This window comes from Actinomycetospora sp. CA-084318 (assembly GCF_050955885.1).
In the GTDB taxonomy this organism is placed as follows: domain Bacteria; phylum Actinomycetota; class Actinomycetes; order Mycobacteriales; family Pseudonocardiaceae; genus Actinomycetospora.
In genome coordinates this window covers 5522528-5579052 of the sequence record NZ_CP192098.1, presented here as the reverse complement: position 1 = coordinate 5579052, position 56525 = coordinate 5522528, and the positions used below count along the sequence as shown (strand labels likewise).

At 75.4% G+C, this 56525-nt stretch carries 54 protein-coding genes; 34 read left to right on the top strand and 20 right to left on the bottom strand.

The features are described from left to right. The first annotated feature begins 132 nt into the window (after positions 1-132). From infA to truA, 8 genes are all read left to right on the top strand, one after another. Positions 133-354, top strand: a complete 222-nt coding sequence (gene infA / locus ACQPYX_RS27150; RefSeq protein WP_018330933.1) for a translation initiation factor IF-1 — start codon at positions 133-135, stop codon at positions 352-354. Between the two features lie 21 nt (positions 355-375). After that, entirely contained in the window at positions 376-489 is a 114-nt protein-coding gene (gene rpmJ / locus ACQPYX_RS27145) for a 50S ribosomal protein L36 (protein ID WP_018330934.1), read from the top strand. Between the two features lie 163 nt (positions 490-652). Continuing rightward, positions 653-1033, top strand: coding sequence for a 30S ribosomal protein S13 (gene rpsM, locus ACQPYX_RS27140; RefSeq protein WP_018330935.1), 381 nt, complete (start codon positions 653-655; stop codon positions 1031-1033). Positions 1034-1066: 33 nt separating this feature from the next. Next, complete coding sequence (gene rpsK, locus ACQPYX_RS27135; protein WP_018330936.1) at positions 1067-1477, top strand: 30S ribosomal protein S11; 411 nt, start codon at positions 1067-1069, stop codon at positions 1475-1477. A 20-nt stretch (positions 1478-1497) separates the two neighbouring features. Then, positions 1498-2103 (top strand): 30S ribosomal protein S4, encoded by a 606-nt coding sequence (rpsD, locus tag ACQPYX_RS27130; protein ID WP_230755924.1) that lies wholly within the window; start codon positions 1498-1500, stop codon positions 2101-2103. A 112-nt stretch (positions 2104-2215) separates the two neighbouring features. Beyond that, a complete protein-coding gene (locus tag ACQPYX_RS27125; RefSeq protein ID WP_433800421.1) occupies positions 2216-3283 on the top strand; it encodes a DNA-directed RNA polymerase subunit alpha in 1068 nt (355 codons plus the stop codon). A gap of 84 nt (positions 3284-3367) precedes the next feature. Beyond that, a complete protein-coding gene (rplQ, locus tag ACQPYX_RS27120) occupies positions 3368-4069 on the top strand; it encodes a 50S ribosomal protein L17 (protein ID WP_433800420.1) in 702 nt (233 codons plus the stop codon). Positions 4070-4152: 83 nt separating this feature from the next. After that, positions 4153-4974, top strand: a complete 822-nt coding sequence (truA, locus tag ACQPYX_RS27115; protein ID WP_433803812.1) for a tRNA pseudouridine(38-40) synthase TruA — start codon at positions 4153-4155, stop codon at positions 4972-4974. Between the two features lie 28 nt (positions 4975-5002). Here truA and ACQPYX_RS27110 read toward each other — a convergent pair whose 3' ends face one another. The 4 genes from ACQPYX_RS27110 to eccD are packed head-to-tail and all read right to left on the bottom strand — an operon-like array spanning position 5003 to position 9829. Continuing rightward, positions 5003-5713 (bottom strand): hypothetical protein, encoded by a 711-nt coding sequence (locus ACQPYX_RS27110; RefSeq protein WP_433800419.1) that lies wholly within the window; start codon positions 5711-5713, stop codon positions 5003-5005. After that, entirely contained in the window at positions 5710-6861 is a 1152-nt protein-coding gene (gene eccE, locus ACQPYX_RS27105) for a type VII secretion protein EccE (RefSeq protein WP_433800418.1), read from the bottom strand. The genes ACQPYX_RS27110 and eccE overlap by 4 nt, the downstream gene beginning before the upstream one ends. Then, positions 6858-8198 (bottom strand): S8 family serine peptidase, encoded by a 1341-nt coding sequence (locus ACQPYX_RS27100; protein WP_433800417.1) that lies wholly within the window; start codon positions 8196-8198, stop codon positions 6858-6860. Before ACQPYX_RS27100 ends, eccE begins: the two co-directional genes overlap by 4 nt. Further along, positions 8195-9829 carry a type VII secretion integral membrane protein EccD gene (eccD, locus tag ACQPYX_RS27095; RefSeq protein ID WP_433800416.1) on the bottom strand — a complete coding sequence of 545 codons (1635 nt, stop codon included), beginning with the start codon at positions 9827-9829 and terminating at the stop codon, positions 8195-8197. The genes ACQPYX_RS27100 and eccD overlap by 4 nt, the downstream gene beginning before the upstream one ends. A 170-nt stretch (positions 9830-9999) precedes the next feature. Here eccD and eccCa point away from each other — a divergent pair, with 170 nt between their 5' ends. The 8 genes from eccCa (at position 10000) to ACQPYX_RS27055 (ending at position 20118) form a co-directional block, all read left to right on the top strand. Continuing rightward, positions 10000-14007: a type VII secretion protein EccCa gene (gene eccCa, locus ACQPYX_RS27090; protein ID WP_433800415.1), complete on the top strand. Its 4008-nt coding sequence runs from the start codon at positions 10000-10002 to the stop codon at positions 14005-14007. After that, complete coding sequence (locus ACQPYX_RS27085) at positions 14004-15860, top strand: type VII secretion-associated protein (RefSeq protein ID WP_433800414.1); 1857 nt, start codon at positions 14004-14006, stop codon at positions 15858-15860. Before eccCa ends, ACQPYX_RS27085 begins: the two co-directional genes overlap by 4 nt. A 90-nt stretch (positions 15861-15950) precedes the next feature. Then, positions 15951-16262 carry a WXG100 family type VII secretion target gene (locus ACQPYX_RS27080; RefSeq protein WP_433800413.1) on the top strand — a complete coding sequence of 104 codons (312 nt, stop codon included), beginning with the start codon at positions 15951-15953 and terminating at the stop codon, positions 16260-16262. A gap of 13 nt (positions 16263-16275) precedes the next feature. Beyond that, complete coding sequence (locus tag ACQPYX_RS27075) at positions 16276-16560, top strand: WXG100 family type VII secretion target (protein WP_230755906.1); 285 nt, start codon at positions 16276-16278, stop codon at positions 16558-16560. Between the two features lie 168 nt (positions 16561-16728). Beyond that, the gene (rplM, locus tag ACQPYX_RS27070) at positions 16729-17172 is read left to right on the top strand and encodes a 50S ribosomal protein L13 (RefSeq protein ID WP_433800412.1); all 444 of its coding nucleotides are present in this window, start codon (positions 16729-16731) and stop codon (positions 17170-17172) included. After that, positions 17169-17738, top strand: a complete 570-nt coding sequence (gene rpsI, locus ACQPYX_RS27065) for a 30S ribosomal protein S9 (protein WP_230755902.1) — start codon at positions 17169-17171, stop codon at positions 17736-17738. The genes rplM and rpsI overlap by 4 nt, the downstream gene beginning before the upstream one ends. Then, on the top strand, positions 17738-19132 hold the full coding sequence (gene glmM / locus ACQPYX_RS27060) for a phosphoglucosamine mutase (protein WP_433800411.1): 1395 nt from the start codon (positions 17738-17740) through the stop codon (positions 19130-19132). Before rpsI ends, glmM begins: the two co-directional genes overlap by 1 nt. A 71-nt stretch (positions 19133-19203) precedes the next feature. After that, the gene (locus ACQPYX_RS27055; protein WP_433800410.1) at positions 19204-20118 is read left to right on the top strand and encodes a WXG100 family type VII secretion target; all 915 of its coding nucleotides are present in this window, start codon (positions 19204-19206) and stop codon (positions 20116-20118) included. 163 nt (positions 20119-20281) lie between these two features. On the opposite strand, the gene ACQPYX_RS27050 is transcribed toward ACQPYX_RS27055, so the two are convergent. Next, complete coding sequence (locus ACQPYX_RS27050) at positions 20282-21172, bottom strand: alpha/beta hydrolase (protein WP_433800409.1); 891 nt, start codon at positions 21170-21172, stop codon at positions 20282-20284. Positions 21173-21299: 127 nt separating this feature from the next. Between ACQPYX_RS27050 and glmS the strand changes: the two genes are divergently transcribed. The 7 genes from glmS (at position 21300) to groL (ending at position 29983) form a co-directional block, all read left to right on the top strand. After that, a complete protein-coding gene (gene glmS / locus ACQPYX_RS27045; protein ID WP_433800408.1) occupies positions 21300-23168 on the top strand; it encodes a glutamine--fructose-6-phosphate transaminase (isomerizing) in 1869 nt (622 codons plus the stop codon). A gap of 160 nt (positions 23169-23328) precedes the next feature. Next, positions 23329-24795, top strand: coding sequence for an NAD(P)H-hydrate dehydratase (locus tag ACQPYX_RS27040; protein ID WP_433800407.1), 1467 nt, complete (start codon positions 23329-23331; stop codon positions 24793-24795). Between the two features lie 29 nt (positions 24796-24824). Beyond that, positions 24825-25964: an alanine racemase gene (alr, locus tag ACQPYX_RS27035; protein ID WP_433800406.1), complete on the top strand. Its 1140-nt coding sequence runs from the start codon at positions 24825-24827 to the stop codon at positions 25962-25964. A gap of 84 nt (positions 25965-26048) precedes the next feature. Next, positions 26049-27227 carry an alpha/beta fold hydrolase gene (locus tag ACQPYX_RS27030; RefSeq protein WP_433800405.1) on the top strand — a complete coding sequence of 393 codons (1179 nt, stop codon included), beginning with the start codon at positions 26049-26051 and terminating at the stop codon, positions 27225-27227. Positions 27228-27343: 116 nt separating this feature from the next. Beyond that, on the top strand, positions 27344-27829 hold the full coding sequence (rimI, locus tag ACQPYX_RS27025; RefSeq protein WP_433800404.1) for a ribosomal protein S18-alanine N-acetyltransferase: 486 nt from the start codon (positions 27344-27346) through the stop codon (positions 27827-27829). 141 nt (positions 27830-27970) lie between these two features. Then, the gene (gene groES / locus ACQPYX_RS27020) at positions 27971-28267 is read left to right on the top strand and encodes a co-chaperone GroES (protein ID WP_018330959.1); all 297 of its coding nucleotides are present in this window, start codon (positions 27971-27973) and stop codon (positions 28265-28267) included. A gap of 87 nt (positions 28268-28354) precedes the next feature. Beyond that, positions 28355-29983 carry a chaperonin GroEL gene (gene groL, locus ACQPYX_RS27015; RefSeq protein ID WP_433800403.1) on the top strand — a complete coding sequence of 543 codons (1629 nt, stop codon included), beginning with the start codon at positions 28355-28357 and terminating at the stop codon, positions 29981-29983. Positions 29984-30151: 168 nt separating this feature from the next. Here groL and ACQPYX_RS27010 read toward each other — a convergent pair whose 3' ends face one another. Continuing rightward, entirely contained in the window at positions 30152-30451 is a 300-nt protein-coding gene (locus ACQPYX_RS27010) for a WhiB family transcriptional regulator (protein WP_179795226.1), read from the bottom strand. Positions 30452-31070: 619 nt separating this feature from the next. On the opposite strand from ACQPYX_RS27010, the gene ACQPYX_RS27005 reads away from it, so the two are divergent. The 3 genes from ACQPYX_RS27005 to ACQPYX_RS26995 all read left to right on the top strand — a co-directional run bounded on the left by ACQPYX_RS27005 (position 31071) and on the right by ACQPYX_RS26995 (position 33517). Further along, positions 31071-31667 (top strand): response regulator transcription factor, encoded by a 597-nt coding sequence (locus ACQPYX_RS27005; RefSeq protein ID WP_018330962.1) that lies wholly within the window; start codon positions 31071-31073, stop codon positions 31665-31667. Between the two features lie 413 nt (positions 31668-32080). After that, entirely contained in the window at positions 32081-32659 is a 579-nt protein-coding gene (locus tag ACQPYX_RS27000) for a sigma-70 family RNA polymerase sigma factor (RefSeq protein ID WP_230755881.1), read from the top strand. Next, positions 32660-33517: an anti-sigma-D factor RsdA gene (locus tag ACQPYX_RS26995; protein ID WP_433800402.1), complete on the top strand. Its 858-nt coding sequence runs from the start codon at positions 32660-32662 to the stop codon at positions 33515-33517. 107 nt (positions 33518-33624) lie between these two features. Here the strand turns inward: ACQPYX_RS26995 and ACQPYX_RS26990 are convergent, their stop codons facing one another. After that, entirely contained in the window at positions 33625-34014 is a 390-nt protein-coding gene (locus ACQPYX_RS26990) for a DUF5319 domain-containing protein (protein WP_018330965.1), read from the bottom strand. Between the two features lie 115 nt (positions 34015-34129). Here ACQPYX_RS26990 and guaB point away from each other — a divergent pair, with 115 nt between their 5' ends. Both guaB and ACQPYX_RS26980 read left to right on the top strand, forming a co-directional pair. Beyond that, positions 34130-35635: an IMP dehydrogenase gene (guaB, locus tag ACQPYX_RS26985; protein WP_433800401.1), complete on the top strand. Its 1506-nt coding sequence runs from the start codon at positions 34130-34132 to the stop codon at positions 35633-35635. 18 nt (positions 35636-35653) lie between these two features. Next, entirely contained in the window at positions 35654-36790 is a 1137-nt protein-coding gene (locus tag ACQPYX_RS26980; RefSeq protein WP_433800400.1) for a GuaB3 family IMP dehydrogenase-related protein, read from the top strand. 102 nt (positions 36791-36892) lie between these two features. On the opposite strand, the gene ACQPYX_RS26975 is transcribed toward ACQPYX_RS26980, so the two are convergent. From ACQPYX_RS26975 to ACQPYX_RS26955, 5 genes are read right to left on the bottom strand one after another with little or no spacing between them, the layout of a single operon-like run. Further along, a complete protein-coding gene (locus tag ACQPYX_RS26975) occupies positions 36893-37186 on the bottom strand; it encodes an HPr family phosphocarrier protein (RefSeq protein ID WP_433800399.1) in 294 nt (97 codons plus the stop codon). Continuing rightward, entirely contained in the window at positions 37183-38685 is a 1503-nt protein-coding gene (locus tag ACQPYX_RS26970) for a PTS fructose transporter subunit IIC (protein WP_433800398.1), read from the bottom strand. The genes ACQPYX_RS26975 and ACQPYX_RS26970 overlap by 4 nt, the downstream gene beginning before the upstream one ends. Beyond that, positions 38682-39134, bottom strand: a complete 453-nt coding sequence (locus ACQPYX_RS26965; protein ID WP_433800397.1) for a PTS sugar transporter subunit IIA — start codon at positions 39132-39134, stop codon at positions 38682-38684. Before ACQPYX_RS26965 ends, ACQPYX_RS26970 begins: the two co-directional genes overlap by 4 nt. Continuing rightward, positions 39131-40078, bottom strand: a complete 948-nt coding sequence (gene pfkB / locus ACQPYX_RS26960; RefSeq protein WP_433800396.1) for a 1-phosphofructokinase — start codon at positions 40076-40078, stop codon at positions 39131-39133. The genes ACQPYX_RS26965 and pfkB overlap by 4 nt, the downstream gene beginning before the upstream one ends. Before the next feature lie 29 nt (positions 40079-40107). After that, positions 40108-40878: a DeoR/GlpR family DNA-binding transcription regulator gene (locus ACQPYX_RS26955; protein WP_433800395.1), complete on the bottom strand. Its 771-nt coding sequence runs from the start codon at positions 40876-40878 to the stop codon at positions 40108-40110. A 164-nt stretch (positions 40879-41042) separates the two neighbouring features. Here ACQPYX_RS26955 and ACQPYX_RS26950 point away from each other — a divergent pair, with 164 nt between their 5' ends. Next, complete coding sequence (locus ACQPYX_RS26950) at positions 41043-42719, top strand: phosphoenolpyruvate--protein phosphotransferase (protein WP_433800394.1); 1677 nt, start codon at positions 41043-41045, stop codon at positions 42717-42719. A 193-nt stretch (positions 42720-42912) separates the two neighbouring features. Here ACQPYX_RS26950 and ACQPYX_RS26945 read toward each other — a convergent pair whose 3' ends face one another. Genes ACQPYX_RS26945 through ACQPYX_RS26930 form a run of 4 tightly spaced genes read right to left on the bottom strand, consistent with a single transcriptional unit; the run spans position 42913 to position 45997 of the window. Further along, the gene (locus ACQPYX_RS26945) at positions 42913-43365 is read right to left on the bottom strand and encodes a hypothetical protein (protein WP_433800393.1); all 453 of its coding nucleotides are present in this window, start codon (positions 43363-43365) and stop codon (positions 42913-42915) included. Positions 43366-43390: 25 nt separating this feature from the next. Then, on the bottom strand, positions 43391-44029 hold the full coding sequence (locus tag ACQPYX_RS26940; protein ID WP_433800392.1) for a maleylpyruvate isomerase family mycothiol-dependent enzyme: 639 nt from the start codon (positions 44027-44029) through the stop codon (positions 43391-43393). Between the two features lie 37 nt (positions 44030-44066). Beyond that, entirely contained in the window at positions 44067-45419 is a 1353-nt protein-coding gene (locus tag ACQPYX_RS26935) for an FAD-dependent oxidoreductase (protein WP_433800391.1), read from the bottom strand. Beyond that, entirely contained in the window at positions 45416-45997 is a 582-nt protein-coding gene (locus ACQPYX_RS26930; protein WP_433800390.1) for a PadR family transcriptional regulator, read from the bottom strand. The genes ACQPYX_RS26935 and ACQPYX_RS26930 overlap by 4 nt, the downstream gene beginning before the upstream one ends. Before the next feature lie 69 nt (positions 45998-46066). Between ACQPYX_RS26930 and guaA the strand changes: the two genes are divergently transcribed. From guaA to ACQPYX_RS26915, 3 genes are all read left to right on the top strand, one after another. Continuing rightward, positions 46067-47635: a glutamine-hydrolyzing GMP synthase gene (gene guaA / locus ACQPYX_RS26925; RefSeq protein ID WP_433800389.1), complete on the top strand. Its 1569-nt coding sequence runs from the start codon at positions 46067-46069 to the stop codon at positions 47633-47635. 74 nt (positions 47636-47709) lie between these two features. Next, positions 47710-48831 (top strand): aminotransferase class I/II-fold pyridoxal phosphate-dependent enzyme, encoded by a 1122-nt coding sequence (locus tag ACQPYX_RS26920; protein ID WP_433800388.1) that lies wholly within the window; start codon positions 47710-47712, stop codon positions 48829-48831. Between the two features lie 74 nt (positions 48832-48905). After that, on the top strand, positions 48906-50093 hold the full coding sequence (locus ACQPYX_RS26915) for an FAD-dependent monooxygenase (protein ID WP_433800387.1): 1188 nt from the start codon (positions 48906-48908) through the stop codon (positions 50091-50093). Positions 50094-50102: 9 nt separating this feature from the next. Here ACQPYX_RS26915 and ACQPYX_RS26910 read toward each other — a convergent pair whose 3' ends face one another. Beyond that, positions 50103-51299, bottom strand: a complete 1197-nt coding sequence (locus ACQPYX_RS26910; protein ID WP_433800386.1) for an APC family permease — start codon at positions 51297-51299, stop codon at positions 50103-50105. Between the two features lie 106 nt (positions 51300-51405). Here ACQPYX_RS26910 and ACQPYX_RS26905 point away from each other — a divergent pair, with 106 nt between their 5' ends. Beyond that, positions 51406-51885, top strand: coding sequence for an Lrp/AsnC family transcriptional regulator (locus ACQPYX_RS26905; RefSeq protein WP_433800385.1), 480 nt, complete (start codon positions 51406-51408; stop codon positions 51883-51885). Positions 51886-51949: 64 nt separating this feature from the next. Here ACQPYX_RS26905 and ACQPYX_RS26900 read toward each other — a convergent pair whose 3' ends face one another. Genes ACQPYX_RS26900 through ACQPYX_RS26890 form a run of 3 tightly spaced genes read right to left on the bottom strand, consistent with a single transcriptional unit; the run spans position 51950 to position 55092 of the window. Then, positions 51950-53578, bottom strand: coding sequence for an amidohydrolase (locus tag ACQPYX_RS26900; RefSeq protein WP_433800384.1), 1629 nt, complete (start codon positions 53576-53578; stop codon positions 51950-51952). Positions 53579-53597: 19 nt separating this feature from the next. Next, positions 53598-53879, bottom strand: coding sequence for a hypothetical protein (locus ACQPYX_RS26895; RefSeq protein WP_433800383.1), 282 nt, complete (start codon positions 53877-53879; stop codon positions 53598-53600). After that, on the bottom strand, positions 53872-55092 hold the full coding sequence (locus ACQPYX_RS26890; RefSeq protein WP_433800382.1) for a PspC domain-containing protein: 1221 nt from the start codon (positions 55090-55092) through the stop codon (positions 53872-53874). The genes ACQPYX_RS26895 and ACQPYX_RS26890 overlap by 8 nt, the downstream gene beginning before the upstream one ends. Positions 55093-55265: 173 nt before the next feature. Here ACQPYX_RS26890 and ACQPYX_RS26885 point away from each other — a divergent pair, with 173 nt between their 5' ends. Beyond that, the gene (locus ACQPYX_RS26885) at positions 55266-56513 is read left to right on the top strand and encodes an ATP-binding protein (RefSeq protein WP_433800381.1); all 1248 of its coding nucleotides are present in this window, start codon (positions 55266-55268) and stop codon (positions 56511-56513) included. Positions 56514-56525: the final 12 nt, after the last annotated feature.

The following is a 56525-nucleotide window of genomic DNA, read 5'->3' as shown; positions in this document are numbered from 1 at the left end:
CGCCGCGTACCCGATCCGCCGCGCACCCGCGCGGTGGTGGCACGGCGGGACGACGAAGCCGCCGCGGTGAGTGCGTTCCCCGGACCAGACCGGGGCACGCGGGATCCACGGCGGCGCGAGAGTGCGGAGGACATGGCGAAGAAGGACGGCGCCATCGAGGTCGAGGGCCGGGTCGTCGAGCCCCTGCCCAACGCGATGTTCAGGGTCGAGCTCGAGAACGGGCACAAGGTCCTGGCCCACATCAGCGGCAAGATGCGGCAGCACTACATCCGAATCCTCCCCGAGGACAAGGTCGTGGTCGAGCTCTCGCCGTACGACCTGTCGCGCGGCCGCATCGTCTACCGCTACAAGTAACCAGGCAGCGAGGACGAGATCGTGAAGGTCCAGCCGAGCGTCAAGCGAATCTGCGCGAAGTGCCAGGTGGTCCGCCGTCACGGGCGGGTCATGGTCATCTGCGACAACCTGCGGCACAAGCAGCGTCAGGGCTGACGCCCCCACACCCGGGGCCTCCCGGGTGAGCACACCCCCGTACCTACGCCGGCACAGACCCGGCGGAACCACCCCCGGCGGGAGGCCGGGGCCCGGCGACAGCGGTCGTCGGGACGGACGGGGTCCGACACCTCCCTGACATGACACGAGGAGTACGCGCCACATGGCACGCATTTCCGGCGTCGACCTCCCCCGCGAGAAGCGGATGGAGATCGCGCTGACCTACATCTTCGGGATCGGCCGCAGCCGGTCCAAGGAGATCCTCCGCGAGACGGGCATCGACCCGGACCTGCGGAGCAAGGACCTGAGCGACTCGGACGCCGCGGCGATCCGCGCGTTCATCGAGCAGAACCTCCGGGTCGAGGGTGACCTGCGTCGTGAGGTCCAGGCGGACATCCGGCGCAAGGTCGAGATCGGCAGCTACCAGGGCCTGCGTCACCGGCGCAACCTCCCGGTCCACGGCCAGCGGACGAAGACCAACGCCCGCTCGCGCAAGGGCCCGAAGAAGACCGTCGCCGGCAAGAAGAAGGCCACCCGCAAGTAAGCGGGGCCCGATCACCTCACCAGGAGCTTTCGTATGCCACCCAGGACTCGTGCCGGCGCCGCGGGCGCCAAGAAGGTGCGCCGCCGGGAGAAGAAGAACATCTCCCAGGGCCAGGCCCACATCAAGAGCACGTTCAACAACACCATCGTCTCGATCACCGACCCGACCGGTGCGGTGATCGCGTGGGCCTCCGCCGGCCACGTCGGCTTCAAGGGCTCGCGCAAGTCGACGCCGTTCGCCGCCCAGATGGCCGCCGAGAACGCGGCCCGCAAGGCGGCCGAGCACGGCATGAAGAAGGTCGACGTCTTCGTCAAGGGCCCGGGGTCCGGTCGTGAGACCGCGATCCGTTCGCTGCAGGCCGCGGGCCTCGAGGTCGGGACCATCTCCGACGTCACCCCGCAGCCGCACAACGGCTGCCGCCCGCCCAAGCGGCGCCGGGTCTAGGGCGAGAGGAGAGAAGAGAGATGGCTCGCTACACCGGTCCCGTCACCCGCAAGTCCCGTCGCCTCAAGGTCGACCTGGTCGGCGGCGACAAGTCCTTCGAGCGCCGTCCGTACCCCCCGGGGCAGCACGGTCGGATCCGCATCAAGGAATCCGAGTACCTCATGCAGATCCAGGAGAAGCAGAAGGTCCGCTTCACCTACGGGGTCCTCGAGAAGCAGATGCGCAAGTACTACGAGGAGGCGAACCGTCGCGAGGGCAAGACCGGCGACGAGTTCCTGCGCCTGCTCGAGTCGCGCCTCGACTCGGTGGTCTACCGCGCCGGCCTGGCCCGCACCCGCCGTGCGGCCCGCCAGCTCGTCGGGCACGGCCACTTCCTGGTCAACGGCCAGAAGGTCGACGTCCCCAGCTTCCGGGTGACGCAGTACGACATCATCGACGTCCGCGACAAGTCGCGGAACATGCTGCCCTTCGTGGACGCGAAGGAGTCGTTCGGTGACCGCCCGGTCCCCGGCTGGCTGCAGGTCGTCCCGGAGACGCTGCGCATCTTCGTCCACCAGCTGCCCGAGCGGTCGCAGATCGACACGCCCGTCTCCGAGCAGCTGATCGTCGAGTTCTACTCGAAGTAGCTACCCACGGGGGGCTCCGCTCCCCGTGAACCCCCCGGCCCGGGCGTCACCCGGGTCGGTGCCGTTCGGCATCAAATAGCGGATGCCCGAGCATCGGAAGGAAAGACCTCAAGTGCTGATCTCCCAGCGCCCGGCCCTCTCGGAGGAGCCGGTCGACGAGACCCGGTCGCGGTTCGTCATCGAGCCGCTCGAGCCGGGCTTCGGCTACACCCTCGGCAACTCGCTGCGGCGGACCCTGCTGTCGTCCATCCCGGGCGCGGCCGTGACCTCCATCCGGGTCGACGGGGTCCTCCACGAGTTCACCACCGTCCCGGGGGTGAAGGAGGACGTCACCGACATCATCCTGAACCTCAAGGAGCTCGTCGTGAGCTCCGAGGAGGACGAGCCGGCGACGATGTACCTGCGCAAGCAGGGCCCGGGCACGGTCACCGCGGGGGACATCGTCCCGCCCGCCGGTGTCACCGTGCACAACCCGGACCTCCACATCGCGACCCTGAACGACCAGGGCCGCCTCGAGGTCGAGCTGGTGGTGGAGCGTGGCCGCGGCTACGTCCCCGCCGCCCAGAACAAGGCCTCCGGCGCCGAGATCGGCCGCATCCCGGTCGACTCGATCTACTCGCCGGTGCTCAAGGTCAGCTACAAGGTCGAGGCGACCCGCGTCGAGCAGCGCACCGACTTCGACAAGCTGATCCTCGACGTCGAGACCAAGCCCTCGATCACCCCGCGCGACGCCATCGCGTCCGCCGGCCGCACGCTCGTCGAGCTGTTCGGTCTGGCCCGCGAGCTCAACGTCGACGCGGAGGGCATCGAGATCGGGCCCTCGCCCGCCGAGGCCGACTCGATCGCGGCGTTCGCGATGCCGATCGAGGACCTCGACCTCACGGTCCGGTCCTACAACTGCCTCAAGCGGGAGGGCATCCACACGGTCGGCGAGCTCGTCGGCCGGTCGGAGGCCGACCTGCTGGACATCCGCAACTTCGGTGCGAAGTCCATCGACGAGGTCAAGATGAAGCTGGCCGGCCTCGGGCTGGCCCTGAAGGACAGCCCGCCCGGGTTCGACCCGAGCGCGGCCGCGTCCGACTACCCGTCGGAGGGGTACGACTCCTACGGCGAGGGCGGCGGGTACGGGTCGTTCGGCAACGACGACGGCCAGGACTACGCCGAGACCGAGCAGCTCTAGGTCCCCGAGAGCTCTGACGTACTGCCCCCTCCCCGGTCCGCTCGCGGGCCGGGGAGGAAAGGCGCCTGAGACAGGAGCACGACAATGCCCCAGCCCACCAAGGGCCCCCGCCTCGGCGGTTCCCCCGCGCACCAGAAGCTGCTGCTGGCCAACCTGGCCACGTCGCTCTTCACGCACGGCCGGATCCACACCACGCGCGCCAAGGCCGAGCGCCTGCGCCCGTACGCCGAGCGCCTGATCACGAAGGCGAAGAAGGGCGACCTGCACAACCGTCGCGAGATCTCCCAGCAGATCCGCGACAAGGACGTCGTGCACCGCCTGATGGCCGAGATCGGCCCGTTCTTCGCCGACCGGCCGGGGGGCTACACCCGCATCATCAAGACGCTGCCCCGCAAGGGCGACAACGCGCCGATGGCGATCATCGAGCTGGTCAACGAGAAGCTGGCCTCGACCGAGGCGTCGGCGGCCACCCGCTCGGCGGCCTCGCGGCAGACCGAGGTCGGTGGTGCGGCCACCGGTGCGGCGGCCACCGCGGCGACGATCGCCGCCGCGGAGTCCGACGACACCACGGCCGACGGTGCGGCGGCCGAGGAGGCCGTCGGGACCGACGCCGACACCCCCGTGCTGGAGTCGGAGGCGACCACGGCCGAGGCCGAGGCGTCCGACGACACCACCACGGAGGCCTCCGACACCGAGGCCACCGAGGGCGACGACGTGCCGGAGCCGATGGCGGACAACGCCGCCGAGGCCGCCGGTCTGTCGACCGACAAGAAGGACGAGTCCTGACCGGACCCGCTCCCGAGCACGACCACCCCGGGCCCGCCGTCGACCACGACGGCGGGCCCGGGGCGTCTCCGGCCCCGGTCCGGCTGCGGCTCGACCTCGCCTACGACGGCACCGGGTTCGCCGGCTGGGCCCGGCAGCCGGACCTGCGCACCGTGCAGGGCGTGCTCGAGGAGACCCTGACGACCCTCGCGCGGAAGCCGGTCGCGCTGACCGTCGCCGGCCGCACCGACGCCGGCGTGCACGCCGACGCCCAGGTCGTCCACACCGACGTGACCCCCGGCAACGCGCTGCTCGACGAGGACGGCACGGTCCCCGGCGGGCTCGTGCGCCGGCTCGCCCGCATGCTGCCGCCCGACGTGCGCGTGCACCGTGCGGCACCCGCCCCGGCCGGGTTCGACGCCCGCTTCTCCGCCGTCCGGCGCCACTACGCCTACCGCGTCTGCACCGCGCCCTCCGGCCCGGAACCGCTGCGCGCCCGCGACACCCTGCGCTGGTCCCGGCCGCTCGACGTCGACGCGATGGCGGAGGCGGGCCGGTCGCTGCTCGGCGAGCACGACTTCGCGGCCTTCTGCCGGCCGCGCGCGGGCGCCACTACGATCCGCGAACTGCAGCACCTGAGCTGGCACCCGTCGCCGGACGAGCGGGACGTCGTCGAGGTCCGGCTCTCGGCGGACGCGTTCTGCCACTCGATGGTGCGCTCGCTGGTCGGTGCGCTGCTCGCGGTCGGGGAGGGCCGGCGACCCGTCGACTGGCCGGGATCGCTGCTCACCGCGGGTCGGCGGTCCTCGGAGATCCACGTCGTCGCCGCGCACGGACTGCGGCTCGTCGGAGTCGACTATCCCGACGACGGGTCGCTCGCGGAGCGCGCCGCCGTCACCCGCGCGGTCCGCACCCTGGACCGCTGAGGCCGGTTCCGTCGAGCCGGCGTCGGACTCACGCCCGCCGGACGGGGCCGAGGACGGCGGTCTCCCGCGCGGCGGTCACGAGGTCGAGACGGCGCCAGAGGTTGCGCCCGAGAGCGACGACGCCCTGGTCGGGCAACGTCCGCAACGTCTCCGCCATCGGGTCGGAGAGCCGCCACAGCCGGGTCGCGAGGTCGGCCTCCTGCGGCGGCATCCGCCCGAGCAGCACCACGTCGGCGTCGTCGGCGGCATCGGCCACCGCGGGCGTGAGCGAGGGCAGCACGACGAGGGTGGTCCGCCACGCCCGGTCGGCTGCGGCCCCCGGGGCGACCGGGGCGGCGCCGCGGTCCCGCACCGTCAGCACGGCGTCGGTGTCCCCGGGTGTCCGCTCGTGCGCGTCGTCGGGTCCGTCGCCCCCGGTGTCCGCGGTGGTGACGTGGACGCGGCCGGGGTCGGCGGCGGCCCGGGCGACCGGTTCCCACACGTCGGCCCGGCCGGTGGTCACCTCCAGCCGGGCTCCCTGGGCGACGGTCCGCAGGGCGATCTGCCGGGCCAGGTGCAGGGCGCCGAGGACGACGATCCGCGTGCCCACCGGGCGCAGGACGGCCAGCGTGACGGGTGCCCCGGTGGCGTCGGCGCCGAGGACCACCCCGGCCGGGGTGCGGGGGGCCCGGATCCCGTCCAGGGCGTCGACGGGGCGCCGGATCGCGGGCGGTCGTCGTCCGGTCGCGCGGCGGGTCATCGGGGCCCGCCCAGGGGCAGGGTCGCGCGCAGGCCGCTCGCCTGCCGACCGTGCCGGGGCTCCAGGTGGACGCCCCGGGCGCGGGCGGCGGCGACGAGGTCCCGGCCCGCCGCGACCACGTCCCCCGGCCCGAGTCCGGTGACCCGGACGTGCAGGTCGAGCCCGACCTCGGCCGGGTCGTCCTCGGCCACCAGGACGAGGGCGACCGTGGAGACGGCGTCCGGGGCGACGAGGTCGTCGAGGTCCACCGTCGGGCCGAGGGTGGCGGCCGACCACGTCGCGTGCCCGACCTCGCCGAGCACCACGGCGTCCCACCGTTCCTGGACGCCGCCCGGCGTGCGGTCGAGGTCGGAGCCCGCGGCGACGGCCACGGCCTCCCGCACCCCGTCCGGGTCGAGCGGACGGACCGGCACCCCGTGGTCGGCGAGGACGCGGCCGATCCGGGCGAGGGACCCGATCAGGGCCCGGCGGGCGCCGAGGGTCCCGCCACCGCGGTCGGCCACCGCGTCCGGGCAGCGCTGCGGGTCGAACCGGACGACGAGCCACAGGCTGCGCTGTGCCGCGTCGGACAGCGGTCCCAGCACCTCGCGGTGGGCGGCCCGCGCCGGGCCGTCCGCCGCGCCGGGGCGCACGTGCCGCACCACCGTGAGCGCATCGACGACGACGCCGCGGTCGGAGAGCGTGCCCGCCAGCGGCCCGAGCGGGAGCCCGTCGGACCCGTCGTCGGGGGCGTCGAGCAGGAGCGGCAGGTCCTCGGTCGCGGGGGCCAGCACGGCGCTCCACGCGCCGTCCTCGCCGCCGAGCAGGGCCACCGGCCGGCCGTCGTGGTCCGTGCCCGCGACGACCTCGACCGGCCCGACCGCCGCGTCGACGGCGGGCAGCCGGAGCCCGTCGTCGGGATCGGCGACCGGCACCTCCCGCGGCCGGGTGCGGTGGCGCAGCGCGAGCACCGCCCAGGTCCCGAGCAGCTCCCCGCGGACCCGGACGAGCCCGGCCACGAGCGCCAGGGACAGGACGATCCCCGCGAGCGGGAGGCCCGCGCCGAGCGCGAGCAGCGCGAGGGCCGCGGCGAGCCCGACCTCGGCGAGCAGCACCCCGGTGAGCGGCAGCCGCCCGAGGGCGGGCTCGCCGGTCCGCGGCGCGCTCACGTCCGCCTCCGCCGACGGGCCACGACCGCGGCGAGCGCCACCGCGACGAGCACCCCGACGCCCGCGACCAGGGGCCACGGGGTGCCGCTGTCCGCCGGCGGTGCGGCTGCCGCGGGTGCGGGGGCAGGACGGGCTCCCGCGAGGGCGGCGGCGACGTCGAGCGCCCCCGCACCGACGAGGGTGGGGGCCGCTCCCGGCACCGGCGCCGCCGTCGCACGCAGGCGGCCCACGACCTCGGCGGCCGGCATCGTCGGGAACCGGGCCCGCAGCAGGGCCGCGGCGCCCGCGACTCGCGCCGCCGCGAAGCTCGTCCCGACGACGGGTGCGGGCGCCGACCCCGGCAGGATCAGGTCCGCGGTGAGCCCGGACGACCGCGCGTCGAGCGCCGCCGGGACCCGCCCGGGCGCCGCGATCCCGACCCACGGCCCCGCGAGTGACGCGCCGTCCGGGGCGCCCGCGTCGTCGAGCGCGCCGACGGTGAGGACCTCGGACGGGTCGACGCCGAACCAGGCGGGGACGGGGACCGTCGCGACCCGCTGCGCGGCCGAGGTCCGGTCGTTCGCCGGACAGGCGGGCCCGACGTTGCCGGCCGCGGCGACGACCACCACGTCGCGGGCCACGGCCTCGCGCACCGCGGCCCGCAGCGCCCCGAGCGGTGCCCCGGCACCGCCGATCAGCTCCGCGGCCGGGCGGCACGCGGCCAGCGCGAGGGTGAGCACCCGCACGCCGGGCGTCGCCACGGCCGCCCGGACGGCCCGCGCGAGCACGGCCTCGTCGCCGGCGGGGCCGGCCGCGGTCCGGGACCAGGCCGTGTCCGCCCGCACCGAGAGGACGCGGGCGCCGGGGGCGACGCCGACCACGCCGTCGTCGGGTCCCGGGGCGGCGGCGATCACCCCGGCCACCGCGGTGCCGTGCCCGTCGCAGTCCGTGCGCGCCGACCGGCCCGCCACGAAGTCGCCGCCGTCGGCGACGCCGCCGGACAGCCGCGGGTGCGGGGCGACCCCGGAGTCGACCACCGCGACCAGCACGCCGGCCCCACCGGCACCGGGCACCGTCGCGGGCTCCGGCAGGAGGGCGTCGAACCCGGCGGGCGCGATCCCGGCGGGACACGGCCCGAGCGGGGCGAGGCCGGGGAGGGCCGCCGGCGCCCGGGGGAGCGCCGCGAGCGCGGCCGGGTCGGGGTCGGGCGGCGCCGGCGGCGCGACCTCGATCCCGGTCGCCGTCCCGGTCCCGACGGCGGGCGCCGCCACCGCCGCCGGCACGGCGGGCGCGAGCAGGGCCGTCGTCAGGAGGGCCGTCGTCAGGAGGGCCGGAACGCGCCGGACCGTCGGGGTCACAGCAGCCGCACCACCGCGAACAGGTCGGCCACGGCGCAGGCCAGGGGCACCACCGCGGCGATGGCGACGCCCTCGGCGAGGTCCACCGCCCGTCGGACGCCCGGCCCGGGACGACGACGTGGGCCGACTGCACCGAGCAGCACCACGGCCGCGCCGACCACGGCCGCCGCCAGCCCGACCCCGAGCCGCGCGGCGCCGGACGGGGCGGCGGCCACCGCGCCGATCCCGAGCGCCGCGGCTCCGACGAGCGACCCGAGCAGCAGCACCGCCGCGGGGACGGCGTTGGCGTGGCTGCGCGACCGCAGGGCGGCGAGGACCACGAGCAGCACCCCGAGCACGGCCCCGAGGGTGCCCCGCCAGCCGGGCGCGGGCGCGAGGCCGAGCACCACGACCGCCACGACGAGGACCGCGACGGTGCCGCCCGCCAGCCCCGTCAGCAGCGCGTGCGCCCGGTCCGTGCGCCGGTCGAGCGCGGCCGGGTCACCCGGTCCGGCCGACGGGTCGGGGGAGTCCGGCGCGTCGGCGGTGCCCGCCGCGGAAAGCGGGACCTCGGGCAGCGGGAGGCGTGCCAGCAGGACCGCGAGCCGGGGCAGCACGGACAGGGCGACGAGCGCGAGGGCCCCGGCCCCGGCGGCGACGGCGGCGGGCTCGACGGGGCCCGCCCCGCGCGCCGCCGCCACGGCCCCCGCGACGGTGGCGACCGCCCCGGTGGCGGTGCCCAGCACCGCGGCGGTCGACAGCCCGGTGCCCACGGCGAGCGCGACCCGGTCGGTGCGCGGCGCGGCGAGCAGGACGGTGCCCGCGGCGACGAGGGCGAGCGCGGATGCGACCAGCAGGTGGGCCCCACCGAGTCCGACGGTCAGGGGTGCGCCGTCCGGGCCGCCGACGAGCGCGAGGCCGCACACCGCCGCGGCGCCGGCCGCCAGCGTGACGAGGACGGCGGCCGGCCCGGGGCGGCGGGCGAGGCGCGGGGCCGTCGCCGCGAGCACGGTCCCGGCGAGCGCGACGACCGCGGCCGCGACGGCGGTGAGGGCGCCGCCCCCGGTCCCGGGGCCGCGCCCGGCGGCGAGCAGGGCTCCGAGCACCGTCGCGCCGGCGACCACGCCGCCGACCAGGCCGCAGCGGTGCGCCCAACCGGCGTCCCAGGCCCGGAACCCGGCGGGTCGCGACTCGGCCACGGCGTCGACGACGTCGTCGTAGAGCGGCGCCGGCGCGGCGTCCTCGCGACGGCGCAGGACGAGCTGGTCGCCGTCGAGCACCCCGAGCTCGTCCAGCGAGGACCGCGGGTCGGCCGGGGCCTGCCCGAGCAGGGCGAGCGTCCACCCGGTGGCGCCCGCACGGTCCGCGCTGCGCACCGGGACGTGCCGGCCGCGGGCGAGGGGCACCGGGCCGGGGCCGGCGGCGTCGGTGAGCTCGACCAGCACGGGGAGCAGTTCGCCGACCGGGACGTCGCCGGGCAGTGCGAGGTCGGCGCGGGTGGTCGGCGCCAGCACCGACACCCGGGTCACCGCGGCGGCGGGGACGGCGGGCGGGGCCGGCACCGCCGGCACCGCCGGCACGGCGGACACCGCGGACGCGGCGGGCTCCTCCCGCCGGACCGGCGTCGTGGTCCGGCCGTTCCCGGTGCTCACCCCGGCCACCTCCGTGTCCTCCGCGCCCGTCCCCGCCCGTCCCCGCCGAGCCCCACCGACCCGGACGAACCGGCCCCGACCGGGTGATCGGCTCCCTAGTATGGCCAGCACGCCGGGCGGTGGTGGGGCGAACAGGGAGATCCGCACCGGCCGGTCGCGGGAGGAGGGGTGTGGGCACGCAGGTCGTCCGGCGCGGGCCGCGCGAGGCCGCCCCGGCCATGCCCGGCGGCGAGCTCGCGCTCGAGGCGCCGCCGGAGGAACCCCGCCTCGCGCCCGCCGGTCTGCTGCCGCGCCTGCTGCCGGTGGTCATGCTGCTCGCCTCGGTGGGCTTCATCGTGGTGCTCGGCATCGACAACCCGACCTCGTGGCTGTTCGGCGGCATGATCGCGCTGTCCACCCTCGGGATGGTCGCGGGCGGGTTCTCCCGCGGCGGGGTCCAGCGCCGGGCCGAGGCCGACGCCGAGCGGGCCGACTACCTGCGCTACCTCGCCCAGGTCCGGCGTCGGACCCGCACGGTCGCCGCCGAGCAGCGCGCCAGCCTGGAGTGGACCCACCCCGACCCGGACGCGCTCGCGGGTCTCGCCCGCGGCCCGCGCACGTGGGAACGGCGGCCGGGCGACCCCGACTTCGGCCACGTCCGGGTCGGCCGCGGCGCCCAGCGCCTCGCCACGGCGCTCGTGCCGCCGCAGACCGGCCCGGTCGCCGACCTGGAGCCGGTGACCACGGCGGCCCTGCGTCGCTTCGTGCGGGCGCACTCGGTGGTCGAGGCGCTGCCGACGGCGGTGTCCCTGCGCGCCTTCGCCGCCGTCGCCGTCACCGGGCCGGACGCGAGCCCGGTCGGGCGGGAACGGCGTCGCGCGCTCGTGCGGGCGCTCGTCGCGCAGCTGGTCACCCTGCACTCGCCGGACGACCTGCGGCTGGCCGTCGTGGCGGGCGAGCGGACGCGCGCGGACTGGGAGTGGGTGAAGTGGCTCCCGCACGTCGCCCACCCGCGCCTGCACGACGGCGCCGGACCGGTCCGCATGATCGCCTCGTCGCTCGCCGCCGTCCGGACGTGGCTCGCCCCCGAACTCGCCGACCGGGCCCGGTTCAGCCGGGACGCCGGCCCGGTCACGCCGCACGTGGTGGTGGTCTGCGACGGCGGCGAGGTCGGCGACGCGACGGGCGTCCCCGACGACCCCGCCGACGAGGGCCTGGTCGGGCTCACCCTGATCGACCTCGGCGGCCGGCTCGACGCGCTGGTCGCCCGCCGCGGCCTGCGGCTCGTCGTCGCGCCCGACCCCGAGCACCCGGGCCTCGACCGGATCGGCGCCGCGACCGACGTCGGCGTCGAGTGGTTCGGCCGGCCCGACGCCCTGCGCGGACCCGAGGCCGAGGCCCTCGCCCGGCGGCTCGCCCCCTGCCGCACACCCGCCTCCGCGCCGGAGGGAGCCGGGCCGACGACGCCCGGGCTGCTCGACCTGCTCGGGGTCCCCGGCACGCCCGACACCTTCGACGTCGGCACCGCCTGGCGGCCCCGCGCCCCGCGCGAGCGGCTCCGCGTGCCCTTCGGGCTCGGCGAGGACGGCGAGCCGGTGGAGCTCGACCTCAAGGAGGCCGCCCAGGAGGGCATGGGTCCGCACGGGCTCTGCGTCGGGGCCACCGGCTCCGGCAAGTCCGAACTCCTGCGGACCCTCGTGCTCGGACTGATCACGACGCACTCCTCGGCCGCGCTCAACCTCGTGCTCGTCGACTTCAAGGGCGGCGCCACGTTCGCCGGGCTCGCCGCGGCGCCGCACGTCGCCGCGGTGATCACCAACCTCGCCGACGACCTCGCCCTCGTCGACCGCATGCAGGACGCCCTCGCGGGCGAGATGACCCGCCGGCAGGAGCTCCTCCGGGCCGCGGGGAACCTCGCGAGCGTGGCGGACTACGAGCGCGCGCGGGAGCGCGGCGCCGACCTCGCCCCGCTGCCCGCGCTGTTCGTCGTCGTCGACGAGTTCTCCGAGCTGCTGCACCAGAAGCCGGACCTCGCCGACCTGTTCACCGCGATCGGGCGCCTGGGCCGCTCGCTGCAGATCCACCTGCTGCTCGCGTCGCAGCGCGTCGACGAGGGCCGGCTGCGCGGCCTGGAGTCCCACCTGTCCTACCGGATCGGGCTGCGGACCTTCTCCGCCGCGGACTCCCGGGCGGTGCTGGGCGTGCCGGACGCGGCGTCGCTGCCGGCCGTCCCCGGCACCGGCTACCTGCGCTCGGACACCTCGACGATGGTCCGGTTCACCGCGGGCTACGTGTCCGGCCCGGTCCGCCGCACGGTCGGACGGCGTCGGACCGCCCTCCCCGACGCCGGGTCGGGCGCCCGGCCGGTGCCCCGGCCGTTCCACGGGGGCTGGGTCGACCCGCCGGGCGGCGCGGCGGCGCCGGCGGCCGACGACGGTCCGCCCGAGGTCGACGACGCGGCGCCCAGCGTGCTGGACACGGTGGTGGACCGGCTGCGCGACGCGGGACCGCCCGCGCACGAGGTGTGGCTGCCGCCGCTGGCCGGACCGATCGGGCTGACGTCGTTGCTGCCGCCGCTCGAGGACACCGACCGCGGCCGGGAGGCGCCCGGCTTCCCCGCCAACGGCACGCTGCGCCTGCCGCTCGGCCTCGTCGACCGGCCCTACGAGCAGCGCCGCGAGGTGCTGTGGGCCGACCTGTCGGGGGCGGCGGGCCACGTGGGCGTGGCCGGCGGCCCGCGGGCCGGAACCTCCACGCTGCTGCGCACGCTCGTCTGCTCGGCGGCGCTCACGCACACCCCCGACGAGCTCGGCTTCCACGTCGTCGACCTCGGCGGCGGCACGCTGGCCGGGCTGGCCGGGCTGCCGCACGTCGGTACCGTCGCCGGGCGGGGCGACACCGACCTGGTGCGCCGCGTCGTCGCGGAGGTCGCCGCGGTGGCCACCGCCCGGGAGCGCTGGTTCCGCGAGCGCGGCATCGCGTCGGTCGCCGACCTGCGGGACCGGCGCCGCCGGGGCGAGGACCTGCCCGACCCCTTCGGCGACCTCGTGCTCGTGATCGACGGGTGGCACGCCTTCCGCGCCGACCACGACGCGCTCGAGTCCACAGTGATCACGCTGGCGACGACCGGCCTGTCCTACGGCGTGCACGTGGCGATCGGCGTGGGCCGGTGGGCCGACCTGCGCCCTGCGCTGAAGGACCTGCTCGGCACGCGGATCGAACTGCGCCTCGGCGACCCCGGCGAGTCCGAGGTGGACCGGCGGGTGGCGGCCGCGGTGCCCACCGGGCGACCCGGGCACGGCATCTCGCCCGACCGCAGCCACGTCCTGGTCGCCCTGCCGGAGCCCGACCTGGTGGCCGCGGTCGCCGCCGCGTGGCCCGGGCCCGGGGTGGCCCCCGTCGAACTGCTGCCGGAGCGGGTGGACGTCGCCACCTTGCCCGGGCCGGGGAGCGGCGAGCGGCACCTGCTGCCGATCGGCGTGGACGAGGACCGGCTCGCCCCGGTGCTGCTCGACGTCGCCGCGGACCCGCACCTGCTCGTCTACGCCGACGGCGAGTCCGGCAAGACGTCGTTCCTGCGGCTGCTGGCCCACCACGTGGTCACCCGCTACACGCCCGCCCAGGCCCGGCTGATGATCGTCGACTACCGCCGGGGCCTGCTCGGCGCCGTCGACTCCGAGCACCTCATCAGCTACACCTCCACCGCGGACGCGCTCACCGAGGCGATGACCGACCTCGTCGCCTCGCTGCGCCGCCGGCTCCCGGGGCCCGACGTCACCCCCGAGCAGCTGCGGGCGCGGTCCTGGTGGACCGGGCCGGAGGTCTTCCTGCTCGTCGACGACTACGACCTCGTCGCCACCGCGGCCGGCAACCCCCTCACGGCCCTGCTCGACCTCCTCGCCCAGGCCAAGGACGTCGGCCTGCACGTGGTCCTCGCCCGGCGTGTCGGAGGCACCTCGCGGGCGATGTTCGAGCCGGTGCTCGCCCGGCTGCGCGAGCTCGCCACACCGGGCCTCGTCGGGCACGGCAGCCGCGACGAGGGCCCGCTCGTCGGGACTGCGCGGCCGGGCCCGCGCCCGCCCGGCCGGGCGGTGCTCGTCACCCGCCGCCACGACGAGACCCTCGTGCAGCTCGCCTGGCGCGATCCCGACGAGCCGATCCGGGTCCCCGACCCGGCGACCGGGGGTGACGACCGGTGAGCCGTCGGGTCGCGGTCGACCTCGGGGACACCGCGGTCGTCACCGTGGTCGACCCCGGCGGTGGCGCCGAGGCCGTCGAGCTGGCGCCGGACCTCGCGGCGGTGTTCGCGCCGGACGGCTCCGCGCTGGTCACCGGGGCCGAGGCGCGGTCGCGGGCGGCCGCCGACCCGAGCCGGCTCGAACCCCGTCCGCGCCGCCACGTCGACACCGACACCCTGCTGCTCGGCACCCGCACCGTCGGGGTCGTCGAGGCGCTCGGGGCCGTCCTCGCCGCCGCCGTCGACCGCGCCGTCCCGGCGCTGCGCGGGGAACGCCCCGACGTCCTCGTCCTCACGCACCCGCCGGGCTGGGGCGGGCGTCGCCGCGAGGTCCTGCGCCGCGCCGGTGCCGGGCTCGCCGCCGAGCTCGCGCTGGTGCCCGAGCCGGTCGCCGCGGCCGCGCACGCCCGGTGGATGCGACCGGCCGGACGACGCGGGCCGACCGCCGTGCTCGACGTCGGGGCCCGCGGGGCGACGGCCGCGGTCGTCGACGACGACGGCACGGTCCTCGCGTACCGCGCCTCCGGGCGCTTCGGCGGCGACGACGCCGACGAGCTCGTCCTCGCGCACCTCGTCGCCGGGCTGCCCGACGACGCCCCCGGCACCGACCGGGTGCGCGCGGTGGTGGCGGGCGCGGACCTGCCGGCGCGCCGCCACCGCCAGGTGCTCGTGGAGGACGTCCGCGACGCCCGGGAGCGGCTCTCCGAGTCCGAGCAGGCCGAGATCCCGCTGCCGGGCGCGGCCGGCGCCGCCTGGTGCTCGCGCGGCGAGCTCGAGGACCTGCTCCGCGGCCCGTGCGGTGACCTCGTCGCGCTGCTCTCCGCGGTGGTCGCCGAGGCGGGCGTCCCGGCGCCCGGGCCGGACGTGGGCCTCGTCGGCGGCCTCGCCCGGACCCCGCTGCTGGCCACGCTCGTGCACCGCGAGCTCGGCGTGCCCGCGGTGGTCCCGGCCGATCCCCGCACGGTGGTGGCCCGCGGTGCACTGCTGGCGGCCGCACCCCCGCCCGTGGCCGCGCCGGCGCCGCGCTCCCGCCCGGTCCTGCTGCCCGACTGGCCGCTCCCGGCCGCCCGGCCGGTGCCGCCCGTGCCGGCGCCGCCCGCGGCGTCCCCGCCCGTGGCGTCCCCGCTCGCCGGACCACCGCCGTCGTCGGGACCGGCGTCCCGGCCCGACCCGGACGATCCGACGGTGCGGATCGCCCGCGAACTCGTCCCCGCCGGCCGGCCGCCGGCCCGCGTCGAGACCCCCGACGGCGGCCCGGGGAACTGGAGCGCCCGCCGTCGGGCGGGCCTGGTCGCGGCCGCGACCGTCGCGGTCGTCGTCGTGATCCTCGCCGTCGCCGGGCTGCGCGGCGGCGACACGCCGTCGGCGGGCGCCACGTCGCCGACCGTCGTGTCGGTGTTCGCGCACGCCTACGAGCTGCCCGCCGGGTGGACCACCGACGGCTCCGACGCCGAGTCGCGCCGCAGCCGCATCCGCCCGTCCGGTCAGCCCACCGGGCCGAACCTGATCGCGGTGCAGGAGAGCGCGCTCTCCTCGCCGGACCCGGTCGCGGCACGGGCCCAGCTCCTCGCCGGCTTCGAGGCCGCACGGGCGGCGGGCGGCGGGGTGTCCGACCTGGCGCCGGAGACCACCTTCGCCGGTCGCGACGCGGCGACCTACCGGCAGGTGCCGGTGCCCGGGACGACCGTGGAGTGGGTGGTGCTCTTCCTCGGCGCCACGCAGATCTCGGTGGGCTGCCGCCACGACGACGCCTCCCGCGACGCCGTCCTCGCGGCCTGCGAGCGGGTGGTGGCGACGCTGCGCAGCCCGCCCTGACCGGTCGGTCCGCACGAGTTCTCCGGAACCGCACCCGCGCCCGGCCCCGGGATGTCACCGTCGGGGTCGGCACAGGGGAGGGAGCTGGAGATGGCGGGACAGTTCGGGACCGAGACGCAGCTGATGCAGGGCGCGGGTCGGCACGTCCTGGAGGTGCGGGACCAGATCGCGGCGCAGCTGGCGCAGCTGCGCGGTCAGCTGGTCCCGCTCGAGGCGACGTGGCGCGGGGACGCGTCGACGGCCTTCACGCAGCTGATGGCGCGCTGGAACGACGACGCGAACCGGATCAACGCGGCCCTGGGAGCCATCGCGGAATCCGTCCAGGCCTCCGCGGTCGGCTACCGGGCGGCCGAGGACGAGGTCGCGACGTCGACCTCGACCATCGGCCGGGCGCTGGGCTGAGGGGGAGGACGACATGGACGAGATCCGCGTGACCTTCGGTGAGCTGTCCGCCGCGCAGCAGAACGTGACGGCCACCGCCGCGCGCATCCGCGGCCAGCTCGACGACCTCGAGCGGCGGCTCGCGCCGCTCGTCGCGGGCTGGACCGGGGCGGCCGCCGAGCAGTACCGCGCCCGGCAGCGGGAGATCGACACCGCGTGGGCCGACCTCGCGCAGGTGCTCGGCCTCGTCGGGGGACGGCTCGGGCAGGCCGAGCAGACCTACCGCGCGGTCGAGGCGCGCAACGCCGCCCGGTACTGACCGGGGGTGGGTGCCGGGTGCTCCCGGGGAACCGCGTACCCTGGACCATCGTTGCGCGGTGAACGCCTGCCGCGAGGAGATGCAGCGTGCGAATCCGTCCCCGGGACGCCGCCGCGAGCGTCACCACCCGACGTACCGAACCAGTATGACCGTGACGAGGTAGCTTCCGTGCGCACGTTCAGTCCGAAGCCCGGCGACATCGATCGCGCCTGGCACGTCATCGACGCCTCCGACGTCGTGCTCGGCCGGCTGGCCAGCCAGACCGCCCAGCTGCTGCGGGGCAAGCACAAGCCGACCTACGCGCCGCACGTCGACACCGGTGACTTCGTGGTGATCGTGAACGCGGAGAAGGTGGCGCTGACCGGTGGCAAGCGGGACGACCGCTTCGTCTACCACCACAGTGGCTACCCCGGTGGGCTCAAGAAGCGCACCGTGGGCGAGGAGCTCGAGCGCTTCCCGGACCGCCTGGTCGAGAAGGCCGTCAAGGGCATGCTGCCCAAGAACCGTCTGGGCCGGGCCATGGCGTCCAAGCTCAAGGTCTACGCGGGCCCCGAGCACCCGCACGCCGCCCAGCAGCCCGTGCCGTACGAGATTCGACAGGTGAGCCAGTGACCACCCCCGACGACAACGTCGAGAACGAGACCTCCTACGAGGTCACGTCCGAGGCCCCCGAGGGCGGGCAGTCGCTCGCCGAGGCCGCGGACCTGACGTCCGGCGACTTCGCCGACACCGACGACGAGCTGGGCGCCGAGGTCTTCGGTGACGCCCCGGCGCCGGTGTTCGCCTCGCTCGACCGCCCGATCCAGACCGTCGGCCGCCGCAAGGAGGCCGTGGTCCGCATCCGTCTGGTGCCGGGCTCCGGCAAGCTGACGATGAACGGCAAGGCGTTCGAGGAGTACTTCCCGAACAAGGTGCACCAGCAGCTCATCCGCGAGCCGCTGGTCAACACCGAGCGCACCGAGCAGTTCGACATCTACGCCAACCTGCACGGTGGCGGGACGTCGGGCCAGGCCGGCGCGCTGCGCCTGGCGATCGCCCGGGCGCTGACGATCGTCGACCCCGAGGACCGTCCCGGTCTGAAGAAGGCCGGCTTCCTCACCCGGGACGCCCGGGCGAAGGAGCGCAAGAAGTACGGCCTCAAGAAGGCCCGGAAGGCCCCTCAGTACTCGAAGCGCTGATGGGTCGCCTGTTCGGGACCGACGGTGTCCGCGGCCTCGCGAACGCGGACCTCACCCCCGAGCTGGCGCTCTCCGTCGCGTCCGCCGCCGCCCGTGTGCTCGTCGAGCACGCGGGCGGTGTCGTGCGCGGGGAGGACACAGCGCCGGGGACCGGGTCGGGCGACGGAGCGCGGCCGGTGGCCGTGGTGGGCCGCGACCCGCGGGCCAGTGGCGAGATGCTCGAGGCCGCGGTCTGCGCCGGCCTCTCGGCGGCGGGCGCGGACGTACGGCGGGTCGGCGTGCTGCCGACCCCGGCGGTCGCGTACCTGACCGCCTCGCTCGGGGCCGACCTGGGCGTCATGATCTCCGCGTCGCACAACCCGATGCCCGACAACGGCATCAAGCTGTTCGCGGCCGGGGGCCACAAGCTGCCCGACGCGCTCGAGGACGAGATCGAGGCGCACCTCGACGGGGTCACGCAGTCCGACCGGCGCCCGACGGGTCGCGGTATCGGCCGGATCACCGACGTGCCGGACGCGCTCGACCGCTACCTCGACCACCTGCTCGTGGCCACGCCGCACGCGCTCGACGGGCTGCACGTCGTCGTCGACTGCGCGCACGGGGCGGCCTCGCTCGCCGCGCCGCGCGCCTACGAGCGGGCCGGTGCCCGGGTGACGACGTTGGCGGCCGGACCGGACGGCTGGAACATCAACGACGGCGTCGGCTCCACCCACCTCGAGGGGCTGACGAAGGCCGTCGTCGAGCACGGCGCCGACCTCGGGATCGCCCACGACGGGGACGCCGACCGCTGCCTCGCGGTGGCCGCGGACGGGTCGGTGGTCGACGGCGACCAGATCCTGGCGGTGCTCGCGCTGGCGCTGCACGCCGACGGCGAGCTCGCCGACGACACGCTCGTCACCACGGTCATGAGCAACCTGGGTCTGCACCTCGCGATGCAGGCGGCCGGGATCGCGGTCCGCACGACGGCGGTCGGCGACCGGTACGTCCTCGAGGAGCTGCGCGCGGGCTCGTTCTCGCTCGGCGGCGAGCAGTCCGGCCACGTGGTGCTGCCCTCGCACGCCACCACCGGCGACGGCCTGCTCACCGCGCTGCGGCTGATGGCGCGGATGACGACGACCGGACGCCCGCTCGCCGAGCTGGCCGGTGTCGTGGAGCGTCTCCCGCAGGTGCTGGTGAACGTGCCCGTGGCGGACAAGGCCGCGGTGGGCACCTCGGAGCGGGTCGCCGACGCGGTGGCCACCGAGGAGGCCGCCCTCGCCGGCCGGGGTCGCGTGCTGCTGCGGCCGTCCGGGACCGAGCAGGTGGTGCGCGTGATGGTCGAGGCGCCCACCGAGGACACCGCCCGCGACGTCGCGGACCGCCTCGCCGTGCTCGTCGCCGACGTGCGCGCCTAGCGTCCCGCCGCGCCGGCCCCGCCACGGGGTCGGTGTGGAACCGGCCGACGCGGTGGGGGACCCTGGGACCCGTGACACGGCGTGACGGCGGACGCAGCGGCGGGCCGCTGTCCGCGGTCCCCCCGCCGCGGCGGCTGGACCAGCTCGGCGCCGCGACCTCGGACGCCCTGCTCGCGGCGGGCGACGTCGCGGTCGACCGGATCGTCGCAGCCCTCCCCGCCCGCGTCGCGCTCACCGGGACGGCCGGCCTGCCCGGCCCACCGGTGGACGCCGCCGGGCTTCGGGCCCGGCACGGCGCCCAGCGCGGCATCCGCTTCGCGGCGATCGCCGCCGGCGCGGAGGACCTGCGGCGCGCCGCCGACCGGGTCCGCGCGCGGCACCGGGCGCTCGCCGAGGAGGCCGGCACGCTCTACGAGCGGTGGTCGGGTCCGTCCGCCGAGGAGGTCGCGGACCGGGTCGTCGCGCTCGGCCGCGCAGCCCAGGAGATCGTCACCCTGCTCGCGGACACCGCCGAGACGGTCGAGGCCGCCGGGCTCGCGGTCGCCGACGACGTCGCCGACCGGGCCGCCGCGGCCCGCGCGCTCGGTGCGGGCGACCCCGGACCGCCGCCCGGCCCCGGCGCCGTCCCCGCGGCCGCCCGTGCGTGGGCCGCCGCGCTCGACGCCTGCCTGCAGCGCTACCTCGTCGTCGCCGACCGCACCGACGCCACGATCGCCGAGACCTGGCGCGAGCTCGCCGACCGGCTCGGCATGCTGCGACGGCTCTCCGGCGCGGCCGCCGAGGTGACCGGGCCGGTCGACCCGACCGACACCGGGGGCCTGCCGCCCGACCTGCTCGCGCTGCCGGAGATCCTCGCGGCGCTCGGCGGGCTCGGTGGCCTCGACCATGACGACGAGGCCGACGACGAGGCCGCCGACGAGGCCGCCGACGAGGCCGACGACGAGCCCGCGGCGGACGGCTCGCGCCCGGGGGACGCGGACCGCTGACGGCGGCGGGGCCGGCGACCGATCCCTGCCAGGCGGCGCCTTGTCGCGGGCAGTCGTCGAGCCCGGCGGACCTTGTCGCTGTGAATCACGACGACGAGGCGGGCGGGGGCGGTGGGGAACCCGCGACGAGGTGGGCGGGCGGGGGCGGCAGACCGCGCGGGCCTCAGACGGTCGAGGACTCCCGGTAGACCCGCACGTCGGTGCCCTTGACCGCGCCGTCGACGACGTCGGCGTACTTCTTCTCGCCCTCGAGGTGGTGCAGCAGGAAGCCGGTCAGCAGCGCCTTGACCGTGGTGAGGACGCCGAGGTCGGCCTTGCCGTCGAGCACCAGGTCGCTCCAGTGCTTCCCCTCGACGATCCCGAGGTGGCTGGCCTTCTTCACGGTCCGCATCACCGACGGCCCGGCCCACGCCGCGGCGACCGGCTCGGTGCCGGCCGCGGGCGGCGCCACGAGGTCCTTGCCGAACGCGATGTGCAGGCCCGGACGGTGCACCGCGCGGGCCGCGTCCTGCGCCGACGGGCGGGACTCGGAGAGCGCGATCGTGGCGACCGCCTCGACCTGGCCCCGCGCCTCGGCGATCTCGGACCCGGTCTCCCAGTACGGCTCGCCGGCCGCCTGGACGCGGGTGGCGTGCGCGGGGGCCGCCGCCGCCAGCACGGCCGACCCGGCACCCATGCCGTGGCCGGCGAGCCCGAGCTTGCGCGGGTCGACGCTGACCGCGGCGCCGCGCGTGGTGCCGCCGAGCCGCACGGTGGAGACGATGTCGAGCGCGGTCCGGAGGTCGTTGGCGAGCTTGCGGTGCGAGGCGAACGGTCCGCGCTCGGTGTCCGGGGCGGCGACGACGATGCCCCAGGAGGCGAGGTGGCGCAGCAGGCCGAGGTAGCGGGTGGCCGGGTTGAGCCAGTCGTGGCCGAAGGCGACCGCCGGGAGCTGCTCGCCCGCCGCCGGGGTGAAGAGCACCCCGGGGAGGCCGACCAGCGCGAGGTCACCGCGCAGCACCTGGTGCGGGCCCGGGCGCCCGAGCTCGGCGACGATCTGCTTCGCACTGGCCATGGCGACGGACCGTAGTGCATCCGTACCGTCACTGGCCTGCTGGAACACGGCACCGGACGCAGGTGGGGGGCCGGGTCACACCGGCCGCCGCTCAAGGTCCACTTCGTCCCACCTAGGCTCGGAGCCCGTGTGCGGCATCGTGGGGTACGTGGGCTGGCGCCCGGCACGCGACGTCCTGCTGGGCGGTCTGCGACGGCTGGAGTACCGGGGATACGACTCGGCGGGCATCGCGACGGTGACGCCCGACGCGACGACGGTCGAGGTCCACCGCGCGGCCGGTGCGCTGGACAACCTCGTGCGGGTCACCGACGCGAACCCCGAGGACCCGGAGCACCCGGCCCGCACCGGGATGGGCCACACCCGGTGGGCGACGCACGGCGCCCCGACCGACCGCAACGCCCACCCGCACCGGGACGCGACCGGCCGCGTGGCCGTCGTGCACAACGGGATCATCGAGAACTTCGTGGCGCTGCGCGCCGAGCTCGAGGACGCCGGGGTGGAGCTCGCGAGCGACACCGACTCCGAGGTCGCCGCGCACCTCGTCGCGCGGGCCTTCGACGAGGAGCCGGAGGCCGGGCTCACCGCAGCCGTGCGGCACGTCGTCAACCGGCTCGAGGGCGCCTTCACGCTCGTGCTCACCCACGCCGAGCGGCCGGACGAGATCGTCGCCGCGCGACGCTCGTCGCCGTTGGTCGTCGGGATCGGGGACGGCGAGACGTTCGTGGCCTCCGACGTGGCGGCGTTCATCGACCACACCCGCGACGCGGTGGAGCTGGGCCAGGACCAGATCGTCACGCTCACCCGCGAGGGTGCGGTGGTCACCGACTTCCACGGCGATCTCGCCCCGACGCGCCCCTTCCACGTGGACTGGGACATCGCCGCCGCCGAGAAGGGCGGCCACGACTTCTTCATGTCGAAGGAGATCGAGGAGCAGCCGGCGGCGCTCGCGGACACGCTGCGCGGCCACCTCGTCGACGGTCGGATCGTCCTCGACGAGCAGCGCCTGTCCGACCAGGAGCTGCGCGACATCGACAAGGTGTTCGTCGTCGCCTGCGGCACCGCCTACCACGCGGGCCTGCTCGCGAAGTACGCGATCGAGCACTGGTGCCGCATCCCGGTGGAGGTCGAGGTCGCCAGTGAATTCCGCTACCGCGACCCGGTGCTCGACCGCTCCACGCTCGTCGTCGCGATCTCCCAGTCCGGCGAGACCGCGGACACCCTCGAGGCGGTCCGGCACGCGCGCGAGCAGAAGGCCCGCGTGCTCGCGATCTGCAACACCAACGGCGCGCAGATCCCGCGGGAGTCCGACGCGGTGCTCTACACGCACGCGGGGCCGGAGGTCGGGGTCGCCGCGACCAAGACCTTCACCTCGCAGGTCGTCGCCTGCTACCTCGTCGGGCTGGCACTGGCGCAGAACCGCGGCACGAAGTACGCCGACGAGGTGGAGCGCGAGTACCACCAGCTCGTCGCGTCCGCGGACGCCGTGAAGAAGGTGCTGGCCTCCGCGGTGGAGCCGACCCGGGCGCTCGCGCGGGAGCTCGCGGACTCGAAGGCCGTGCTGTTCCTCGGCCGCCACGTGGGCTATCCGGTGGCGCTGGAGGGGGCGCTGAAGCTCAAGGAGCTCGCGTACATGCACGCCGAGGGGTTCGCGGCGGGCGAGCTGAAGCACGGACCGATCGCGCTGATCGAGCAGGACCTGCCCGTCGTCGTCGTGATGCCCTCGCCGCGGGGCCGGGCGACGCTGCACGCGAAGCTGCTCTCGAACATCCGGGAGATCCAGGCGCGCGGGGCGCGGACCGTCGTCATCGCCGAGCGCGGCGACGAGACGGTGCGGCCGTTCGCCAGCACGCTGATCGAGGTCCCGGTGGTGCCGACGCTGATCCAGCCGCTGGTGGCCACCGTCCCGCTGCAGGTGTTCTCCGCCGAGGTGGCCCGGGCCCGCGGGTACGACGTGGACAAGCCGCGCAACCTCGCGAAGTCCGTGACCGTGGAGTAGGAGGTGCGCTGCGCGCAGGTGAGCAGAAAGTGGGGCTATAACCCTGCGAAGTGCTCACAGGCCGGAGGCACCTCCCGACCCGCGGTAGACGTTGGATGTGAGCACTTCGCGGGGTTATAGCCCCCCTTTCTGCTCACCAGGCGACCGGAGGGAGCCACCTTTGTACGGCGTCTGGACGCCCGAGCAGGTGCAGGCCGCGGAGGAACCCGTGCTGGCCCGCACGCCGGAGGGCGCGCTCATGCGCCGCGCGGCGTACGGCGCCGCGCAGGTCGCCCTGCGGATGCTGCGCGAGCGGGCGGGCGGCGTCGTGGGGCGCCGGGTCGTCGTCCTGGTCGGCGCGGGCAACAACGGCGGGGACGGGCTGTGGGCCGGGGTCGAGCTCCGGCGGCGCGGGGTCGCGGTCACCGCGGTCCTGCTGACCCCCGACCGGGCCCACCCGGCCGGGCTCGAGGCGCTCCGGGCGACCCGCGCGCGCGTGCTCACCGAGGTCGAGCCCGCCGTCGCCGCCGTCGGCCGGGCCGACCTCGTGCTCGACGCGATCGTCGGGGTCTCGGCCCGGGGCGGACTGCGCGACCCCGCGCCCGTGCTCGTCGGTGCGGCCGAGGCCGCCGGCGTCCCCGTCCTCGCGATCGACCTGCCGTCCGGGGTGGACCCGCTGACAGGGGTGGTGCACGACGAGGCGGTGACCGCGACGGAGACGGTCACCTTCGGGGCGCGCAAGCCGGTGCACGTGCTGAACCGCGGCCGCTGCGGGCCGGTCACGCTCGTCGACATCGGGCTCGGCCCGGAGCTGGGGGAGCCGCCGGTGCGCGTGCTCGAGGCCGCCGACGTCGGGGCCCGCTGGCCCGTCCCGGGCCCGGCCGACGACAAGTACACCCAGGGCGTCGTCGGGATCGCCGCGGGCAGCGCGACCTACCCGGGTGCCGCTGTGCTCGCGAGTGGCGCCGCGGCCCTCGCGACCAGCGGCATGGTCCGGTACGCCGGGACCGCCGCCGACGAGGTGCGGGCCGCGTGGCCGGAGGTCGTCGCCACCGACCACGTCGAGGACGCGGGGCGGGTGCAGGCCTGGGCGGTCGGGCCCGGGCTCGGCACCGACGACGCCGGTGCCGCGACGCTGCGCCACGTGCTCGACGCCGGCCTGCCCGTGCTCGCCGACGCCGACGCGATCACCCTGCTCGGGGCGGACGCCGACCTGCGGGCCCGCGCGGCCGCCACGACCACGCTGGTGACCCCGCACGCCGGGGAGTTCGCCCGCCTCGTCGCGGAGCTCGACGACCCGCCGGACCCCGCGGCCGACCGGGTCGGCGCGGCCCGCCGTGCCGCGGTCGAGCTCGGCGTCACGGTGCTGCTCAAGGGCAACGCGACGGTGGTCGCCGCGCCCGACGGGCGGGTCCTGGTGCACCCGGCCGGGTCCTCGTGGCTGGCGACGGCGGGGTCGGGCGACGTCCTCTCCGGCGTCGCCGGGGCGCTGCTGGCGGCCGGCCTCGACCCGCTGGACGCCGCCGGCTGCGCCGCGTTCGTCCACGCCCGCGCCGCCGAGCTCGGCGCGGGCGGCGCCCCCGTCCCGGCCTCCCACGTCCAGGCCGCGCTGCCCGACGCCATCCGCTCGGTGCGGGAGGCGGTGTGAGCGGGCCGGGGCGAGCGGAGCGACGGGGGATGTTCCGCGCGGAGGTGCGGATCGACCTCGGCGCGATCCGCCACAACGTCCGTCACCTCGCCGCGCTCGCCGGGGACGCGGCGACGATGGTCGTGGTCAAGGCCGACGGCTACGGCCACGGCGCGGTCGACGTCGCCCGGGCCGCGCTCGAGGCCGGGGCGGGGTGGCTCGGCGTGTGCACCCTCGAGGAGGCCGCGGAGCTGCGCGCGGCCGACATCACCGCGCCGGTGCTCTCCTGGCTGCACGTTCCCGACGAGGACTTCGCGCCCGCCGTCGCGTCCGGCGTCGACCTCGGCGTCGCCTCCCGCCGCGACCTGGCGGCGATCGCGGCGGGTGCGCGGGCCGCCGGTCGTCCGGCGCGCGTCCACCTGAAGATCGACACGGGGCTGTCGCGCAACGGCTGTCCGCCGCACGCCTGGGGTGACCTGCTCGACGCCGTCGCGGACCACGTCGCGGCCGGGGAGGTCGAGCCGGTCGCGGTCTGGACCCACCTCGCCCACGCCGACGCCCCGGCCCACCCGACGATCGACGTGCAGGCCGATCGGTTCGACGACGCGCACGCCGCCGCGCAGGCCCGGCTGGGGCGGACGCTGCTCGCGCACGTCGCGAACTCCGCCGCCACCCTCACCCGGCCCGACCTGCACCGCGACCTCGTCCGGCCGGGGATCGCCGTCTACGGGCTGGACCCCGTGGTCGGGCCGGGCGAGGCGACGGCCCTGCGCCCGGCGATGTCGCTGCACGGCCGGGTCGCGCTGCTCAAGACGGTCGCGGCCGGCGAGGGCGTCTCCTACGGCCACATCTGGACCACGCCGACCGACCGGACGCTCGCCCTCGTCCCCGTGGGGTACGCCGACGGCGTGCCGCGCCTACTCGGGTCGACGGGGAGGCTGAGCGTCGGCATCGGCGGCGTGCGCCGACCCGTCGTCGGGCGGGTGTGCATGGATCAGGTGGTCGTCGACCTCGGCCCCGCCGACGCCGAGCACGGTGTCGCCGAGGGCGACGAGGTGCTGCTCTTCGGCGACGGCGCCGACGGCGGGCCCAGTGCCGCGGAGTGGGCCGAGCTGCTGGGCACCATCCACTACGAGATCGTCACCGGTGTCGGGAGCCGTCCGCGGCTGCGGCGGACCGTGGTGGGCTGAGCGACTTCCGGGGTGAATCGGGCGTGGACGTGGTAGAAGGCCAGTCATGACGACGGCGACGGCGCGCTCCATGGGCGGGCTCCGATGAGCGACGACCGGCGGCACACCGGCGGCATCATCGGCGCGATCGCCGGCACGGTCCTGGGCGGTGTGGCCGCCGCCGGGGCGGTGGGGGCCGGTCGGGCGCGGTCCCGGGTCGTGCGCACCCGCGCCGAGCTGGAGGAGCACGAGGCCGAGCACCCGTCGCAGCTCGGCCTGCTGCCGAGGGGCCGGGAGTCCTCGGTGGCGGCCGACGACGGCACCCGGCTCGCGGTGGAGGAGATCGAGCCGGTCACCCCCGGCGCCGAGCCCGAGCTCACCGTCGTCCTCGTCCACGGGTTCGCCCTCGACCGCCGCTGCTGGCACTTCCAGCGCCGCATGCTCGCCGGGCTCACCGACCCGGCCGTCCGGGTCGTCCTCTACGACCAGCGCCGGCACGGCCGCTCCGGCCAGTGCTCCGCGCGGGCGTGCACCATCGCCCAGCTCGGGGCCGATCTCGACACCGTCATCCGCACCGTCGCCCCCGAGGGCGACCTCGTGCTCGTCGGGCACTCCATGGGCGGCATGACGATCATGGCGCTGGCCGAGCGGCACCCGGCCCTGTTCCGCGACCGGGTGCTCGGCGTCGCGCTCGTGTCGACCTCGGCCGGTGACGTCGGCACGGTCGGTCTGCAGCGGGCGGTGCTGTCCCACCGCAACCCGACGGTGAACGTCCTCGGCCGCCTCGCGCACTGGCGGCCGGCGACGGTCGACCGCATCCGGCGCCTCGGCGGCAACGCCATGTGGGCCGCGGTGCAGCGGTTCTCGTTCGGCGACCCCGACGTCGACCCCGCTCTGGTCGACCTCGTCGACAGCACCATCGCGAGCACCGCGCTCGACGTCCTCACGTCGTTCGCGAACACCCTCTCCACCCACGACCGGAAGGCGGCGCTGCGCGGTCTCTCGCAGTGCGAGGTGCTGGTGGCCGGGGGCACGCGCGACGTGATGATCCCGTACGCGCACTCCGAGGTGATCGCCGCCGAGCTGCCGCGCGCGGAGCTGCTGCCCCTCGAGGGCGCCGGGCACATGGCGATGCTCGAGCAGCCCGGCGAGTTCGACGCCGCCCTGCTCGAGCTGCTGCGCCGCTGCACGCACCGCAGCCAGGTGCTGCGGCGGCTGCGCCCGCCGGACGCCGGCTCCGGCCCGCGCCGGTCGCGGCTGCGCCGGTCCCGACGACGGGCGTGAGCGGTCCGGGGGACGCCGGCGACGGCTCCGGCCCCGGTGACAGCGAAGCGTCGTCGCCGTCATCCCGTGACGGCGACGACGCTTCGCCACGAGGGGGCGGTGCCCCGGCTCCGCAGGTGCCCGTCGGGATCGACGCCCTGACCTTCGACGATGCCGCGGAGTGCGCCCGCCTGGAGGCCCTGCTCTTCCCCGGCGACGACCCGTGGAGCGCCGGCGCGTTCCGCTCCGAGCTGCAGGCCGGCCACCCGTACTACGCGGCGCGCGCGGGCGACCGGCTGGTCGGCTACGCCGGGGTCGCGCTGCTGCCCGCGCCCGCGTTCTCCCGTGAGCCCGCCGAGGCCGAGGTGCACACCATCGGGGTGGATCCGGTGGTGCAGGGCCACGGCGTGGGCCGCCGGCTGCTGCGGGCGCTGCTCGACCGCGCCGACGCGATCGGCGCCGTGACCTACCTCGAGGTGCGCACGGACAACGTCCCCGCGCTCGCGCTCTACCGGTCCGAGGGCTTCGAGGTGGTGGGCACCCGCCGGCGCTACTACGCGAGCGGGGCGGACGCCCACACCATGCGGCGGGACGCTGCGACGCACCCCCGCGACCCTCGTTGATGGATTGGCACTCGCGGCGGTAGAGTGCCAATCGAACGGCACCGGAGCCGGCTCGGCACCCGCGACGACGGGTCGGCCCACCGGGCGCCGTCACCCACCATTCCAGAATCCAGCTGGACCCCAGATCGTGGAGGTCATCCCGTGGCGAGCGTGAACATCAAGCCGCTCGAGGACAAGCTCGTGGTGCAGGCTTCCGAGGCCGAGACCACGACCGCGTCCGGCATCGTCATCCCGGACACCGCGAAGGAGAAGCCCCAGGAGGGCAAGGTCCTCGCGGTGGGCCCGGGTCGGGTCGACGACAACGGCAACCGCATCCCGCTCGACGTCGCGGTCGGCGACGTCGTCATCTTCTCGAAGTACGGCGGCACCGAGGTCAAGTACAACGGCGAGGACTACCTGATCCTGTCGTCGCGTGACGTCCTGGCGGTCGTCAACTAAGCACCGCTGGCTCAGCCACCGCCCCGGTGATCCCGAACCTCCGGGGTCCCGGGGCGGTGGTGTGTCCGGTGCACGAAAGGACGGATAGTGCCCAAGCAGATCACGTTCGACGAGACCGCCCGTCGCGCCCTCGAGCGCGGCGTCGACCAGCTGGCGGCGGCGGTGAGGGTGACCCTCGGTCCCCGGGGCCGCCACGTCGTGCTGGACAAGAAGTTCGGTGGTCCGACGATCACCAACGACGGCGTCACCATCGCCCGCGAGATCGAGCTCGACGACCCGTTCGAGAACCTCGGCGTGCAGCTGGCGAAGACGGCGGCCACCAAGACCAACGACGTCGCCGGGGACGGCACGACGACGGCGACCGTGCTCGCCCAGGCGCTCGTCGCCGAGGGCCTGCGCAACCTCGCCGCCGGCGCGAGCCCGACCGGGATCGGCGCCGGCATGGCCGCCGCCGCGGAGAAGGTCACCGAGGTCCTGCGGGCCAGGGCGACCCCGGTCGACGGCAAGCGTGGGATCGCCGCCGTCGGCGCGGTCGCCTCGCGCGACCAGGAGATCGGCGACCTCATCGGCGAGGCCATGGAGAAGGTCGGCGAGGACGGCGTCATCACGATCGAGGAGTCCTCGACGCTGGCGACCGAGCTCGAGGTGACCGAGGGCCTGCAGTTCGACAAGGGCTACCTCTCGCCGTACTTCGTCACCGACGGCGAGTCGATGGAGGCCGTGCTCGAGGACGCCCACGTCCTCCTGCACCGCGAGAAGATCTCCTCGATCCAGGAGCTCCTCCCGCTGCTGGAGAAGGTCGTCGAGTCCGGCAAGCCGCTGCTCGTCGTGGCCGAGGACATCGAGGGCGAGGCGCTGTCGACCATCGTCGTCAACGCCATCCGCAAGACGCTGCGCATCTGCGCGGTCAAGGCGCCGTTCTTCGGCGACCGCCGCAAGGCGTTCCTGGACGACCTCGCGGCCGCCACCGGCGCCACGGTGATCAACCCCGAGATCGGCCTGAAGCTCTCCGAGGCGGGCCTCGACGCGCTGGGCACCGTCCGGCGTGCGGTGGTCACCAAGGACGCCACGACCCTCGTCGAGGGCGGCGGCGACAAGGCCGCCGTCGAGGGCCGGGTCGCGCAGATCCGTCGGGAGATCGAGGAGACCGACTCCGACTGGGACCGCGAGAAGCTGCAGGAGCGGCTGGCGAAGCTCGCCGGCGGCGTCGCGGTGATCAAGGTCGGTGCGGCCACCGAGACCGAGATGAAGGAGCGCAAGCACCGCATCGAGGACGCGGTGGCGGCGACCCGGGCCGCGGTCGAGGAGGGCATCGTGCCCGGCGGCGGTGCGGCCCTGCTGCACGCGTCGGCCGAGCTCGAGGGCGGCCTCGGCCGCACCGGCGACGAGGCCACCGGCGTCGCGCTCGTGCGGCGCGCGCTCTCGGCGCCGCTGAAGGCCATCGCGTCCAACGCGGGGCTGGAGGGCGCCGTCGTGGCCGCCAAGGTCGCCGACGGCGGCTGGGAGACCGGCTACGACGCCGCGAGCGGGACCTACGGCGACCTCATGGCCGCCGGCATCATCGACCCGGTGAAGGTCACGCGCTCCGCCCTGGAGAACGCGGTGTCCATCGCCCGCATGGTGCTGACGACCGAGTCCGCGGTCGTCGACAAGCCCGAGGAGGAGGCGCCCGCCGCCGCCGGTGGCCACGGCCACGGGCACGGCCACGGGCACTGATCCCCCGGACATCCCGGTACGACGACGGGCCCGCACGCTGCACGCGTGCGGGCCCGTTCGCGTCGTGCCCCGGCCGCCCCCGGAACGAACGAACGGCACCCTCGCAGCACCTATGTGCGCGAGAGTGCCGTTCGCTCGTTCACGGGGCGGGCCGGGTGACCCGCCGCCTCAGCGGATGACGATGTCCTGCACCCGTCCCCGGGACCGGGAACCGGTGCGCTCGGACTCCGAGAGTCCGCCCCAGATGCCGTAGGGCTCGCCCGCGGCGAGCGCGTGCCGGCGGCACGGCTCCATCACGGGGCAGCCCTCGCACACCGCCTTGGCGCGCCGCTCGCGGCTCGCGCGGGCGGGACCACGCTCGCCGTCGGGGTGGAAGAAGAACGCACTGTCCATGCCGCGGCACGCGGCGTGCAGCTGCCAGTCCCAGAGATCGGCGTTGGGGCCGGGGAGTCGACGGACGTCGGCCATCTCGACCACCTCCTCGTCCTGACGCGGGTGGCCGCCCCACCGGGCTCAGGAGTGTTCAAGCCCGACGGCACCGCCACCACGAAGGGTGGGCCCGGCCGATTCGTCACCGTCCGTGCCTGCGATCGCGCGCAGGGCGACCGTGACCCGACCCTATGACCGCCGGACACGCGCGGACAAGACATCCGGTTGTGAGCCGTCACCCCCTCCGCAACCGACCGTCGGTCGTCCGGATGCGCGACACACCGCGCCGGTGACACCGGTCGGCGAATCCGGTGCGTGACAAGACTTGCTCAAACGACCACCATCCGTGATCATTCCCTGAGCACTCCGTGTCCGGTGCTCCGTGTGGGTGGCGGATACGGCGGGGGAGCAGGAGGGTCGGCCGTGACCGGTCGCCCCCGGCGGCGTTGACAGGGGAGAGGGGTCCGGTGGCAGCCACGTCGTACGGCGCGGTACGCCGTCCGGTCGCCGCAGGAACTCCGGATGAGGAGCAGGTATGGCACCGGTCGTCGATCCGGCGCGGGAAAACCGCGGATCCGACTCAAGCCGGGGCGGCGGCGCGCCGATGACCGGTAGTGCCCGCCAAGCGACTGCAGGAACGCTGCAGGGAGGAACTTCCGTGACGACGGTCCTGATCTGCGACGACCGCCGCAGCGTGCGTGAGGGCCTGACCCGCGTCATGTCGGCCGTGCCGGGCGTCCACCGCATCGACTGCGTCGCCCACGGCGACGAGCTGCTCACCCGCTTCTCCCGGCAGAGCGTCGACGTCGTCCTCGTGGGGACCCAGCGCGCCGTGCCGACCGGGGTGGAGGCCACCCGCCGGCTCGTCGCCGCGCACCCGCAGGCGAACGTCATCGTGTTCGGTGCGCCGGACGACTCCGGCAGCATCGCCGCCGCCATCGCGGGCGGCGCCCGGGGCTACCTGCGCTGGGACGCCTCCCGGCCCGAGCTGGTCGCCGCGCTCGCCCACACCCTCGCCAGCACCTCGGTGCCCGCGCCGCGCACGCCGTCCGACACCGGCGTCCAGCTCACCGAGCGCGAGCTGCAGGTGCTGCGCGGCATGGCGCAGGGCAAGAGCAACGGCCAGATCGGTCGCGAGCTCTACCTCTCCGAGGACACCGTGAAGACCCACGCGCGCCGGCTCTTCCGCAAGCTCGGCGTCCGTGACCGTGCGCAGGCCGTGGCGCACGGGTTCCGCCGAGGTCTGGTCTCCTGACCGCGCGGCCCCGCCCCGTCCACCCCGGCCGGCCCGCGGCCCCCGGGGACACCGGGGCGTACCCCACGTACCAGCCCACCCCCCCGCCGGCCGGTCCGCCCCAGGGTCCGCCCCAGAGCCCGCCGGTGGGGTCGCCGATGCCGCCCGCGGACCTGTACGGCCCGCGGGTCGACGACGTCCCGACACCGCCGATCGGCACTCCGCGTGCAGCCCATCGGGCCGCCGACCGGTGGCGGGTGCCGGATCGGGGGAACCCGTCCGCAGGACATGGCGCGGTCCGTCCGGGGGGACGGTACGGTGACCCATCCGGGTCGCCGACCGCGTCGGTTCCGACCGCGCACGACGCGGCCCGTCGGACCGAGGTGGACCTGCGGGTCACACCGCCGCGCGTAACGCCGGGGCCACGGGGAGCGATGACCGAGTCAGGGAACGACCTCGAGAGGCTGGTGGCCGCCGCCAACGACGGCGACCGCTCGGCTCTCAATCGTGTCCTCGCGATCATCCGACCGCTCGTCGTGCGCTACTGCCGCGCGAGGATCGGCCGGCAGGAACGGTCGTCGGTCTCGGCCGACGACGTGGCCCAGGAGGTGTGCCTCGCCGTGCTGACCGCACTGCCCGGCTACCGGGATCAGGGCCGCCCGTTCCTCGCCTTCGTCTACGGGATCGCGGCGCACAAGGTGGTCGACGCCCATCGCTCGGTGGCGCGGAACCGATCCGAACCCGTCTCCGAGCTGCCCGAGGAACTGGACCCGCACGACGGTCCGGAGCAGCGCGCGATGAACGGTGCTCTGTCCGTCCAGATGGGTCAGCTGCTCGACACGCTGCCTCCCAAACAACGGGAAATCCTCGTGCTGCGTGTCGTCGTTGGTCTCTCGGCGGAGGAGACCGCGGAAGCGGTCGAATCCACACCCGGAGCGGTCCGGGTGGCACAGCACCGCGCACTGTCGAAGCTGCGGACCGCGGTGTCCGCGATCTCGGAAGAGGTGAGTTAGGTGGGTGGTCACCGCGCGTTCGGTGCGGGTGACGATCTGGTCGACGGACCGGTGGACCTCGCCGCCGTCCGGGCCGACGACGCCCTGCTCGATGCGATCGCCGGCGGGGCGGCCAGCGGCGGGGTCGGAACAGGGGACGCCTTCGGGCGTCCCGGGCAGGACGACGACCACCTGGCCGCGATCCTCGCCGCGTGGAAGGCCGACATCGAGGCCGAGCCGATGCCGGAGCTGGTCTCCCTCGACGAGGCCGCCGAGGCCGTCGAGGCGGGTCACGCCGCCCGGGACCGCAGGGCGAGCCGCGCCCGACGACGCATGCCGTTCGCCGTGGCCGCCGCCGCCATCGCGGTCGCGTTGTCCGGGTTCACGGTCGCGATCCACTCCGCGCAGCCCGGCGACGCGATGTTCGGGCTGACGAAGGTCTTCTTCTCCCAGCACGCCGACAACGTGGTCAAGGCCGAGCAGGCCCGGAACACCATCGTCGAGGCGAACAAGGCGATCGCCCGCGGCGACCGCGCGACGGCGCAGTCGCTGCTGCAGACCGTGCAGGGGCAGATCCAGGCCGTGCAGCCCGAGGACCAGCCACCGCTCGTCCAGCAGCGTCAGGACGCCCTCAAGTCGCTCGACCCGACGGCGCCCAGTGAGCCGTCGACGAGCGGGGGCCAGGAGTCCCCGGCGCCGGCCTCGCCGGAGGCCACGAGGCCGACACGGCCCGGCACCGGTAGCGCCTCGTCGGAGGTGTCGCCGACGACCGAGCCGGTCCCGTCCACGGACGGCACGTCGCCGTCGGTGCAGGACCGGAGCGCCGAGCAGCCTCCGCCGCCGCCTGCGACGACCACGACGACGGCCGCCGGCAACTAGGCACCACACGACGACGGGCCCGGTTCCCCCGAGGGGGAGCCGGGCCCGTCGTCGTTCGTGGGTGTTCGTGGCGGGCGGCGGGCGACCCCGCCGTCCGGATGGAACCGCTACTGCTCGGCGAGCGTCGCGTCCGCGAACCCGCGGCAGTACTCCCACGTGACGTAGGCGGCCGGGTCCGGGTCGAACGGGGGCTCGTGGGGCCGCATGTGCCCCTCCTCGAGCAGCTGCTGGAGGCTCGCGCGCAGCAGGTCCCAGTCGTGGAAGTGCTGCTCCTCGCAGTCGTCGCAGTCGACGACGACCCCGCGGATGCCGCGGGGGGCGAGCAGGGCCTGGAACACCGCCAGGTCCCCGAGGTCGGCGACGACCTCCTCGCGCTCCTCCTCGTCGAGGGGGAGGTCCTCCGGCGCGGTCACGTCGTGCAGCGCGTCGAGCATGCGGGAGGGGTCCGACGACGGGTCGCCCGCGAAGGGGTCGGGCGGCAGGGCTTCGTACGGCACGGTGTCGAACCTACCGGTCCGGAAACGTCGATCTACGGGTCCCCACCCGCCGCGCGGGCCGGACGTGACCTGCGGAGACCCGGGTCACTACCCGTTCACGACTAGCATCGGGGACATGGTGCTGACGGACCCCGACGTGCCGGAGAAGTTCGGGCTGCTCGGCCTGACGTTCGACGACGTCCTCCTGCTCCCGGCCGAGTCCGACGTGGTGCCCTCGGAGGCGGACACGTCGGCGCAGCTGTCGAAGAACGTCCGGCTGCGGATTCCGCTGGTCAGCTCGGCCATGGACACCGTCACCGAGGCGCGGATGGCGATCGCGATGGCCCGCCACGGCGGCATGGGCGTGCTGCACCGCAACCTCCCGGCCGACCAGCAGGCGGCGCAGGTGGAGGTGGTCAAGCGCTCCGAGGCGGGGATGGTCACCGACCCGGTGACGTGTTCGCCGGAGGACACGCTCGCCGATGTCGACGCGCTGTGCGCCCGGTTCCGCATCTCCGGGCTCCCGGTGACCGACGAGGCCGGGAAACTCGTGGGCATCATCACCAACCGCGACATGCGGTTCGAGGTCGACCACACGCGCAAGGTGCGTGAGGTCATGACCTCCTCGGATCTGGTCACCGCCCAGGTCGGGGTCACCGCCGAGGCCGCGCTCGGGCTGCTGCGCCGCCGCAAGATCGAGAAGCTGCCGCTGGTCGACGGCGCCGGCTTCCTGCAGGGCCTGATCACGGTCAAGGACTTCGTCAAGACCGAGCAGTACCCGATGGCGACGAAGGACCCGGACGGCCGGCTGCTGTGCGGCGCGGCGGTCGGCGTCGGCGACGACGCCTGGACCCGCGCGATGGGGCTCGTGGACGCCGGAGTGGACGTGCTGATCGTCGACACCGCGCACGGGCACTCGCGGGCGGTCACCGCGATGGTGGCCAAGCTCAAGCAGGAGCTGGGCGACCGCGTCGACGTCGTGGGCGGCAACGTGGCCACGCGGGTGGGCGCCCAGGCGCTCGTCGACGCCGGCGCGGACGGCATCAAGGTCGGTGTCGGACCGGGCTCGATCTGCACCACGCGCATCATCGCGGGCGTCGGTGTGCCGCAGATCACGGCGATCGCCGAGGCGGACTCGGCGGCGCGCCCGGCGGGTGTGCCGGTGATCGGCGACGGCGGCCTGCAGTCCTCCGGCGACATCGCGAAGGCGATCGCGGCCGGTGCCTCGTCGGTGATGCTCGGTTCCCTGCTCGCGGGCACGGCCGAGACCCCGGGCGAGCTCGTGCTCGTCGACGGCAAGCAGTACAAGGCCTACCGCGGCATGGGGTCGCTGGGCGCGATGCAGACCCGCGGGCAGCAGGGTTCGTACTCGAAGGACCGCTACTTCCAGGACGACGTGCTCTCCGACGACAAGCTGGTGCCCGAGGGCGTGGAGGGACGGGTACCGTTCCGGGGCCCGCTCGCGCAGGTCACCCACCAGCTGGTCGGTGGTCTCCGGGCGGCGATGGGGTACACGGGTTCCCGGACGACGGAGGAGCTGCAGTCCGCGCACATGGTGCGGATCACGGCGGCCGGCCTCGCCGAGTCCCACCCCCACCACGTGACGATGACGGCGGTGGCGCCCAACTACGGCGGGCGCTGAGGATTCGGAAGAGAGCTCATGCGCGAGCAGGTCGAGATCGGCCGGGGCCGCAGCGCCCACCGCAGTTACACCTTCGACGACCTCGACATCGTGCCGTCGCGGCGCACGCGGTCGTCGTCGGCGGTGTCCACCGCGTGGCAGCTCGACGCGTACCGCTTCGACCTCCCGCTGATCACCCACCCGACCGACGCCGTCGTCTCCCCGACGACCGCGGCGCGGGTCGGTGAGCTCGGCGGGCTCGGGGTGCTGAACGCCGAGGGGCTCTGGGCGCGGCACGCGCAGGCGGACAAGGCGCTCGCGGAGATCGTGGCGCGGGCGGCGGACGACCCGGCCGCGGCCCTCGTCGAGCTCCAGCGGCTGCACGCCGCGCCGATCCAGACCGACCTGCTCACCGAGGCGCTGAACCAGGTGCGGGGCGCGGGCGTCACGCTCGCCGCCCGCGTGAGCCCGCAGCACGCGCGGGAGCTGACGCCGACGCTGCTCGCGGCCGGCGTCGAGATCCTCGTCGTGCAGGGCACGATCATCTCGGCCGAGCACGTCGCCTCCGACTCGCCCGAGGGCGAGGCCCCGCTCGACCTCGAGGACTTCATCGACTCGCTCGACATCCCGGTCGTCGCGGGTGGGGTCGGCGACTACCGCACCGCGATGCACCTGATGCGCACCGGGGCCGCCGGCGTGATCGTCGGGTACGGGCAGTCGGCGTCGACCTCCACCGACGCGGTGCTCGGCATCGGGGTGCCGATGGCGACGGCGCTGGTCGACGCGGCCGCCGCACGGCGGGACTACCTCGACGAGACCGGTGGCCGCTACGTGCACGTCATCGCCGACGGCGCGATGGCGACCTCGGGCGACATGGCGAAGGCGATCGCCTGCGGCGCCGACGCGGTGATGCTCGGCGAGCAGCTCGCCGCGGCCGACGACGCCCCGGGCGGCGGCTGGTACTGGACCGCGGCCGCCGCGCACCCGAACCTGCCCCGCTCCTCGGTGGTCGGCGTGCCGCAGCGCGGCTGCGACCTCGCCGCCGTCCTGCGCGGGCCGGCGCCGCAGGCCGACGGCACCGTCAACCTGTTCGGCGCCCTGCGCCGGGCGATGGCCAAGACGGGCTACTCGGACCTCAAGGAGTTCCAGCGCGTGGGGCTGTCGGTCCGCCGCTGATCTCACCCGTCCCCGGCGTGAGGGTGGCTGCGGTGGCCCCGGAACGCGACGAAGGGCCCCTCCGGGTGGAGGGGCCCTTCGGCCGACCGCGGGGAGCGGGTCTCAGGCGTCGAGGTCCGTGGCGAGGAGCTCGGCGAGGGCGTCGACGGAGGCCTGGGCCCCGGTGACGTCCGGGTCGGCGGACAGGGTGACCTCCTGGCCGCCCCGCACGCCGAGCCCGAGGACGGCCAGCATGCTGCGGGCGTCCGCGGAGTCGCCCTCGGCGGTGGCCAGGGTGACCCGGGCGGGCTGGACCGCGGCGGCCTTGCAGAACACCGCGGCGGGGCGGGCGTGCAGGCCGATCTCGGTCGCGACGACGACGGTGCGCTCGATCATGGTTCCTTCCGGGGCGGTCATGCCGACACCGTCTCGCGCTCGGTGACGGTCTCGGTGCCGGTGGCCTCGGCGGCGACCGGGCGGCGGCGGGCGAAGGTCTTGAGGGCGACCACCAGGGCGGTGGCGACCAGCGTGCCGACCACGACCGCGACGAGGAAGCCCAGCGGGTTCCCCATCAGCGGCACCACGAAGATGCCGCCGTGCGGGGCGCGCAGCGTGGCACCGAGGGCCATCGACAGGGCACCGGTGACGGCGCCGCCGGCCATGATCGACGGGATGACGCGGAACGGGTCGGCCGCGGCGAACGGGATCGCGCCCTCGGAGATGAACGAGGCGCCCAGCAGCCAGGCGGCGCGGCCGTTCTCCCGCTCGACCTCGGTGAACAGCGACTTGCGGACGACGGTGGCCAGCGCCATCGCCAGCGGCGGGACCATGCCGGCGGCCATGACCGCGGCCATGATCGTCAGCGCGCCCTCGGAACCGGTGGAGAGCCCGGCGACGGCGAAGGTGTAGGCGGCCTTGTTGACCGGGCCACCCATGTCGAAGCACATCATCAGGCCGAGCAGGATGCCGAGCAGGACGGCGTTGGTGCCGGACAGGCCGTTGAGCCAGTTCGTCAGGCCCTCGGTGATCAGGGCGATCGGACGTCCGACGATCACGTACATCAGCAGGCCGACCACGGCGGTCGAGAGCAGCGGGATGACGAGCACCGGCATGATCCCGGCCAGCGCCCGCGGCACGCGCCACGTCTTGATCCACATGACCAGACCACCGGCGACGAAGCCGGCGACCAGGCCGCCGAGGAAGCCCGCGCCGGTCGTCACCGCGATGGCGCCGCCGACGAAGCCGGGGACGAGGGCGGGACGGTCGGCCATCGCGTAGGCGATGTAGCCGGCGAGGACCGGGACGAGGAAGTTGAACGCGGCCGAGCCGATGCCGAAGGCGAGGGCGCCCCAGGCGGTGATCGAGCCGGCCGAGAACCCGCCGTCGAGGATCGTCTTGTAGAGGGGATCGTCGTCGGGGAGGTTGATCTGGTAGCCGCCGAGTGCGAAGCCCAGCGCGATCAGCAGGCCACCGGCGGCGACGAACGGGATGACGTGGCTGACGCCGGTCATCAGCCAGGCGCGGACCTTGGAGGCGGCGCCGGGCCCGGCCGGGGCCTTGGCGCCCGCCGGGGTCGCGGCGGCGGGGGCACCCGCGGCGGCGGGCACGTGGTTCTTCGCGGCCTCTTCGGCCTGCGCGACCAGCAGGTCGCCGCCGGAGATGGCCTTCTTGACCCCGACCGAGACCTGCGGCAGGTGCGCGAAGCGGTCCTTGTCGCGGACCTCGACGTCCGCCGCGAAGATCGCGACGTCGGCCTCGGCGAGCTGCTCGGCGGTCAGCGGGGTGGAGCCGGCCGAGCCCTGGGTCTCGACGACGATCTCGTGCCCGGCCTCCTCGGCCGCGGCCTCGAGGGCCTCGGCGGCCATGTAGGTGTGGGCGATGCCCGTGGGGCACGCGGTCACGGCGACGATCTTCATGCCGAGACCTCCTTCGCGATGAAGCCGGCGGCGGCGGCCGGGTCGGTGACGGAACGGAGCTCGCCGGTGAAGGACTTGCGGACCAGGCGGCGGGCGAGCGCGGCCAGCACGGTCATGTGGTCGGAGCCGCCGCCCTCGGGCGCGGCGATGAGGAAGACGAGGTCGGCGGGCCTGCCGTCCTCGGCGCCGAAGTCGACGCCGGCGCTGCTGCGGCCGAAGCCCAGGGTCGGCTCGGTGACGGCCGCGGAGCGGCAGTGCGGGATCCCGATCCCGCCGTCGAGACCCGTCGGCATCTGGGCCTCGCGGGCCTCGACGTCGGCGAGGAACTGCTCGAGGTCGGTCACGCGACCGGCCTTGACGAGACGCTCGGCCAGCGAGCGGACGACCTCCCGCTTGTCGCCCGCGGGCAGGTCCAGGTCGACGAGGTCGGCCGTGATCAGGTCGCTCATGCTGCCTCTCCGGTGAGGTCGAGGGTCGAGTCCGGGGCGGTCGCCGGGCGGACGTGGGTGAGATCGAGGTCGGCCGGGCCGGGCACCGCGGTGCCGGGGAGGCCGACGGCGGCGGCCCCGCAGGCCACCGCGTGGTGCAGGGCGTCCGGGCTCTTCGCGCCGGACTCCAGGGCGATCAGGTAGCCCGCGAGCGTGGAGTCACCGGCGCCGACGGTGCTGCGGACCGGCACGGTGGGGCTCGCGACGTGCCAGGTGTCGTCGGTGTCGACGGCGATGGCACCGCTCGCGCCCATGCTCACGAGGACCGTGCCGATGCCGCCGGTGACGAGCTCCCGGGCGGCGGCGAGGACGTCGGCGAGGGCGGGCAGCGGGTGCCCGACCAGCTCGGCGAGCTCGGCGACGTTCGGCTTGATCAGGTCGGGGGTCTGCGCCACCGCGTGGGCCAGGGCGACCCCCGAGGTGTCGACCGCGACCCGGGCGCCGGCCGAGCGGGCCGCCCGGGTGATCCGGCCGTGCAGGTCGTCGGTGGCTCCCGAGGGGACCGACCCCGCCGTCACGACCCACGCGGCCGGGGCGGCGTGGGCGCGGACGGTGTCGACGAGGGCGTCGACCTGGTCCGCGGTGAGCGCGACGCCGGGCTCGTTGACCTTGGTGGTGGTCCCGTTCGGCTCGACGAGGGCGGTGTTGACGCGGGTGGCGCCGTTCGCGGGGGTGCAGACCGGCTGGACGCCGGCGCGGCGCAGGAGCGCGGCGAGATCGCCCTCGCCACCGGGCATGACGGCGAGCGTGGGCCGCCCGAAGCGGGCGAGGACACGGGAGACGTTGACGCCCTTGCCGCCCGGGTCGACGCGGTGACCGGTCGCCCGCAGCACCGCACCCGGCGTCAGGACCGGGATCTCGACGGTGCGGTCGATGGAGGGGTTGGGCGTGACGGTGACGATCATGGATTCTCCCGGCGCTGCGGTTGCCCTGGTCACGCGATCACCAGGTCCGTTCCGGCCCCGCGGATCGCGTCGGCGGCCTCGGGGTGGGTCTCGAGCAGGGCGCCGTCGGTGACGAGGGTGTCGACGTCGGCGAGGGTGGCGAAGCGGGAGAAGGAGTCGGCGCCGTACTTGCTGGCGTCGGCGACGACGATGCTGCGGGCGGCGGCCTTGACGATGGCGCCCTTGACCGCGGACTCGGCCACGTCCGGCGTCGTGAGCCCCCGGTCGAGGGAGAAGCCGTTGGTGCCGAGGACCGCGACGTCGCAGTTGACGCTCTCCAGGGTCTTCAGCGCCCAGCGATCCACCGCGGAGAGCGTCGTGCCGCGGACCCGGCCGCCGATGAGGTGGACGGTGATCCGGCTCCGGCCGGCCAGCGCGGTCGCGATCGGGAGGGCGTTGGTGACGACGGTGAGCTCGACGTCGTCGGGCAGCAGCGCCGCCACCCGCGCGGTGGTGGTCCCGGCGTCGAGCAGGATCGTCGCGGCGGCGCCGAGCTCGGCGACCGCGGCCTTGGCGATGCGGTCCTTCTCGTCGGAGTGGGTGACCTCGCGGACGCCGACGGCGGGCTCGATCTCCAGCCGGTCGGTGGCGATCGCGCCGCCGTGGACGCGGTGCAGGAGGCCCTGGCGCTCGAGGGCGGTCAGGTCGCGCCGGATCGTCTCGGTGGTGACGCCGAGCTCGGCGGCGACCTGGGTGACCTCGAGGCGGCCCAGCTCCCTCGCCCGGCGGACCAGGAGCTGGTGGCGCTCTGCGGCGTACATGCCCGATCACCTCCGTTCTGCGGCTAGCTCGTGTTGTTCTGGTTGGAAGTTTGTGGGTTTACCTGTGGACTGTCAAGGGGTTGTCGTCGTACGTTCTCCTCAGCGCCACACAGAGCCACACACAGCCACACGACCACACAGAGACCCACACGGTAGGGAGCGCCATGACGAGCACCGACGTAGTGCAGCTGCCCGGGACGCCGGCGAGCGCCGGAGCGGCGGTCGGACCCGTCGTGCGCGTCCCGGAGCCCCTGGGGGAACCGCCCGCGGGCCCCGTCGTCCCCGAGGACCGCCGGGAGGTCGAGGCCGCGCGCATCGCGCCCGCGGGTGCGGCCGTGTCCGGCCGCATGATGGACACGGCCGGGACGCCGGGCCTCGCGAAGGAGGTCTCCGACGTCCTCTACGCGACCGCGATGATGGCCGAGGACCCGACGCTGGTGGAGGCCGCCGAGGGCCTGGTGCGCGACCACGGGACGCCCGCCCCCCGCGCGGTGTTCGAGGCCGCGGCCCGCTTCGTCGCCGCCCTGCAGGCCGCCGGCGGCTACATGGCCGAGCGCGCGGGCGACGTCAAGGACGTCCGCGAACGCGTGGTCGCCGAGCTGCTCGGGGTGCCCGCACCCGGCGTCCCGGTGCTCGAGGGACCGTCGGTGCTGGTCGCGAAGGACCTCGCCCCGGCCGACACCGCCACCCTGGACCCGGCCACCGCGCTCGCGCTGGTCACCGAGGAGGGCGGCCCGACGAGCCACACCGCGATCCTCGCCCGCTCGCTGGGCATCCCCGCGGTCGTCGGGTGCCGCGGCGCCGGCGGCCTCGTCGCCGGCACGCTGGTGCGGGTCGACGGGACGGTCGGCGAGGTCGTCGAGGTGCCCGCCGGGACGGCGGTCGGCGCGGACCTCACCGCGGCCGGACCCTCTGCGGTGTCGGGGCCGGTGACGACGACCGACGGTCACCGCATCGCGATCGTCGCGAACATCGCCGACGCGAAGGACGCATCCCGCGCCGCCGAGGTCGGTGCCGAGGGCGTCGGCCTGCTGCGGACCGAGCTCACCTTCCTGTCGGCGTCCAGCGAGCCGACCGCCGAGGAGCAGCGCGCGGGCTACGCCGCCACCATGGCCCCGCTCGCCGGGAAGCCCATCACCCTGCGGACCCTCGACGCCGGTGCGGACAAGCCGGTGCCGTTCCTCGACATGACGCCCGAGGTGAACCCGGCCCTCGGCGTCCGCGGGCAGCGCCTGTTCGACGACGGCGCGGAGCGGGCGGACGTCCTCGACCGCCAGCTCGCCGCGGCCGTCGGCGGCGCCGCCGACGCGGGCGTGACGCTCAAGGTGATGGCCCCGATGATCTCCACCGCCGACGAGGCCGCCCGCTTCGTCACCCGGGCCCGCAAGGCCGGGGTGGAGCAGGTCGGCGTCATGATCGAGGTCCCGGCCGCGGTGCTCAACGCACCGGAACTGCTGGCCGAGGTGGACTTCGTGTCCGTCGGCACCAACGACCTGACGCAGTACGTCTTCGCCGCCGACCGCCAGTCCGGCCCGCTCGCCGGCTTCAACGACCCGTGGCAGCCCGCGGTCCTGCGGCTGCTCGACCAGCTCTGCCGCGCCGCGGAGGTCACCGGCACGCCGGTCGGGGTGTGCGGCGAGGCGGCGGCCGACCCGGCCCTCGCCGTGGTGCTCGTCGGGCTCGGCGTGACGTCGCTGTCCGCGGCCGCCTCCGCCCTGCCCGCGGTCGCGGCGCGCGTGTCGTCGGTGGACCTGCCCACCGCACAGCGGGCGGCGCGGGCGGCGGTGGCGTCGCGCGACGTGGCCTCGGCGCGGGCGGCGGTGCGTGACGTCCTCGGCTGACCAGGGCGGCTACCGGTCGTCCCGCTCCTCGTCGACGGGGTGTTCCGGCCGGCGTGAGTCGGCGGGCCGATGTCAGTGGCACGGAGCGCCCGTGTGGTCGCCCGGTGCCACTGACGTCCTGCCGGCAAGGCGCCCCGACGTCAGTGGCACGGGGTGCACCTGAGTCGCCCCGATGCCACTGAACGTCCGCCCCTCAGAGGTCGAGCCAGCCGATGCCGGAGGCGGGGGCGAGCACGAGCTCCAGCGCGGGAGGTCCGTCGCGCAGCTGCCGGGCGGTGACCGCGACCGGTCCGGCCGGTACCCGCAGGTGGGGTGTGCGGTCGGGGTGGACGAGCGGCTCGTCCGCGAATTGGGCCGCCATCGTCAACGCGGTGTAGTCCGGGGCCCAGAGACCGTCGTCGCCCACCAGCAGGTGGCCGTGCTCCTCGCGCACACTCGGAGCGGCGGACGGGGCGCTGCGCACCTCGACCGGACGGACTGCCCCGTCCTGTCCGAGATGGACGCCGAAGACGTGTCCCGCCGCGCGTTCGCGGGCCACGTGCGTCTGGAGCTGCGCCAGCGTCCAGTCGGGGCCGACGAAGCTCGCGTACGCCTCCCGGACGACGAGCAGGAGGAAGCCGTCCTCGTCGGTGTGCAGGACGTCCACGTCGTCTGCCTACCAGCCGGGCGGGTCAGCAGCGGGAGCGGAGCACGTCGACACCCGCGCCGGTCAGGTCGTCGCAGAACGCGGCGCGGCCGGCCATCGCCATGACCAGGGCGAGCGTCGGGCCGGAGACGAGCGGCCCGTCGTCGGGACCGGCGGTGAACGGGCCGTCGGTCGCCGAGAGACGGAGTCCCTCGGAGATCGACCGGCTGCGCACCGTCGAGTTCTGCTTCGCGAGGAACGTCGCGAGCGGGGTCAGCGTGGACACCGGCACGTCGCGGACCAGCCCGAGCGGACGTCGGACGTCCCCGCCGTGCACCACGATCTCGCCGAGCCACATCTCGACGGGGCCGGGCGGGCAGGTCGTGCTGTCGACGACCGCGCGGAAGCGGGTCAGCGTCTCCGCGGGGGTGGCACCGCGGTGCTCGGCGAGTCGACGCGCGTTGTGCCGGTCGAAGTCGAATCGCGCCCCGACGACACTGCGGATCCAGCGCCACGGGCCGATCGAGGCGCCGGCGACGAGGTGGGCGACGGTCTCCTCGACGGTCCAGGCGGTGCAGAGCGAGCGCACCTGCCACTGCTGGTCGGAGAGCGTGGCGAGGTCGTCGGCGAGCGCGGCGCGCTCGGCGTGGATGAGGGGCCAGAGGTCGGTCGTCACGGTGGTCACGACCGTAGGACGGGCGCCGTGCCCGGGACTCATCGCCTCAGACGAGCTCGGAGTCGCGGACCTTCTGCATGCCGAGCGCCATCCGTCGCTTCGCGGCCGGGATGCGGTCGACCAGGCGCAGCGAGGTGCGCTGCGCGAACACCGAGAGCGGGCCGACCACGGGGCGCCGGGCGGTGCCGCGGTCGTTCATGAACTCCAGCGACTCGCGGACGGCGAGGGCGGAGTAGCGGCGCATCAGGTCCTCGTACTCGCCGACCGCTCCGACCAGCGTCGATCCGCCGTCGCGCACGCGCACGAGCCGGTCGCGCAGCTCCCGCGCGTCGCGCAGGGCGGTGTTCGCGCCGGCACCGCGACCCGGCGTCATGGTGTGGGCGGCGTCGCCGAGCAGCGTGACCGTGCTCGGCTCCCACGGGTCGAGCGGGTCGGACGTGCGGATCGACAGGGCGACGTCGGCGCCGTGCTCGGTGCCGGCGAGGAGGGCCTGCCAGCAGGGCGACCAGTCGGCGGTGAGCTCGGCGGCCAGCGTCGTCAGGTCGGCGCCGTCGCGGTCGAGCAGGTCGGCCGGCGCGAGGGACCTCGACGTCGTGACGGCCCAGGAGACGTGGTCGGTCGTGTTGTCGAACCGCAGGCCGGGCCACCGCCCGACGAGCTCGCGGTCGCTGGAGCCGATGCCCTCGCGCGGCGCGCCGTCGGGGCCCCAGGGCATGCGCATGACGTGGGTGATCCCGAACTGTCCCCGCCGGTCGAAGTACATGCCGAACCCGTTGCGCACCCCCGCGGGCAGCAGGGCCGCGGTCTGCGCCGACCACGGCGTCTTGCCGCCGATCGCGAGCAGCCCGGTCTCGGTGTGGGTCGCGTGCGGCAGGTACTGCCGACGCACCCGCGAGTTCGCGCCGTCGGCGCCGACGAGGAGGTCGCCCTCGTCGGTGGAGCCGTCGTCGAAGTGGGCGACGACCCGGTCGGCGTGCTGCTCGTAGTGCGTGAAGCGGCGTCCGAAGGAGATGACGTCCTCCATGCCGGTGAACAGCACCTGGCGCAGGGTCACGCGGCTGACGTTGTACTCGCGGTCCTCCGGGCCGTCCCCGGCGTGCGGGACCTCGTTGAGCCCGATCGACACCAGTTCCCGGAACTGCTCGGTGTACATGCCCAGCCGCTCGTAGGGCGCCGCCGTGGTCGCGACGAAGGTGGCGAAGAGCTCGGGGGACAGGCAGGCCCGCAGCGCCCGGGCCCCGTTCGGTGAGATGCCGACCCGGTAGCCGTGCAGGCCGCTCGTCCGGGTGCGGTCGCGTTCGTGGACGGCGACGTCGATCCCGGCCCGGCGCAGGCCGTGGGCGAGGCACATCCCGCCGGTGCCGGCGCCGATGACGAGGACGCGCAGGGGACGGGTCATGACGGGCCTCCGACGGGAGTGGTGATCCAGGGCAGGGCGGCGGTGCGCAGGTCCTCGAGCAGCCCCTCGAGGAAGCGGACGTCGGTGTCGAGATGGGCGAGGGCGTACTCGCTCTCCACCAGGACGAGCCGCGGCAGGTCCGGGCGGACCCGGCCGAGCTCGCCGCGGACCCGGTCGCGCTCGGCCCGACGGTCGGCGAGCCGCAGCTCGAGGGCGTCGCGCGCGAGCTCCGCGGAGATCAGCGGCAGGTAGGCGAGGGCGGCCGTGAACTCCCCGAACTCGTGGCGGGGGGCGGTCAGCATGTCGAGGGTCCAGGTGATCGCCGTGTCGTGGCCGGCCCGCGTGGCGGCGTAGACCGTGCGCTCGGGTCGGGCCGCCTCGCGTTCGGTGCCCGCGACGACCAGGAGCCCGTCGCGCACGAGCCGGTCGATCGTCTTGTAGAGCTGCGAGCGCTGGCCGACGTTGACCACCTGGTCCTTGCCGCGCTCCCGGATCAGCTGCTGCATCCGGTACGGGTGCATGGGCTCCTCCACGGCGAGGGCGAGGACGGCGAGGGCGAGTCCGGAGCGCTGGGTCATGGTGTCGGTGACATTAGTGTCTTCGACACTATCGAGCAAGCGCCGACGCGGTCGTCCCCGTCGGGCACGATGGGGACCGTGAGCAGCAGTGGTGAGCACCCCGTCCTCGTCGTCGACTACGGCGCCCAGTACGCGCAGCTCATCGCCCGGCGGGTGCGCGAGGCGCAGGTGTACTCCGAGGTCGTGCCGCACACGACACCCGTCGAGGACATGCTCGCGAAGGACCCGGCCGCGATCGTGCTGTCCGGCGGGCCCGCGAGCGTGTACGCCGAGGGCGCCCCGAGCGTCGACCCGGCGCTGTTCGAGACGGGCGTGCCGGTGTTCGGCATCTGCTACGGCTTCCAGCTGATGGCCTCGGCGCTCGGCGGCACCGTGGCGCACACCGGCGACCGCGAGTACGGCCGCACCGAGCTGCAGGTCACCGAGGCGGGCCGACTGCACGGCGACATCCCCGAGGCGCACCCGGTGTGGATGAGCCACGGCGACGGCGTCACCGCCGCACCGGAGGGCTTCACGACGACCGCCTCCTCGCCCGGCGCGCCCGTCGCGGCCTTCGAGGACGTCGACCGGCGACTGGCCGGCGTGCAGTACCACCCGGAGGTCGGGCACTCCCCGCACGGCCAGCTCGTGCTCGAGCGGTTCCTGCGCGACGTCGCCGGCATCCGCCCGGACTGGACGGCCGCCAACATCGTCGAGGAGACGGTGGAGGCGATCCGCGCGCAGGTCGGGCCCACCGGCCGGGCGATCTGCGGGCTCTCCGGCGGGGTCGACTCCGCGGTGGCCGCCGCGCTCGTGCAGCGCGCGATCGGCGACCGGCTCACCTGCGTGTTCGTCGACCACGGCCTGCTGCGCGAGGGCGAGCGCGGCCAGGTCGAGCGGGACTTCGTCGCCGCGACCGGCGTGGACCTCGTGACGGTGGACGCCGAGGAGGTGTTCCTGCGCGAGCTCGCCGACGTCGTCGACCCCGAGGAGAAGCGCAAGATCATCGGCCGCGAGTTCATCCGGTCCTTCGAGGGAGCGGCGCGCGACCTGGCCGAGGGCGAGGGCGTCGACTTCCTCGTGCAGGGCACGCTCTACCCCGACGTCGTCGAGTCCGGCGGCGGCACCGGCGCGGCCAACATCAAGTCCCACCACAACGTGGGCGGGCTGCCCGACGACCTGCAGTTCTCGCTGGTCGAGCCGCTGCGCGCGCTGTTCAAGGACGAGGTGCGCGCGGTCGGGGCGGAGCTCGGGCTGCCCGAGTCGATCGTGCAGCGCCAGCCGTTCCCCGGCCCCGGCCTCGCGATCCGCATCATCGGGTCCGTCGACGCCGAGCGGCTGGCCACCCTGCGCCGGGCCGACGCGATCGCCCGGGAGGAGCTCACCGCGGCGGGCCTCGACCGCACCATCTGGCAGTGCCCGGTGGTGCTGCTGGCCGACGTCCGCTCGGTCGGCGTGCAGGGCGACGGCCGGACCTACGGCCACCCCGTGGTGCTGCGCCCGGTGTCGAGCGAGGACGCCATGACAGCGGACTGGACGCGTGTGCCCTACGAGACGCTCGAGCGCATCTCCACGCGGATCACCAACGAGTGCGCCGAGATCAACCGCGTCGTCCTGGACGTGACGAGCAAGCCGCCGGGCACCATCGAGTGGGAGTAGGTGGCTTCGCCCGGTGAGTACTTTTCCGTGCTGGAGCACGGAAAAGTGCTCACGGGAGCCGTAGGCTCACCCCGATGGGGACGACGATCTTCTCCGAGATGTCCGCGCTCGCCGTGCAGTACGACGCGATCAACCTCGGGCAGGGCTTCCCCGACACGCCCGGCCCGCGGGAGGTCGTCGACGCCGCCGTCGCGGCGATGCACCGGGGGCTCAACCAGTACCCGCCGGCCGTCGGGGTGCCGGCGCTGCGCGAGGCGATCTGCGAGCACCAGCGCCGGTTCTACGGGCTGGAGCTGGACCCGGCGTCGCAGGTCGTGGTGTGCGCGGGAGCGTCGGAGGCGCTGTCGTCGGCGCTGATGGCGCTCGTCGGCGCCGGCGACGAGGTCATCGCGCTGGAGCCGTTCTACGACCTCTACCAGGCGGCGTCGGTGCTGGTCGGGGCCTCGCTGGTGCCGGTGCGCATCAGCGCGCCCGACTACCACCTGGACGCCGACCTGCTGCGCGCCGCGGTCACGGATCGCACCAAGGTCATCCTGCTCAACTCGCCGCACAACCCGACCGGTGCGGTGCTCTCGCGCGCGGAGCTCGAGGACGTGGCGGCGGTCGCGATCGAGCACGACCTGATCGTCCTGACCGACGAGGTCTACGAGCACCTGCTCTTCGACGACGAGGTGCACATCCCGATCTCGACGCTGCCCGGGATGGCGGAGCGGACCGTCACGGTGTCCTCGGCCGGCAAGACGTTCTCGGTGACCGGCTGGAAGATCGGCTGGGCGACGGGGCCCGCGGAGCTGATCGAGAAGGTGCTCGGCGTCAAGCAGTGGTTCTCGTTCGCCTCCGGCACGCCGCTGCAGCACGCCGTCGCCGTGGGGCTCGACCTGCCGCGGGAGCGGTTCGCGACGATGGGCCGCGAGCTGCAGGCCAAGCGCGACCTGCTCACCGACGGTCTGCGCGACCTGGGCCTGGAGGTCTACCACTCGAAGGCGACCTACTTCGTCACCGCGGACATCGCACCGCTGGGCGAGACCGACTCGCTGGAGTTCTGCCGCTCGCTGCCCGCCCGGGTCGGCGTCGCGGCGGTACCGAACCAGGTCTTCCACGCGTCGCCGGAGGGCGTGGAGACCCAGGTGCGCTTCGCGTGCTGCAAGCGTGACGAGGTGCTGGCCGACGCGCTGCTGCGGCTGCGGAAGCTGTAGCGGCACCGCCTCCCCCCAGAGGCAGCTTCGCTGCCACAGGTTTTATCTTGGCCACCAAGAGATATTCTGGGGGCATGGGAACGCGCGTGATGGTGGTCGGTGGGGGACCGGGCGGGGTGCTGCTGACGTACCTCCTGGCTCGCGGCGGGATCGAGGTGACCCTGCTGGAGGCGCGGCACGACTTCGCCCGCCGCTTCCGGGGGGACACCCTCGCGCCCGGCGTCCTGGAGTACCTGGACGACCTCGGGCTCGCGCAGGACCTGCTCGCGGAGGTGCCGCACACCCGCTCCGACGCATTCCGGTGGCACACCCCGGAGCGCACGTACCGCCTCGTCGACTACCGCGGCGCGTCGACGCGGTTCCCCTTCTACGCGCTGATCCCGCAGGCCCGGTTCCTGCCGTGGCTGTGCGAGCGCGCCACCGGCCACGGCGCCACCGTGCGCATGGGTGCGCGTTTCAGCGACCTGCTGCGCGAGGGCGACCGCGTCACCGGCGTGCGCTACACCGTCGACGGCGAGGCCCACGAGCTCGCCGCCGACCTCGTCGTCGGCGCCGACGGTCGCTCCTCGAAGGTCCGCGCCGCCGCCGGCATCGAGGCCACCGAGCTGGGCGCGAGCCTCGACCTGCTCTGGGCCGCGGTCGACCAGCACGACGACGACCCCCCGTCGTCGGGGCTCGACCTCTTCGCCCGCCCGGGCGGCACGATCGCGCTGCTCGACCAGGGCACCGGGCAGTGGCAGATCGGCTGGTCGATCCCGGCCGGGACGTTCGCCGAGGTGCGCGCCGGCGGCGTCGGGCCGCTGGTCGAGGCGCTCGGCTCCGTGCTGCCATGGCTCACCGACCGCGTCCGGGAGACGGTGCGGTCGGTCAACGACCTGACCCTGCTCCCGGTCCGTATCACTACCGTGGACACGTGGTCGAAGCCCGGGCTCGTCCTGCTCGGGGACGCCGCACACGTGGTCAGCCCGGTCGGCGGCAACGGCATCAACCTCGCGCTGGCCGACGCCGCCGAGCTGGCCAACCTCGTCGTCACCGGGCAGGACCCGGGCGAGCTCGAGCGCCGGCGCCGGCCCGGCGTCGAGAAGGAGCAGCAGGGGCAGGTGCGGATCGAGCAGGCCGCGGCGAAGCGCAACGCCGCGGGGGTCACGGGCCCGCCGACGGCGCTGCGGGTGCTGTCGGCGATCCCGGGGTTCTCGCGCCTCGCCGCGCGACGTTCCCGGGTGCCGATGGCCGCCCCGGTGCCGGAGATCGCGGGTTCCTGACGATGCGGGTCACGTCCGTGCGCCCGCCGGCACCCGGGCGCCGCGGTGCGCCGTCGCCGCGGCGACCACGAGCAGTGGTAGCACCGCGACGACGCCGGCGAAGGCCAGGACGACCGTGACGGCCGCGCACGCCACCGCACTGACGGCGCGGAGGGGGCCGGCGAGCAAGCGGGCGCCGGCGGCGGTCGCCGCGACGTAGACGGCGAGGAACAGGACGGTCGGGATCGCGACGAGCGTCGCCGTGCTCCACCACCCGAGGCCGGTCCCGAGCAGGAGCACCACGCCGACGACCCCGACCCCGAGCGGGAGCCGGCGGGCGGCGCGCGGACCGGACACGGCGGTCGTCATCGCGGCGGCACCGGTCAGGTAGGCGTTCGTGGCGGCCAGCGTGAGACACGCCGCGACGAGGGCGGCGACCAGCGTGCCCGCGGGGCCGACGCCGACGCGGAGCAGGTCGGCGACCGGCGTCGGGCTGCTCGCGCCGGGGCCGAGGACACCGACGGTCGCGGCGGCCAGGCCCAGGTAGAGCGTCGAGGTCACGACGAAGGCCGCCGCGATCACCCGGGGCAGTTGCCGACGCGGGGCGCGCAGCCGGGCGGTCATCGGGGAGACCGCCTCCCAGCCGACGAAGGAGAGCATGAGCACGGAGCCCGCGGTGCCGACCGCGGTCCACCCGTGCGGCGCGAACGGCGTCCAGTGCTCGGCCCGTGCGTGCGGGGCCGCGGCGACCACGGCGACCGTCACGAGCGCGACCAGGACGCCGACGAGTCCCAGCTGCGCCCCCGCCGAGGAGCGCCCGCCCGACGCGGTGAGCGCCACGACGAGCACGAGCAGGACCGCGGCGAGCGCGGTGGTGGCCCCGGGCCCGCCGCCGAAGGGCCGAGCCGCGTAGGAGGCGCCGATGAGGCACACCACCGGCGCGCCGAGCACGGCCCCGCCGAGGAAGCAGACCGCGACCGCCCGCTCCGCCCGCGGACCGAACGCGGCCCCGGCGAACCCGGCTGCCCCGGAGTGTCCGCCGTGCGACCGTCCCAGCGCGCCGAAGACGGCCGCGAGCAGGCCCGACAGCACCAGCAGGCCGGCCCAGGCGACGATCGAGGCCGGTCCGGCCACCTCAGCGGCGAGGCCCGGCAGGAGCAGGACGCCGGGGCCGAGCAGGGCGCCGACGTAGAGAGTGACCGCCCGGGTGGTGCTGAGTTCGTCCATGCGTCGAACGATGTCGCGGAACGCCGCGCATCCGCTGCCGATTCCGCCGCGATGACGACCTCGTCGCGCAACGAATCGTCAAGAAGGACGGTCTAGGCTGCACGACGTGCCGGACGAGGGCTACGACAGGATCGACCGCGCCATCCTGGCGATCCTGCAGCGCGAGGGCCGCATCGCGAACGTCGAGCTCGCGGAGCGGGTGAAGCTCTCGCCGTCGTCGTGCCTGCGCCGGACCAAGGCGCTCGAGGCGGCCGGCCTGATCAGCGGGTACCGGGCCGAGCTCGACCGGGCCCGCGCGGGGCTGGGGATGACCGTGTTCATCTCGCTCCGCGTGGCCCAACACTCCCGGGCGACCTCCCGCGGCATCGAGGACGCCCTCACGGCGATCCCGGCCGTGATCGCCTGCCACGTGGTGAGCGGCGAGGCCGACTTCCTCGTCGAGGCGGTCGTGCCGGACTTCGCGGCCTACGAGTCGTTGCTGCTCGACCACGTCCTCGCCATCGACGCGGTGGTCGACGCCCGCTCGACGTTCGCGATCCGGACCGTGCTCTCCCGCGGGCCGCTCCCCGTCGACGGGATCCGCTGAGGCGAGGAAGGGGCGATCCTGCCACTGGATGACAGCAACGACGCCGCGGGGGAGGGGCCGTGGGCTAGAGGGTGCCGTGGGTCCACTCGCCGCCGACCATGGTGGCCACCACCTCGACGGTGCCGATGCGGGCCGGGTCCACCGCGGTGACGTCGTCGCCGAGCACCACCAGGTCGGCGTGGTGGCCGGGTGCGAGCACACCGCGGCTCCGGTCGTCGCCCGCGATCCAGGCGGTGTCGACGGTGAGCGAGCGCAGCGCCGTCACCGGGTCGACGCGTTCCGCGGGGCCGATCAGCCGTCCGGACGACGAGCGTCGGGTCACCATGGCCTGCATCGTCCGCAGCGGGTGGCCGTCGGCGACACAGGGACGGTCGGACGAGGCGGGGACCCGGACGCCGGCGCGCAGGAACGCGGCGTGCCGGTAGAGCAGGTCGGCGCGCCCGTCACCGACCGCGGCCACCATGGAGTCACCGATCTCGTGCAGGAACCGCGCCTGCGGCACAGGGGTGACCCCGAGGGCGGCGAAGCGCTCGATCCCCTCGTCGGTGACCACGCCGGCGTGCTCGATCCGGTGCCGGACGGTCGGACGCGGGAGCCGGGACTGCGCGTCGGCGAAGGCGTCGAGTGCGGCGACGACGGCCCGGTCGCCGATGGCGTGTGCGGCGACGGTCCACCCCGCGAGGTGCGCGCCGACGACCATCGCGTGCATGTGGTCGGGGTCGTCCTGGTAGTAACCGGCGTGGTCGCGGTCGTCGAACGGCTCGCTCATGGCCGCCGTCCGCGAGCTCAACGCGCCGTCGAAGAAGATCTTCATGGGTCCGAGCCGGAGGCGGTCGTCGCCGAAGCCGGTCCGCATCCCGAGGTCGAGCCCCACGCCGTCGCCGCCCGGGACCTCGTGCAGCGCGGCGTCCACGGGCATCACCTGCACGCGCTGGAGGAGCAGGCCCTCGTCGCGGGCCGCCTGGTAGGCCGCGAGCTCCCGCGGGGTCCGGCCCATGAAGCCGGCGGCGATCCCGCACTCGGTGACGTGGGTGAGGCCCTGCTCGGCGTACACCCGCGAGGCCCGACCGAGCGCGGCGGCCACGTCGTCGACTGCGTAGGGCCGCATGAGGTCCGCGATCAGCGGCTGGGCGGCCTCCTCGACGACGCCGGTCGGCTCGCCCGCGTCGTCGAGCACGACCTTCCCGCCCTCGGGGACCACCGCGGTGCCGCCGAGGATGCCCGCGCGGCGCAGGGCCGCGGTCGAGGCCGCACACACGTGCCCCGACCGGTGCTGCAGGCGGACGGGCCGTCCGCCCGCGGCCCGGTCGAGCGCGGCGTGGTGCGGGGAGCCGCCGAGCACCACGTCGTCGTACCCGGCGCCGACCACGAACTCGTCGGGGCCGGCGGTCGCGGCCCGCTCCGCCACCGCGGCGTAGACCTCGTCGAGCGTGCGCATCCCGGAGAGGTCGATCTCGGCGAGGGTCTGCCCGAACCAGGCCATGTGGTTGTGGGCGTCGCCGAAGCCGGGCACCACCGTCGCGCCGCCGCAGCCGACGGTCCGCGCCGCCGACCAGCCGGCCGGCAGCGACCCGTCGTCGAGCACGGCCAGCACCCGCCCGCCGTGGATCGCCAGCCCGCGGGCCGGACGGCCGGGGCCGTCACCGTCCAGGGTCAGGACGGCCGCGTCGTGCAGGTGCAGGTCGATCCGCATGACTCACCCTGACACGGGGTCAGCGACGGCGGCGGACCGTCGTCAGGAGCGCGCCGACGCCGATCACGACGGCTGCTCCGGCCAGCACCCAGCGCGGGTCGACGGCCACCAGGGTTGCCGGGCTGATCATCGCCAGCGACGCCACGGCGAGACACACGAGGCCGACCAGGAGGGCGATCGGGTCGGGGCCCCGGCGGGCGGGCGCGCCGGGCGCCGCGCCCGGCCGGTCGGCGTCGGGGTGGACGGTGGGCGACTCGGACGGCGTCGCCCAGGCCCGCGGGTCGTAGCCGGACTCACCCACGGCGCACCGCCAGGTCCCCGGCGCCGTTGCGCACGGTCAGGTCGACGACCTGTCCGCCCGGACCGTCCGGCCCGGGGTCGACCAGGTTCGTCACGGCGTTGCCGGACCGGCCGAGGCAGTCGACGTCGCCCACCCCGTTCGCGCAGGTGACGGTCACGTCCGCGGTCGCCGGGACGGTCACGGTGATGTCGCCCGCGCCCGACTCGACGGTGGTGCGGATCGGCGGACCCGGCGCGACCTTCGACAGGTCGACGGTGATGTCGCCGAAACCGGTGCGGTAGCCGGGCAGGACCTGCGCGGTCGAGAGCGGCGTCGCGACGAGGTCGCCCACGCCGCGCTGGTCGCCGACGAAGTCCGAGTCGTCCGGCCGGGTCGCGGCGTAGGCGCCGAACACGGTGGCGAGCACCAGCGGGATCGCGACGAACACGAGGCCGCGCCGGGGTCGCCCCCGGACGCCCGCGACGAGCAGCCCCAGCCCGACGACGGCCAGCGCGGCCGCCGGGATCCACACGCCGGTCACGCCCGGCACCCCGAGCAGCACGCCGACCGCCGCGAGGCCGGCGGCGAGCAGGGCGAGTGCGAGGACGACCGGCGTCAGCACGGACCGGGCGCGCGGCTCCCGCGCGATCGGCGCCGGGGTCTCCCGACGTCGGGTCGGTGCCGGATAGGCCCAGGCCTTCGGGTCCGCGCCGAGCGCGTCCCAGGCGACCGGCTCGCCGAGGTCGACCGGCTCGGCCGCGCCGGGCCGCACGCCGGGGGTGCCGGGGACGCCGAGGTCGGCGCGGGAGGCGTGCAGCAGGTACAGGGTGACTGCCGCGAGGGCGAGCCCGACGAACGTGACCCACCGGCCGCCGGTCGCGTTCCCGATGGTCGCGATGCCGACGACCACCGTGACGATCAGGACGACGGTCGGGGCGCCGGTCCGGCCGCCGGCCCTGGTCCGTGCCGCGCGGTCGTGGCGCGGCGGGTCGGCCGGGTCGGCGGGCAGCACCAGCCAGCCCAGCAGGTAGAGCAGCAGACCGCCCCCGACGATCGCCCACACGACGAACGCGACCCGCACCAGCGTGGGGTCCAGGTCGTAGCGTCGCGCGATCGCGCCGGCGACCCCGGCGATCTTCGTGTCCTCGTGCCGGCGGGCGGGCCTCGACTCCCACGCCCCCCGCGCGACGGCGGCGAGGTCCGTCCCGTCCTTCGTGCTCGTGGCCCCGCTCATGGGCTCATCCTCTCGGTCCCGGTGGTGATGGTGTCCGAGCCTGCCGACCGTGACCAGACGGATCGTCCGGGACGACCCCGGTCACCGCCCCCGACCGACCCCGGGATTTCTCGGGGTCGCCCGGGCGGGGAACCCGAGGTCCGCGGGCCGCCCGCCGTGTGACGATGGCTCCCGTGACGTTGACCGAGGAACCACCGGCGACGCCGGTCGCCGAGCGCCGCGTGCGCCGGCACCGCCGCGGCGCCGTGGTCGCGGGCGTCGCCGGCGGCGTCGCGGACCACCTCGGCGTCCCGGTGCTGCGCGTGCGGGTGGTGTTCACCCTGCTGTGCGCGCTCGGCGGCGCCGGCGTGCTCGCCTACGGCGCGCTGTGGGTGTGCTGCCCGATCGAGCCGGTCGGCGTCGAGCGGGAGGTCGACGACCGCGACCGGGTGCGCGGCTACGGCCTGGTCGCCCTGGGGCTGGCGCTCGGGCTGGTGCTCTCCGCCGTCGGCGACCAGATCTCCGGCTGGATCCTCGGCCCGCTCGGCATCGCGCTGGTCGGCGCGGCCGTGGTGTGGCGCGAGGCCGACAGCGACGCGACCCGCGGCGCCCGGGGCCGGCCCCGCATCGTCGCCGGGCGCGGCGGGATCGTCCGCGCGGTCCTCGGCGCCCTGCTCGTCGCCGGCGGGATCGCGGCCTTCCTGCTCTCCAGCGCCGACGTCGGTGCCGTGCAGTTCGGCCTGCTCGCGGCGACCGCGACGCTGGTCGGCGTCGTCGTCCTGACCGTCCCGTGGTGGATGCGCCTGGCGCGCGAGCTGACCGAGGAACGACGCGAGCGGATCCGGAGCGAGGAGCGTGCGGAGATCGCCGCGCACCTGCACGACTCCGTGCTCCAGACGCTCGCGCTGATCCAGCGGCACACCGAGGTCGCGGGGGACGAGACCGCGCGGGAGGTCCGGCGGCTGGCGCGTCGTCAGGAACGGGAGCTGCGGGACTGGCTCTACCGCGAGTCGACCGACGACGAGGTCCCCGAGGCGACCTGCTTCGGGGCGGCCCTGCGGGCCGCGGCCGGGGAGATCGAGGACACCTTCGCGGTGTCGGTCGCCCCGGTGATCGTCGGGGAGGCGGCCTTCGACGTCCGGACGGCGGCCCTCGTCGCCGCGGCCCGCGAGGCGATGACCAACGCGGCCAAGCACGCCGGGGTCGACGAGATCAGCGTGTACGCCGAGTGCGAGGACGGGACGGTGAGCGTCTTCGTCCGTGACCGCGGCAAGGGCTTCGAGCCCGACGCCGTGCCCGACGACCGGCACGGGCTCGCCGACTCCATCCGCGCCCGCGTCGAGCGGCACGGGGGCACCGTGCGGCTGCGGACCACGCTGGGCGAGGGCACCGAGGTGGGGCTGACGATGCCCCGGACCGAGCAACCGAGTGAGGTGGCATGACGAGCCGGGAGA

Coding starts and splice junctions, on each gene's coding strand:
- guaA (WP_433800389.1), top strand. CDS start 46,067: ATGGGGACCGTGAGCAGCAGTGGTGAGCACCCCGTCCTCGTCGTCGAC.
- ACQPYX_RS26970 (WP_433800398.1), bottom strand. CDS start 38,685: ATGAAGATCGTCGCCGTGACCGCGTGCCCCACGGGCATCGCCCACACC.
- rpsD (WP_230755924.1), top strand. CDS start 1,498: ATGGCTCGCTACACCGGTCCCGTCACCCGCAAGTCCCGTCGCCTCAAG.
- pfkB (WP_433800396.1), bottom strand. CDS start 40,078: ATGATCGTCACCGTCACGCCCAACCCCTCCATCGACCGCACCGTCGAG.
- ACQPYX_RS26950 (WP_433800394.1), top strand. CDS start 41,043: ATGACGAGCACCGACGTAGTGCAGCTGCCCGGGACGCCGGCGAGCGCC.
- ACQPYX_RS27010 (WP_179795226.1), bottom strand. CDS start 30,451: ATGGCCGACGTCCGTCGACTCCCCGGCCCCAACGCCGATCTCTGGGAC.
- ACQPYX_RS26955 (WP_433800395.1), bottom strand. CDS start 40,878: ATGTACGCCGCAGAGCGCCACCAGCTCCTGGTCCGCCGGGCGAGGGAG.
- ACQPYX_RS26920 (WP_433800388.1), top strand. CDS start 47,710: ATGGGGACGACGATCTTCTCCGAGATGTCCGCGCTCGCCGTGCAGTAC.
- ACQPYX_RS26915 (WP_433800387.1), top strand. CDS start 48,906: ATGGGAACGCGCGTGATGGTGGTCGGTGGGGGACCGGGCGGGGTGCTG.
- ACQPYX_RS27000 (WP_230755881.1), top strand. CDS start 32,081: ATGACCGAGTCAGGGAACGACCTCGAGAGGCTGGTGGCCGCCGCCAAC.
- ACQPYX_RS26935 (WP_433800391.1), bottom strand. CDS start 45,419: ATGACCCGTCCCCTGCGCGTCCTCGTCATCGGCGCCGGCACCGGCGGG.
- alr (WP_433800406.1), top strand. CDS start 24,825: ATGTTCCGCGCGGAGGTGCGGATCGACCTCGGCGCGATCCGCCACAAC.
- rpsM (WP_018330935.1), top strand. CDS start 653: ATGGCACGCATTTCCGGCGTCGACCTCCCCCGCGAGAAGCGGATGGAG.
- ACQPYX_RS26930 (WP_433800390.1), bottom strand. CDS start 45,997: ATGACCCAGCGCTCCGGACTCGCCCTCGCCGTCCTCGCCCTCGCCGTG.
- guaB (WP_433800401.1), top strand. CDS start 34,130: ATGGTGCTGACGGACCCCGACGTGCCGGAGAAGTTCGGGCTGCTCGGC.
- rplQ (WP_433800420.1), top strand. CDS start 3,368: ATGCCCCAGCCCACCAAGGGCCCCCGCCTCGGCGGTTCCCCCGCGCAC.
- ACQPYX_RS27050 (WP_433800409.1), bottom strand. CDS start 21,172: ATGGCCAGTGCGAAGCAGATCGTCGCCGAGCTCGGGCGCCCGGGCCCG.
- infA (WP_018330933.1), top strand. CDS start 133: ATGGCGAAGAAGGACGGCGCCATCGAGGTCGAGGGCCGGGTCGTCGAG.
- ACQPYX_RS27075 (WP_230755906.1), top strand. CDS start 16,276: ATGGACGAGATCCGCGTGACCTTCGGTGAGCTGTCCGCCGCGCAGCAG.
- ACQPYX_RS26900 (WP_433800384.1), bottom strand. CDS start 53,578: ATGCGGATCGACCTGCACCTGCACGACGCGGCCGTCCTGACCCTGGAC.
- ACQPYX_RS26890 (WP_433800382.1), bottom strand. CDS start 55,092: ATGAGCGGGGCCACGAGCACGAAGGACGGGACGGACCTCGCCGCCGTC.
- ACQPYX_RS27110 (WP_433800419.1), bottom strand. CDS start 5,713: ATGACCCGCCGCGCGACCGGACGACGACCGCCCGCGATCCGGCGCCCC.
- ACQPYX_RS27080 (WP_433800413.1), top strand. CDS start 15,951: ATGGCGGGACAGTTCGGGACCGAGACGCAGCTGATGCAGGGCGCGGGT.
- glmM (WP_433800411.1), top strand. CDS start 17,738: ATGGGTCGCCTGTTCGGGACCGACGGTGTCCGCGGCCTCGCGAACGCG.
- ACQPYX_RS26975 (WP_433800399.1), bottom strand. CDS start 37,186: ATGACCGCCCCGGAAGGAACCATGATCGAGCGCACCGTCGTCGTCGCG.
- rpsK (WP_018330936.1), top strand. CDS start 1,067: ATGCCACCCAGGACTCGTGCCGGCGCCGCGGGCGCCAAGAAGGTGCGC.
- ACQPYX_RS27030 (WP_433800405.1), top strand. CDS start 26,049: ATGAGCGACGACCGGCGGCACACCGGCGGCATCATCGGCGCGATCGCC.
- ACQPYX_RS26910 (WP_433800386.1), bottom strand. CDS start 51,299: ATGGACGAACTCAGCACCACCCGGGCGGTCACTCTCTACGTCGGCGCC.
- ACQPYX_RS26965 (WP_433800397.1), bottom strand. CDS start 39,134: ATGAGCGACCTGATCACGGCCGACCTCGTCGACCTGGACCTGCCCGCG.
- ACQPYX_RS26980 (WP_433800400.1), top strand. CDS start 35,654: ATGCGCGAGCAGGTCGAGATCGGCCGGGGCCGCAGCGCCCACCGCAGT.